General features: G+C 60.3%; 43 protein-coding genes (1 of these 43 running past the window's edge). 24 read left to right on the forward strand and 19 right to left on the reverse strand.

Annotation, left to right across the window (positions count from 1 at the left end):
* The 6 genes from VJ698_RS01155 to VJ698_RS01180 form a co-directional block, all read left to right on the forward strand.
* On the forward strand, nt 1–846 hold an 846-nt coding region (locus VJ698_RS01155), incomplete at its 5' end, for a branched-chain amino acid ABC transporter permease (RefSeq protein WP_324100808.1).
* A gap of 13 nt (nt 847–859) precedes the next feature.
* The gene (locus VJ698_RS01160; protein WP_324100809.1) at nt 860–2,152 is read left to right on the forward strand and encodes a branched-chain amino acid ABC transporter permease; all 1,293 of its coding nucleotides are present in this window, start codon (nt 860–862) and stop codon (nt 2,150–2,152) included.
* Nucleotides 2,149–2,913: an ABC transporter ATP-binding protein gene (locus VJ698_RS01165; RefSeq protein WP_324100810.1), complete on the forward strand. Its 765-nt coding sequence runs from the start codon at nt 2,149–2,151 to the stop codon at nt 2,911–2,913. Before VJ698_RS01160 ends, VJ698_RS01165 begins: the two co-directional genes overlap by 4 nt.
* Nucleotides 2,914–3,612 carry an ABC transporter ATP-binding protein gene (locus VJ698_RS01170; protein WP_324100812.1) on the forward strand — a complete coding sequence of 233 codons (699 nt, stop codon included), beginning with the start codon at nt 2,914–2,916 and terminating at the stop codon, nt 3,610–3,612.
* Nucleotides 3,613–3,727: 115 nt separating this feature from the next.
* Nucleotides 3,728–5,377: a 3-(methylthio)propionyl-CoA ligase gene (locus tag VJ698_RS01175; protein WP_324100814.1), complete on the forward strand. Its 1,650-nt coding sequence runs from the start codon at nt 3,728–3,730 to the stop codon at nt 5,375–5,377.
* 321 nt (nt 5,378–5,698) lie between these two features.
* On the forward strand, nt 5,699–7,405 hold the full coding sequence (locus tag VJ698_RS01180; RefSeq protein WP_324100815.1) for a tannase/feruloyl esterase family alpha/beta hydrolase: 1,707 nt from the start codon (nt 5,699–5,701) through the stop codon (nt 7,403–7,405).
* A 75-nt stretch (nt 7,406–7,480) separates the two neighbouring features.
* Here the strand turns inward: VJ698_RS01180 and yddG are convergent, their stop codons facing one another.
* Together yddG and VJ698_RS01190 are read right to left on the reverse strand one after the other, a co-directional pair.
* Nucleotides 7,481–8,533, reverse strand: a complete 1,053-nt coding sequence (yddG, locus tag VJ698_RS01185; RefSeq protein ID WP_324100816.1) for an aromatic amino acid DMT transporter YddG — start codon at nt 8,531–8,533, stop codon at nt 7,481–7,483.
* Nucleotides 8,534–8,846: 313 nt separating this feature from the next.
* Nucleotides 8,847–9,155, reverse strand: coding sequence for a hypothetical protein (locus tag VJ698_RS01190; protein ID WP_324100817.1), 309 nt, complete (start codon nt 9,153–9,155; stop codon nt 8,847–8,849).
* 74 nt (nt 9,156–9,229) lie between these two features.
* Between VJ698_RS01190 and VJ698_RS01195 the strand changes: the two genes are divergently transcribed.
* On the forward strand, nt 9,230–11,989 hold the full coding sequence (locus VJ698_RS01195; RefSeq protein WP_324100818.1) for a bifunctional diguanylate cyclase/phosphodiesterase: 2,760 nt from the start codon (nt 9,230–9,232) through the stop codon (nt 11,987–11,989).
* Nucleotides 11,990–12,169: 180 nt separating this feature from the next.
* Here VJ698_RS01195 and VJ698_RS01200 read toward each other — a convergent pair whose 3' ends face one another.
* From VJ698_RS01200 to VJ698_RS01210, 3 genes are all read right to left on the reverse strand, one after another.
* A complete protein-coding gene (locus VJ698_RS01200; protein WP_324100819.1) occupies nt 12,170–13,351 on the reverse strand; it encodes a DUF1501 domain-containing protein in 1,182 nt (393 codons plus the stop codon).
* Nucleotides 13,352–13,371: 20 nt separating this feature from the next.
* Complete coding sequence (locus VJ698_RS01205; RefSeq protein ID WP_324100820.1) at nt 13,372–14,925, reverse strand: DUF1800 domain-containing protein; 1,554 nt, start codon at nt 14,923–14,925, stop codon at nt 13,372–13,374.
* A gap of 306 nt (nt 14,926–15,231) precedes the next feature.
* The gene (locus tag VJ698_RS01210) at nt 15,232–17,226 is read right to left on the reverse strand and encodes a sigma-54-dependent Fis family transcriptional regulator (protein WP_324100821.1); all 1,995 of its coding nucleotides are present in this window, start codon (nt 17,224–17,226) and stop codon (nt 15,232–15,234) included.
* A gap of 520 nt (nt 17,227–17,746) precedes the next feature.
* On the opposite strand from VJ698_RS01210, the gene VJ698_RS01215 reads away from it, so the two are divergent.
* Nucleotides 17,747–18,337, forward strand: coding sequence for a twin-arginine translocation signal domain-containing protein (locus tag VJ698_RS01215; protein WP_324100822.1), 591 nt, complete (start codon nt 17,747–17,749; stop codon nt 18,335–18,337).
* Between the two features lie 48 nt (nt 18,338–18,385).
* Nucleotides 18,386–19,960: a GMC family oxidoreductase gene (locus VJ698_RS01220; RefSeq protein WP_324100823.1), complete on the forward strand. Its 1,575-nt coding sequence runs from the start codon at nt 18,386–18,388 to the stop codon at nt 19,958–19,960.
* Between the two features lie 218 nt (nt 19,961–20,178).
* Here the strand turns inward: VJ698_RS01220 and VJ698_RS01225 are convergent, their stop codons facing one another.
* The 5 genes from VJ698_RS01225 to VJ698_RS01245 are packed head-to-tail and all read right to left on the reverse strand — an operon-like array spanning nt 20,179 to nt 24,047.
* A complete protein-coding gene (locus VJ698_RS01225; RefSeq protein ID WP_324100824.1) occupies nt 20,179–20,973 on the reverse strand; it encodes a lipoate--protein ligase family protein in 795 nt (264 codons plus the stop codon).
* Nucleotides 20,973–21,689 carry a 2-oxo acid dehydrogenase subunit E2 gene (locus tag VJ698_RS01230; RefSeq protein WP_324100825.1) on the reverse strand — a complete coding sequence of 239 codons (717 nt, stop codon included), beginning with the start codon at nt 21,687–21,689 and terminating at the stop codon, nt 20,973–20,975. Before VJ698_RS01230 ends, VJ698_RS01225 begins: the two co-directional genes overlap by 1 nt.
* 2 nt (nt 21,690–21,691) lie before the next feature.
* Entirely contained in the window at nt 21,692–21,937 is a 246-nt protein-coding gene (locus VJ698_RS01235; RefSeq protein WP_324100826.1) for a lipoyl domain-containing protein, read from the reverse strand.
* 11 nt (nt 21,938–21,948) lie between these two features.
* Nucleotides 21,949–22,989, reverse strand: coding sequence for an alpha-ketoacid dehydrogenase subunit beta (locus VJ698_RS01240; RefSeq protein ID WP_324100827.1), 1,041 nt, complete (start codon nt 22,987–22,989; stop codon nt 21,949–21,951).
* Between the two features lie 47 nt (nt 22,990–23,036).
* Nucleotides 23,037–24,047, reverse strand: coding sequence for a thiamine pyrophosphate-dependent dehydrogenase E1 component subunit alpha (locus VJ698_RS01245; RefSeq protein WP_324100828.1), 1,011 nt, complete (start codon nt 24,045–24,047; stop codon nt 23,037–23,039).
* Between the two features lie 448 nt (nt 24,048–24,495).
* Between VJ698_RS01245 and VJ698_RS01250 the strand changes: the two genes are divergently transcribed.
* A complete protein-coding gene (locus tag VJ698_RS01250; protein WP_324100829.1) occupies nt 24,496–24,831 on the forward strand; it encodes a c-type cytochrome in 336 nt (111 codons plus the stop codon).
* A gap of 32 nt (nt 24,832–24,863) precedes the next feature.
* Here the strand turns inward: VJ698_RS01250 and VJ698_RS01255 are convergent, their stop codons facing one another.
* A complete protein-coding gene (locus VJ698_RS01255; RefSeq protein WP_324100830.1) occupies nt 24,864–26,351 on the reverse strand; it encodes a PLP-dependent aminotransferase family protein in 1,488 nt (495 codons plus the stop codon).
* 94 nt (nt 26,352–26,445) lie between these two features.
* Here VJ698_RS01255 and VJ698_RS01260 point away from each other — a divergent pair, with 94 nt between their 5' ends.
* From VJ698_RS01260 to VJ698_RS01290, 7 genes are all read left to right on the forward strand, one after another.
* Nucleotides 26,446–27,714 (forward strand): 4-aminobutyrate--2-oxoglutarate transaminase, encoded by a 1,269-nt coding sequence (locus VJ698_RS01260; protein WP_324100831.1) that lies wholly within the window; start codon nt 26,446–26,448, stop codon nt 27,712–27,714.
* A gap of 59 nt (nt 27,715–27,773) precedes the next feature.
* Nucleotides 27,774–28,871, forward strand: a complete 1,098-nt coding sequence (locus VJ698_RS01265) for an ABC transporter ATP-binding protein (protein ID WP_324100832.1) — start codon at nt 27,774–27,776, stop codon at nt 28,869–28,871.
* Between the two features lie 179 nt (nt 28,872–29,050).
* On the forward strand, nt 29,051–30,082 hold the full coding sequence (locus VJ698_RS01270; RefSeq protein WP_324100833.1) for an ABC transporter substrate-binding protein: 1,032 nt from the start codon (nt 29,051–29,053) through the stop codon (nt 30,080–30,082).
* 111 nt (nt 30,083–30,193) lie between these two features.
* On the forward strand, nt 30,194–31,477 hold the full coding sequence (locus VJ698_RS01275; protein WP_324100834.1) for an ABC transporter permease: 1,284 nt from the start codon (nt 30,194–30,196) through the stop codon (nt 31,475–31,477).
* Nucleotides 31,478–31,520: 43 nt separating this feature from the next.
* The gene (locus VJ698_RS01280; RefSeq protein ID WP_324100835.1) at nt 31,521–32,357 is read left to right on the forward strand and encodes an ABC transporter permease; all 837 of its coding nucleotides are present in this window, start codon (nt 31,521–31,523) and stop codon (nt 32,355–32,357) included.
* A gap of 11 nt (nt 32,358–32,368) precedes the next feature.
* A complete protein-coding gene (gene gabD / locus VJ698_RS01285) occupies nt 32,369–33,823 on the forward strand; it encodes an NADP-dependent succinate-semialdehyde dehydrogenase (RefSeq protein WP_324100836.1) in 1,455 nt (484 codons plus the stop codon).
* 245 nt (nt 33,824–34,068) lie between these two features.
* Nucleotides 34,069–35,100 (forward strand): porin, encoded by a 1,032-nt coding sequence (locus tag VJ698_RS01290; protein ID WP_324100837.1) that lies wholly within the window; start codon nt 34,069–34,071, stop codon nt 35,098–35,100.
* A gap of 226 nt (nt 35,101–35,326) precedes the next feature.
* Here the strand turns inward: VJ698_RS01290 and VJ698_RS01295 are convergent, their stop codons facing one another.
* Nucleotides 35,327–36,730: a PLP-dependent aminotransferase family protein gene (locus VJ698_RS01295; protein WP_324100838.1), complete on the reverse strand. Its 1,404-nt coding sequence runs from the start codon at nt 36,728–36,730 to the stop codon at nt 35,327–35,329.
* Between the two features lie 245 nt (nt 36,731–36,975).
* Here VJ698_RS01295 and gabT point away from each other — a divergent pair, with 245 nt between their 5' ends.
* Genes gabT through VJ698_RS01315 form a run of 4 tightly spaced genes read left to right on the forward strand, consistent with a single transcriptional unit; the run spans nt 36,976 to nt 42,173 of the window.
* Nucleotides 36,976–38,280: a 4-aminobutyrate--2-oxoglutarate transaminase gene (gabT, locus tag VJ698_RS01300; RefSeq protein ID WP_324100839.1), complete on the forward strand. Its 1,305-nt coding sequence runs from the start codon at nt 36,976–36,978 to the stop codon at nt 38,278–38,280.
* Between the two features lie 22 nt (nt 38,281–38,302).
* A complete protein-coding gene (locus VJ698_RS01305) occupies nt 38,303–39,496 on the forward strand; it encodes an acyl-CoA dehydrogenase (protein WP_324100840.1) in 1,194 nt (397 codons plus the stop codon).
* A 13-nt stretch (nt 39,497–39,509) separates the two neighbouring features.
* The gene (locus VJ698_RS01310) at nt 39,510–40,733 is read left to right on the forward strand and encodes a CaiB/BaiF CoA-transferase family protein (protein ID WP_324100841.1); all 1,224 of its coding nucleotides are present in this window, start codon (nt 39,510–39,512) and stop codon (nt 40,731–40,733) included.
* Nucleotides 40,734–40,742: 9 nt separating this feature from the next.
* A complete protein-coding gene (locus VJ698_RS01315) occupies nt 40,743–42,173 on the forward strand; it encodes an aldehyde dehydrogenase family protein (RefSeq protein WP_324100842.1) in 1,431 nt (476 codons plus the stop codon).
* A gap of 33 nt (nt 42,174–42,206) precedes the next feature.
* On the opposite strand, the gene VJ698_RS01320 is transcribed toward VJ698_RS01315, so the two are convergent.
* Nucleotides 42,207–43,853 (reverse strand): methyl-accepting chemotaxis protein, encoded by a 1,647-nt coding sequence (locus tag VJ698_RS01320; protein WP_324100843.1) that lies wholly within the window; start codon nt 43,851–43,853, stop codon nt 42,207–42,209.
* 242 nt (nt 43,854–44,095) lie between these two features.
* On the reverse strand, nt 44,096–44,596 hold the full coding sequence (locus VJ698_RS01325) for a bacteriohemerythrin (RefSeq protein WP_324100844.1): 501 nt from the start codon (nt 44,594–44,596) through the stop codon (nt 44,096–44,098).
* 320 nt (nt 44,597–44,916) lie between these two features.
* Here VJ698_RS01325 and VJ698_RS01330 point away from each other — a divergent pair, with 320 nt between their 5' ends.
* The 3 genes from VJ698_RS01330 (at nt 44,917) to VJ698_RS01340 (ending at nt 52,348) form a co-directional block, all read left to right on the forward strand.
* Nucleotides 44,917–47,652 carry a bifunctional diguanylate cyclase/phosphodiesterase gene (locus tag VJ698_RS01330; protein WP_324100845.1) on the forward strand — a complete coding sequence of 912 codons (2,736 nt, stop codon included), beginning with the start codon at nt 44,917–44,919 and terminating at the stop codon, nt 47,650–47,652.
* A 105-nt stretch (nt 47,653–47,757) separates the two neighbouring features.
* Complete coding sequence (locus VJ698_RS01335; RefSeq protein WP_324100846.1) at nt 47,758–49,341, forward strand: methyl-accepting chemotaxis protein; 1,584 nt, start codon at nt 47,758–47,760, stop codon at nt 49,339–49,341.
* A gap of 157 nt (nt 49,342–49,498) precedes the next feature.
* Nucleotides 49,499–52,348, forward strand: a complete 2,850-nt coding sequence (locus tag VJ698_RS01340) for a bifunctional diguanylate cyclase/phosphodiesterase (RefSeq protein ID WP_324100847.1) — start codon at nt 49,499–49,501, stop codon at nt 52,346–52,348.
* Between the two features lie 89 nt (nt 52,349–52,437).
* On the opposite strand, the gene VJ698_RS01345 is transcribed toward VJ698_RS01340, so the two are convergent.
* The 5 genes in view from VJ698_RS01345 to VJ698_RS01365 are tightly spaced (at most 55 nt apart) and all read right to left on the reverse strand, a layout consistent with a single transcriptional unit that may run on beyond the window.
* On the reverse strand, nt 52,438–53,937 hold the full coding sequence (locus tag VJ698_RS01345) for an efflux transporter outer membrane subunit (protein WP_324100848.1): 1,500 nt from the start codon (nt 53,935–53,937) through the stop codon (nt 52,438–52,440).
* 55 nt (nt 53,938–53,992) lie between these two features.
* Nucleotides 53,993–54,733: an ABC transporter ATP-binding protein gene (locus VJ698_RS01350; RefSeq protein WP_324100849.1), complete on the reverse strand. Its 741-nt coding sequence runs from the start codon at nt 54,731–54,733 to the stop codon at nt 53,993–53,995.
* Nucleotide 54,734: 1 nt separating this feature from the next.
* Nucleotides 54,735–55,937, reverse strand: a complete 1,203-nt coding sequence (locus tag VJ698_RS01355; RefSeq protein WP_324100850.1) for an ABC transporter permease — start codon at nt 55,935–55,937, stop codon at nt 54,735–54,737.
* A complete protein-coding gene (locus VJ698_RS01360; protein WP_324100851.1) occupies nt 55,934–57,088 on the reverse strand; it encodes an efflux RND transporter periplasmic adaptor subunit in 1,155 nt (384 codons plus the stop codon). The genes VJ698_RS01355 and VJ698_RS01360 overlap by 4 nt, the downstream gene beginning before the upstream one ends.
* A protein-coding gene (locus VJ698_RS01365; protein ID WP_324100852.1) for a TetR/AcrR family transcriptional regulator crosses the window boundary here: on the reverse strand, nt 57,085–57,671 show its 3' portion. Its footprint extends 16 nt past the window's final position; only the last 587 of its 603 coding nucleotides appear in the window; the start codon falls outside the window, past its right edge; the stop codon is at nt 57,085–57,087. The genes VJ698_RS01360 and VJ698_RS01365 overlap by 4 nt, the downstream gene beginning before the upstream one ends.

Consider the following 57,671-nt stretch of genomic DNA (forward strand, 5'->3'; position numbering starts at 1 on the left):
CTCAATTTCGCCCATGCCAGCTTCTACATGATCGGCGCCTATTTCGCCTATGCCGTCAGCAGCCAGATCGGCTTCTGGCCGGCGCTGGTGATCGCGCCCCTGCTGGTGGGCGCCATCGGCGCCGTGGTCGAGCGCTACGGCCTGCGCTCGGTGCACAAGTACGGCCACATCCCCGAGCTGCTGTTCACCTTCGGCCTGTCCTACGTCATGGTCGAACTGGTGCAGCTGGTGTGGGGCCGGGCCGCCGTGCCTTATCCCATCCCGCCCGAGCTCGACGGCCCGCTCTTCACCCTGTTCACCACCACCTTCCCGACCTACCGCGGCTTCATGATGCTCATCGCCATCCTGATGCTGGTGTCGATCTACCTGGTGCTCACCCGCACCCGCATCGGCCTGGTGATCCAGGCCGCGCTGACCCATCCGGACATGGTCGAGGCGCTCGGGCACAACGTGCCGCGCGTGTTCATGCTGGTGTTCGGCGGCGGCTGCGCGCTGGCCGGTCTGGCCGGCGTGATCGGCGGCAATGCCTTCGTCACCGAGCCCGGCATGGCCGCCACCGTGGGCAGCATCATCTTCGTGGTGGTCGTGGTCGGCGGCATGGGCTCGCTGGTAGGCGCCTTGCTCGCCTCGCTGCTGATCGGCATCCTGCAGACCTTCGCCGTGGCGCTCGACTATTCCTTCGCCACGCTGTTCGCCAGCTTCGGCACCACCGTCACGCCGGACACCTTCGGCTACCCGGTACTGAAACTGACCATTTCCCAGGTGGCGCCGATCATGCCCTACCTGCTGCTGGTCCTGATCCTGATCTTCAGGCCGCGCGGCCTGATGGGCACACGCGAGGGCTGAACCGATGAACACCATGACCATGACAAACACCCTCACTTACAAGCCTGCCAATGTCGGCCGCTGGCTGGTCTGGGGCGCCTTCGCGGTGATCCTGATCGTCGCGCCGCTGATCTTCAACAAGGGCGCCTCGCTGTCGATCCTGTCGCAGATCGGCACCGTGATGATCTTCAGCCTGTCGTACAACATGCTGCTCGGGCAGGGCGGCATGCTGTCCTTCGGACACGCCGTCTACTCCGGCCTGGGCGCCTTCTTCGCCATCCACGCGATGAACCTCGCCACGGCCGGCACGATCTGGATGCCGGTCACCCTCATCCCGCTGGTGGGCGGGCTGGCCGGCATGTTCTTCGGCATCCTGTTCGGCTACGTGACGACCAAGAAATCCGGCACCACCTTCGCCATGATCACGCTGGGCATCGTCGAGCTGGTGTTCGCCTGCTCGCTGATGTTCCCCGAATTCTTCGGCGGCGAGGGCGGCATCTCCACCAACCGCGTGTACGGCGAGAAATTCCTCGGCATCACCTATGGCCCGCAGATCCAGGTGTACTACCTGATCGCCTTCTGGCTGTTCATCAGCACCATCGGCATGTACGCCTTCACGCAGACGCCGCTGGGGCGCATCATCAACGCCGTGCGCGACAACCCGGAACGGGTCGAGTTCATCGGTTACGACACGCAGTGGGCGCGCTACCTGACGCTGATCCTGTCGGGCTTCTTCGCCGGCATCTCCGGCGGCCTGTCGGCCATCAACTTCGAGATCGTCAGCGCCGAGAACGTCAGCGCGCTGCGCTCGGGCGGCGTGCTGCTGTTCACCTTCATCGGCGGCATCGGCTTCTTCTTCGGCCCCATGATCGGCGCCATCATCGGCGTGTTTCTGACGGTCATGCTGTCGGAATACACCACCGCCTGGCAGCTCTACCTCGGCGTGTTCTTCATCCTGATCGTGATGTACGCCCCGGGCGGCATCGCCAGCATCCTCATGATGAACCTGCGCGTGGCCAAGTACGGCAAGTTCCGGCGCATCTGGCCGCACCTGTGGGCCTCGTGCGCCATGGCCGGCGTGGCGCTCTTTGGCATCGTGATGATGATCGAGATGCTGTACCACCTGACGCTGGATGCGGCCAACGGTACCGAAATGAAACTGTTCGGCTTCACAGTCGACACCGCTGCGCCGTCGGGCTGGTTTGCCGCGGCCGTGCTGCTGGCCGTGGGCGGGTTCGGCTTCTGGCATGCCAGGAAATCCTTTCAACAAGCGTGGGGCGACGTGAATAGCGAAATCGAAGAACTGATCAGGAGGGAGCAGGCATGAGCGTGCTGGCCCTCGAACTGAAAGACGTGCGCAAGAGTTTCGGCAAGTCCGAGATCATCCGCGGCGCCAACCTGAAGGTGCCGCAAGGCGAGCGCTTCGCCATCATCGGCCCCAACGGCGCCGGCAAGTCCACGCTGTTCAACCTGATCTCGGGGCGCTTTCCGCTGAGCGCCGGCGACGTGCTGCTCAACGGCGAAAGCATCATTGGCCTGCGCCCGTTCGAGATCAACCGGCGCGGCCTGTCGCGCAGCTTCCAGATCACCAACATCTTCCACCGCCTGTCGGTGTACGAGAACCTGCGCTGCGCGGTGCTGTGGTCGCTCGGCTACAAGTATTCCTTCTGGCATCGTTTGAACGGCCTGAAGGATGCGCAGGAGCGTGCCGAGCAGGTGCTCGAGCAGATTGGCCTCAAGCGCCGGCGCGACACGCTGGCCGGATTGTTGACCTATGCCGAGCAGCGCGCGCTGGAAATCGGCATCACGATTGCCGGCGGGGCGCAAGTGATCCTGCTGGACGAGCCGACGGCGGGCATGAGCCGCTCGGAGTCGGACGCGGCGGTGGAACTGATCCGCAAGGTCACGGTGGGCAAGACGCTGCTGATGGTCGAGCATGACATGAGCGTGGTGTTCGGGCTGGCCGACAAGATCGCGGTGGTGGTGTACGGCGAAGTGATTGCGTGCGACACGCCGTCGAACATCCGTGCCAACCAGAAGGTGCAGGAAGCGTATTTGGGCGGCCATGCGCCGGCGGAGGCAGCATAAATGGGATTGCTCGAGATCAAGGACCTGCATGCGTTTTACGGCAAGAGCCACGTGCTGCACGGGGTGGACATGCAGGTGGGGGAAGGGGAAATCGTCAGCCTGCTGGGGCGCAACGGCGTGGGGCGTTCGACCACGGTCAAGGCGGCCATGGGGCAGGTGGACGTGACCGGCTCGATCCGCTTCAAGGGCGAGGAGATCACCGGGCTGAAGGCGTTCGAGGTGGCGCACAAGGGGCTGGGCTACGTGCCGGAGAACCGCGACATCTTCCCGACGCTGACGGTGGAGCAGAACCTCATCCTGGGCGAGAAGAAGGGCAGGAAGTCACGCTGGAAGCTCGACGACATGTACCGCATGTTCCCGCGGCTGAAGGAGCGCCAGCATACGGCAGCCGGGGTGCTGTCGGGTGGCGAGCAGCAGATGCTGACCCTGTGCCGCACGCTCATGGGCGACCCGGACCTGATCATGATCGACGAGCCGACGGAGGGGCTGGCGCCGAAGATCGTGGACCTGGTGGGGGAATACCTCAAGGAGCTCAAGAACCGGGGCATCTCGGTGCTGCTGGTGGAGCAGAAGCTGGCGATCGCGCTGGAGATTTCGCAGCGCGTGTACGTGATGGGGCACGGCTCGATCGTGTTCGAGGGCACGCCGGACGACCTGCGCGGCAATGCCAGCGTGCGCAAGGAGTGGCTGGAAGTCTGAACACTCACACGGCTTTCGTTGTCCTGCGCAACATAGCGCGACGCACTGCAACGCACCGCACTGCAATCCGGACGACGAAGCCATCATTCAACATCAATCGATAAAACTGAACTACATGTCGCCATATCCGATGAGCCCGGTCACGGGCCAAATGATGAGCCAGCCTTTGCTCACTTCCAGTGTCATCCAGCACGCCGACCGATACCATGGACATCAGGTGATCGTCTCGCGCCGGATGGAAGGCGATATCCATCGATACACCTACAGGGAATGCCACAGGCGATCGCGCCAGATGGCGAATGCGCTTTCCGGCCTCGGCGTGGAGATGGGCGCCCGGGTCGCAACCCTGGCCTGGAACGGCTATCGCCACATGGAGCTGTACTACGCGATCTCGGGATCCGGTGCGGTGATGCACACCATCAATCCGCGCCTGCATCCGGAGCAGATCGCCTACATCGTCAACCATGCCGAAGACCAGTACTTGTTCTTTGACCTGAATCTGCTGCCGCTGGTGGAGTCCTTTCACGCGCAATGCAAGACGGTCCGGGGCTATGTGATGATGTGCGGTCTCGACAGCATGCCGGAGAAGACGAGCATTCCAAATCTGATGTGCTACGAGGCGCTGATTGACGCCAGTTCCGACCAGTACGCGTGGCCACAGTTCGACGAGAATTCCGCCTCCAGCCTGTGCTATACCTCGGGCACCACCGGCAATCCGAAGGGCGTCCTGTATTCCCATCGTTCCACCGTGCTGCATTCCTATGCGTCGGCGATGCCCGATGCACTGAACATATCCGCGCGCGATACCGTGCTGCCGGTGGTGCCGATGTTCCATGTGAACGCCTGGGGCCTGCCCTACACCGTGCCCATGGTTGGAGCCAAGCTGGTGCTTCCGGGTTCTTCACTTGACGGAAGATCCTTGTACGAACTGTTCGAACAGGAGAAGGTGACTGTGTCCGGCGGCGTGCCCACCGTCTGGCTCGGCCTGCTGAATCATGTCGGCCAAAACAAGCTGAAATTCTCCACGTTCAGGCGCATGGTGACCGGTGGCTCGGCCTGTCCGCCGGCGATGATGAAAACCTTCCGCAACGATTACGGCGTCGACGTGCTCCATACCTGGGGCATGACGGAAATGTCGCCGCTCGGTACGGCCTGCACCTTGCAGAGCCACCACATGGACCTGTCCGAGGAGCAGAAGCAGGCAGTCCTGCAAAAACAGGGTCATCCGGTCTTTGGTGTCGACATGAAGATCGTTGATGATGCCGGTAAGGAACTGCCCTGGGATGGCCAGGCCTACGGCAACTTGCTGGTCAAGGGGCCGTGGGTCATCAGCAGCTATTTCAAGGGCGAGGGCGATGATGTGCTGCAGGACGGCTGGTTCCCGACCGGCGACGTTGCCACCATCAGCCCGGACGGCTACATGCAGATCACTGACCGCAGCAAGGACGTCATCAAGTCCGGCGGCGAGTGGATCGGTTCGATCGATCTGGAAAACATCGCGATGGCGCACCCTGCCGTGCATCAGGCTGCCTGCATCGGCGTATTCCATCCGAAGTGGGACGAGCGTCCGCTGCTGGTGGTGGTGAAAAAGCCCGGCGCCGAGATCAGCAAGGAAGAACTGATCCGGTTCTACGACGGCAAGATCGCGAAGTGGTGGACGCCGGACGATGTCACCTTTGTGGATGCGCTGCCGATCGGTGCCACCGGCAAGGTGCTGAAAAACCGGGTTCGTGAGCAGTTCAAGGAGTACAAGCTTCCTGCCTGAAGCTGTCTTCCGTCCTGGATTGGCCGGATGCTGAAAACAGGAAAGCCTGTCGTGTGAAATGCCAGGCTTTGGTAATGCTCGGCAGGATGAGGGGAGAAGCGCACTGCCGCTTGCTCCCCTTTAGATTATTTCCATTGCCTGCAATCAGGGTGCGTTGCGGCCACATCTTTTTCGCACTTTATATGTGTGCTCCACACATTGAATGCCAAAAACGCATCGCCAAGAATTGAATGGCTTTATCGCGTAGTTCGTTCAGAGAAGCTGGACATGCGGCGAAAAAGGCACGTTCAGCCGGACCACAATCATATTTCAGGAGACAGCATGAATCACCGGAGAGTTACCTATCCGATTGCGTGCACCGCCTTCGCGGCGGCAGCGCTTACGGCATGCGGCGGGAGCCAGTCCACCACAGCAGCCGCGTCGGTCACCGCACCATTGACCTGCGCGCAATTGCCCGGCACCGTCATTCCCGCTTCGGCGATCGGGCTGCCCACATCGGGCGGCGTCGTCGATACAGCCACGGTGGTTCAAGCGAGCGGCACCGGCGCCAGTGCGATCCCCGAGCATTGCCTGGTCACGGCAAGCATTTCGCCGGTCGACAAGGATGCGCAGAAAATTCAATTCAAGGTGGCGTTGCCGACAGCATGGAACACTAAGGTTCTCATGTTCGGTGGCGGCGGATTCGACGGAAGCATTCCGAACGTGGTCGGCAATGTGCCGAATGGGCCGGTCGATCAGCCCACACCGCTCGGCCGTGGATATGCGACATTCGCCAGTGACTCGGGCCACAAGGCCAATGCGTACGGCTCGCAGGACGGTTCATTCGCGCTCAATGAGGAATCCGCCCGGAATTTTGGTGGAGATGCCATCAAGAAAACGCGAGACGCCGCCGTTTTCCTGGTCAAGGCCCGCTATGCGGCCGACAAGGTCCAGAAGGCATATTTCGCCGGCGGTTCCACCGGAGGGCGCGAAGCCTTGGCGGCCATCACCCGCTGGCCGGCGGACTGGGATGGGGCCATTTCCTGGTATCCCGCATGGAACGATGCGGTTGCGCTGCTCGCCGGCCAGCGCCTAACCCGCGCGCTGGCGCAACCGGGCGCCTATCCGAATCAAGCCAAGCGCAAGGTCTTGTACGATGCCGCAATGGCGGCGTGCGACGGGCTGGATGGTGCGATGGATGGTTTGATCAGCAACCAGCAGCGCTGTAATGCCATCTTCGATCCGTCGACTGCACAGCTGAATGGAAATCCGCTGCGTTGCGCGGGTGGTGCGGATACCGGGGATACCTGTCTGTCGGATGCGCAGATCGCGGCGCTCAAGACGCTCAACACGGACACCCGCCTCAATTTCACTCTCGCCAGCGGAGAAAATCATTATCCGGGGTCCAACGTATGGGGTGCGGATCTCGGCATGATCAATGCATCGCCGCTGCAGCCGACGGTCACCTACCTCGCCTTCGGCACCTCGCAACCCGCAACGCCGATGCCAAGGACGAGCCCGTATGTCAGCTTCCTGGTGGATCAGTGGATCAAGTATTCGGTGACGCGCAATCCTGACTTTGATTCGCTCTCCCTTGATCCTGAGAATCCAGGGCCCTGGGCAGGCAGGATCAGTGAATTGAGCACGCTGCTGGATACGCAGGTGAATCTGGATGCATTTGCCGCCAAGGGAGGCAAGCTGCTGCTGGCGCATGGACTGGCCGACATATTGGTGAGCACGCGTGCTACGGAAGAGTACTACCAGCGCCTGCAGAGCCGGATGGGCCCATCGGAAGTCGATAAGTTTGCACGCTACTACGAAGTGGCGGGCCTCGGCCATGCGGTCAGCTCGGCCTTCAATGCGACATGGGACTCATTGACCGCACTGGAAAACTGGGTTGAAAAAGGTGCGAGCCCCGCAAATCAGATCGTGACGGATACCGCCGGGGTTCCGGGCCGCACACGACCGCTCTGCGATTATCCAAAATGGCCGAAGTACAACGGGACGGGCGACATGAAGCTCGCTTCCTCGTTTACCTGTTCAAGCTGATCTCGCAGGCAATGAAGGACATTGAAGTGGCGCAGCCATCCTTGATGTCCTTCTGGCGGGCACGCGCTACTGCCGCTACTGTCGTTCCGGCAGGCGCGTCGCCCACCATGACATGAGCGATCCCGCTGCCACCATCGCAACGCCAATCCAGAACGCCATGGGCGGCGCGACGCCAAGCCAGGCGCTCGCCAGCCAGCTCGACAGGATCGGGGTGAAGTAGGACAGAATCGCCAGCAGCCCGATGCTTCCCTTTTGGATACCGAAATTCCAGGCACTGTAGGAGGCCGCGGTGAAGGTCCCCAGTACAAGTACCTCGGCTACCGAGTGCACGTTGACTTGCATCGCTGGCTGGTCGCTCAGAAGATAGTAAATCCACAGGACAGCGGCGGTCGCCAGGAGATAAAGGCCGACTGCGCCCTTTCCATTGCCATACTTGCGCGCCAGCACGGAGTACGCCGGCCAGAGGAGAGCGGCCAGAAAAGCAAGGGCATAGGCTGGCGGATTGTCGGCAAGATTTGCTGCCAGACGTGCCGCGGAGATGGCGTCATTGCCCTTCATGACCCATACGATGCCCAGGAAAGCCAGCGTGATGCCAGGTGCCAGCACCATGATCGAGGCGGATTGCTGGCGCAGCAGCACTGCAAACAACATGGTCAGACTGGGCCAGAGGTAATTGATCATGCCGAGCTCCATCGCCTGGCCGCGACCATGCGCATAGCCGAGGCAAAGCGCGAGGCTGATTTCGTAGCCAACGAAGATCAGGCCACTCAGCAGCAAATATTTTCGGTCCATGCCGCGGATCGCAGGAATGCCGGTGAACAGGACGGCCAGCAATCCGCTGACCGTAAAGATCATTGCAGATCCGCCAACAGGACCGAGAGCTTCGCTGATACTTCTGATGAGGCCGACGGTAGAGCTCCAGAGAAGGATCGCAAGCATGCCGGCGGCATTTCCGGCGCGCGCCGGGGAACGTGAAATGAGGGAGGTGAGCACGAGAGCGTGGCGCCGCCAGGAATGTTGACTGACAGCAGGGAAAAGACGGAAATGATACGCCGAGTGTCGCTTTTGGACAAACCAGGCTTTGGGAGTAGTGAGTAGTAGTGCCGAGCGCTCAACGGCGATTTGCATCGGATTCTTGGTTGTTCGATTGATATGCGCACAAAGGAAAATTTTTCCTTAGCCTAACTTGCACCTTTAACGCGGTGATTCCAAGAGCCCGTTGAGGGATCCGCAAGTGGGAAAGCGGGAATGCTTGCGAATCAGGCGAAAAAAAACCCGCTGGCCTTGCGGCAGCGGGTAAATCCAATTCAAGGAGAGTTGGAGGAGACAGAGAGAATAATACTCATATGTAAGTAAAAAATCCGCTTTAGTTAACGAATAACAGACATTCCCGTTGTGAATGACAAGCGAGGGCAGGACAAGAGTCCGCGGCGGCTGTACTTCACTGGCCATGGGTAGATGCGCTGTCCAGGCGAAGCGCGACGTCGATAATTGCTGCTTGCATGCAGCGGCGAACTTGCCTGAGCATGGAATTTTTTAGTCTGATGGGCGGTAGCACGTTAAACAGTGTGCTTGCAGCTTTGGCGCCAAAATGCGCATCTGGCCGCCACCCTTTGCCTGCATCCGCTGGATTTTCCATTCGCGCGAAATTCAACTTCACACTTGCCGCGGAAGTCGGCAAATGCCACAGCAAGAACCGGAATTTTTTTGCGCGAGGCAGGGTCGAATCGGAAAGCTTGAAACCAGGCATTCGTGAATTCTTCCCATAAAGCAGACCTGACCAGTCGTTTGTCGCGGGCCACGCGCTCCGTATCGCAATGGCCAGTGCGGACCTACCTGATATTGCTTGTACTTGCCTGCCTGATGCCGGGAATCTTCGGTGCAACCGGCCTCTTCATCTACCAATACCGGCAAGGTCGTGCGCAGCAGGAAAAGGATACGATCCAGACCGCGCGTGCCCTGGTGCAAGCAGTGGACAACCAACTGCTCCGGGCACGCGCTGTTGTGCAAACCCTATCCGTGTCCGATGCGCTCGCCCGGCGCGATTTCTCCCACTTTCATCAGCAGGCACGGCAAGCAGTGATACTGTCGGGTTTGGGTACCAACCTTGTCCTTAGAAACGAAGCCGGACGACAGATCCTCAATACCGCGGTGGAGTATGGCAAACCGTTGAATCCGCAACCCGCGCCGGAACAGGTCCGGGAGGTCTTTGCAACCGGAAAGTCGACTATTTCAACTGTCTTTATCGGCCCGGTACTCAAGCGTCCGATCATGAGTGTCGACGTACCGGTGATCATCGACGGCAGGGTGGCCTATGACCTGGGCATCGGTATCTTGCCGGAGCATTTCAACGCGCTTCTCAAAGAGCAGGGCTTGCCATCCGGTTGGATCGCCGCGGTCTTCGACAGGACCGGAACGATTGCCGGACGTACGCACTTGCCCGACAGGTTCGTCGGACGCAAGGCCAATGCAAAATTGCTGGAGTCGATGGCGAAGTCGCGCGAGGGATCGATCGAAACGACGACACTCGATGGGTTTCAGGTTCTGTCATTCTATAGCCGCTCTCCGGTCACCAACTGGCGAGTCGCGATCGGCATCCCGCGCCACGCGGTTGAAAGCACGCTCTTGCACACCCTTTCGCTGCTTGCCCTCGGGGTGGCAGCCGTGTTCGGAGTCAGCCTGGTGCTCGCGCGATTCATGAGCCGGCGCATCGCACACTCGGTCAGTGCGCTCACAGCGCCTGCCGTTGCGCTGGGCAATGGCGATGTCGTGCCAATCCCCGAAGTGCCAATCAAGGAAGCTGCCGAAGTTGCCTCCGCAATTGGACGCGCGGCTGAGTTGCTGCAGGAACGCGCTGTCGAGCTGGCGGAAGCACACCGTCTCGCCAGGTTCGGGAATTGGTATTGGGACCTGGCGAGCGGGGCAGTGCGAACCTCGGAATCCCTGCGTGAAATCCATGGACATGAGATTCCGTCTTTTGCAGGAAGGAACGGCACTGTTTTTCCCATGGAATCGTGGGAGCGGATCAATGCCGCTTCGCAAGAGGTGATCCGGACCGGAAAGGGCTATAACCTCGAAGTCCAGGTCAATCATGGGCGTGGGCATTCCATCTGGGTCAATGCCCGAGGCGAAGCAGTCCGCAATGAAAGAGGCGAGGTGATTGCCCTGCGTGGAATGATTCAGGACATCACCGAGCGTAGGCACGCCGAGACGCTATTGCGTGCATCCGAGGAAAAACTGCGCAACGCAGCCCTGCATGACCCATTGACCGGGTTGCCGAACCGGGCGCTGGTCATGGACTATTGCGAGCGATTGCTGGCGGCGGCACAACGTGGTCACGGGGGAGGCGCGCTGCTGTTTATCGATCTCGACCGCTTCAAGCCGATCAATGATCTTTACGGACACGAGGCAGGGGACCGGGTGCTGCAGGAAGTCGGCAGGCGCCTCGTTGCATGTACGCGCCAGGAAGACATGGTCGGGCGGCTGGGCGGGGACGAGTTCGTTGTCGTGCTCCCGCACGTGGATGGCGTATATCACCGGGCAGCGGCGGTTGCCCGCCATGTCGTGGCCAGCATCAGCGAGCCGATTCAGATCAAAGCGCTAGAGGTCTCCGTATCACCCTCGATCGGCATCAGCTACTTCCCGGACCATGCCGCCAATGTCAACAGCCTGATTCACACCGCCGATCTGGCCATGTATCAGGCCAAGCAAGCGGGGCGGGCAGGCTATCGGTTCTACACTCCGGATCTCGACCGACGGGCTGTAGAGGCGTTTGCGGTAGAAACGCGGCTCAGGGATGCCCTGAAAAATGGCGGGCTGGAACTGCACTACCAGCCGGTCATCGATCTCAAGAAGGGAAAGTTGATCGGTGCCGAGGCACTGGTGCGCCTGGCGGACGACGGAGCGGCCATCGGCCCCGATCGGTTCATACCCATTGCGGAATCCGCGGGCTTGATCGGGCAACTGGGAGAATGGGTAGTGGCTGAAGCCTGTCGCCAACACGTCGCATGGTTGCAGGAGGGAATACGGATCGCCATCGCCGTCAACGTGTCACCGCTGCAATTCAGGCAGCGCGCATTTGCCGAGAAGCTGGGCAGCATCATCACGGAATCGGGAATGGACCCGACATGCCTTGAGATCGAGATCACCGAGAGTGCCGTCATGGAGAACGTCAATGAAGCGGTTGAAATACTGAACAGGATCAAATCACTAGGAGTGCGTGTGGCGCTGGACGATTTCGGGACCGGTTATTCGAGCCTGAGCAGCCTGACCAGCCTGCCGCTGGACAAACTCAAGGTGGACCAGTCGTTCGTCCGGCGGATCGAACGCGATCAGGCGAGCCGCACCGTAGCGCAGGCGATTATCGGCCTGGGACGCAGCCTCCGGCTCAGCGTCCACGGCGAGGGCATCGAATCGGAAGATGCCTTGCTGTTCCTGGAAGCGCATGGTTGCAACCAGGCGCAGGGATACTGGTTCAGCCGCCCACTGCCCTCTGCAGAATTTGCACAATGGTGCCACGAACAGTCGGGACCGAACTCCAATGTCGACGGCTGGGAGCGCGTGAGACGGTCAGCGCCGATCTGAAGGCGTCTGTGCAGCGGAGGGAAAAAGGTCAAGCCGTCTTCAATCCGATGTATTGTGACTGCGTCCTGCGCAACGACCCTGTCACGTGATCATGATCAAATAGTTTGGCATGATAGGCCGTGCGCTTTTTTGCAGAGAGGTCGCATTTCCGTACGTGGCCGATATCTCCGAAACACAATCCTAAACAATGTCCAACTGCCTGGCCCTTACCCCCGGAAATATCCGGTCGAGTTGCGAAGGGTTCAGGGAATACAAGCGCTCGAACAATCCGGCGAGCACTGCGCGGTATTCATTCAGAACCGGATAATCGCGGTTCTGGAACAAGGACGCGGCGTTGACTGCGACCTGCTCGCCAGCGATCCTGCCGCCATTGACCGAGCCGCCCAACACCCAGAACACCGTGCCATGCCCATGATCGGTTCCGCGGTTTCCATTCTCCCTGAACGTGCGGCCAAACTCACTGACGACTACCACGACGGTATCACGCCAATCCGGCCCCATTTCATGCGCCAGCGCAGCCAGTCCGCGGCCGAGTTCATCGAAGCGCCCAGCCAGGTAACCGGTGGCCGCACCTTGTCCCACATGGGTATCCCAGCCGCCGACATCGATGAAGCCGAGGCTGTATTTGTCCCGCATTAGCCGCGCCACTCGGCGCGCTTCAACTTCGAATCCTTTTGAATTGATCGCGTGCCGGTTGGCCGCTTCCATTTCACCCGCCATCTCGCGGGCGACGTCGTTACGCATGGAAAATCCTTCTTCCACCTGGCGGCTGAGCGGACTGTCCTTGTACATCGATGCGATGAGATTGCTTTGCCTTGCGTCCAGGGCTGGCCTGCCAACATTGCGTAACGCCATGTTCGCAACTTGCGCGGGACCTTGGAACACCAGCGGCAACTGATCGGTGAAGGACATCGGCGAAGCATTGGTCAATTCACTGGCGAGGCGGTTCAAGAAACCCGATTGGAAACCGCGATGTCCGCTGCCCTGTCCCAGCTCAATACTGTCCTGCGTTTCGAAATGGCTGCGTGACAGGTTGTCCGTTCCGGCAAACGGGATGAAGGCGACTTGCCGCTGGGTGAACAATGGATAGATGGAGTCGCGCAGGGCCGGATGCAGACCCCAGTCGCCGGATAATGCGATGGCGGAATTGAGGTCGTTCGATGGCCGCGGAATGGCGATTCTGGGACGCGAGTCGTAATAAAAGTCGCTGCCGGTTGGTATGAGGAGGCTGGCTGCATCATAGCCGCCACGCAAAAAAACCAACAACAGCCGGGCCGGGGCACGCGGCACGGCCAGCAGTTGCCCGGACAGCGAAGCAAGCGGCAATGCGGCTAAACGTTTAAGGAGTTCGCGCCGGTGCATGTCTGATCCTTCGTAGTGAGTTAGCGGACCATGAATTCGGGCGACGATAACAGGAAGGCATTCCATTCCTGCGGCGAGGCTGCCTGGTCGAGTGCCTGCCGGGTCGTTGCACCGAGTGTCTTCTGGAGCGATTCGTAAAAGAAGGGATTGGCAAGCTGCGGAAAAGCCGGGCGGTCATGCACCTGCGGCTCGTCCGCCTTGAACAGGCCGGCGCTGCCGGAACCGATCGCCTTGCCGATCTCGAAACGGGTCGTCATCTGGCCCGGGCTGATCCAAGCGGAACTGGCCAACGGAAAGCCGTCCGGTGTCTGTCTCCCGTACAAAGGTTCTCCCATCCGTTGCAGCCATCCAATCATCGGACCGGCGTTCAGGATTGGCTTGCCATCGTAGGCGAGGCGCACCGCCGAAACAACATAGTGCACCGGGTCCTTGAATTCATGGTTCAGCGATTGCTTGAATTCTGGGCTGCTGAACAATTCAGCCAGCGTGGCAGCGATGTCACCGTCCGTATGAAGAAACACATTCGACATTCGCTGAACCAAGGCAGCTGACGGATCGTCGCCAACAAAGAATGCGGCCAGCTTGCGACTGATGAATCGCGCGGTTGCCGGCTGGCGACTGAGCAGGTCGATCGCCTCGTCGATTTCCATCAGACCTCGTCCGCGCACGACTTTACCGAGCAGGACCTTGTCGCCGTAATCATGACGTTGCGGGTTGAATTCGAAGAGGCCGCGACGGACGTACTGGTTCTGCAGCTTCGGCCTGATCCTGGGCGTTTCCGTGCCGAGGTTTACGCCTGCACCGGTCAGGATGCGGGCAAGTTCCTGCACATCTTTCTGCGTGTAGCCACTATCCACCCCCAAGGTGTGCAGCTCCATCAGCTCGCGGGCGTAGTTCTCGTTGATGTGGTTGGCTGCGTTCTGCTCGTTGTCCAGATAGCGCAGCATCGCCGGGTGATGTACGGTGGCTGTCAGCAGGTCGCGAAACTTCCCGAGCGCATGCGGGCGAATCGCATTCTCCTCATAGTCACCGACCATCGCCCGCAAGTTGTGCTTGCCTTGATGGACATTGAAGTGGTTCAGCCAGAACCAGGTCATCTGCTCGCGCAGTTGATTATGCGAATAGGTATCACGCAACAAGGAGCGTGTCGCTGCCTCGCGTGCGAGCCGGTTCAGCTCCTCTTGATAAGCACGCTGCGCTCCCTTTTTTTCGTCATCGTCGGCAATCGTGTTGATCTGCTTGCGTCTTTGCTCCAATGCAATTACCAGCTGGTCAAACGGCCGTTGGGAGATCGTCAGGTTATTGATCTGCGTTTCAATCGACAAGGGCAAGCGGTCGTCACCGGGGTGGAGTTGCTGTGCCAGAAAGTGGTCCGCGCCGATTGCCTTGATTTCATGAAAGGAGGAACTGTTCGCGCCCCACGTGATGCGGTTAAGAAGCGCGTCGGCTTTTACTGCCTGCAGCCCAAATTCCTGTGGTCTGCTCGGGCTCGTGGAGGCGCACCCGGCCAGGATTGTCAGGAAGGAAACCGCCACTGTGAGCGAACGCATCGTGGTCAATGGAATTTTTCTCATTGTGTTTTCTTGGCATCAGGACTCTGGACCTGCTGTACCGTTCAACGTCCTGTCCACATGATCCGATGACGCGAGCAGCACGACGTAATGTAACTCGCCGTAACACGTACCGCCCAGCATCTTCCACACTATTTGATCGGCCAGGTCTGCTAACGCCGGCGTACGAAATGCAAGCCGTCAATTACCGGGAGCGCGTCTTCCCGGGCGTCCCTGGGGAAGGAGGCGAGCGTCCTGAATCCGCATGGAAACTACGTGCAGGCCGGAGCACCAGCACGAGGGGTACTGGTGCCATTCGCACAATGTGATTTACGCCTGTTGATTTGGCGGCACAATCCCGAATTTCCTCATCTGACGGTAAACCGTGGCGCGGCAGATGTTCAATTCAGTCGATACGGCGGTGATGTTCCATTTGTTCTGACGCAGGGACATCAGAAGGCGTCGACCCTCCGCCTCGAGTTCCGGCGCAAGGCCGTGGAGAAGCGCCGAGCCTGCTGAGCCGGCCGAGGTTGACGGCAGCAGGATGGTTGCATCAGGGCTGGCCATGTCCGTCAATTCCTTCGGCAGATGCTCGGGCAAGATCTGATCGTTGTCCGCGACTGCTACCGCATATCGCAACACGTTGCGAAGCTGGCGGGCATTGCCGGGCCAGGGGAACTGCAACAGCAGCTGCAATGCGTCGTCCGAAAGCTGTACGGTGGTGTCAAGCGCCACCGCCTCCTCGTGCAGCATCTTCTCGATCAGATACTGACGGTCCGCGCGGTCGCGCAGCGGTGGCAGGTGCAAGGTTGCGCCACACAGGCGGTAATACAAATCTTCGCGGAATTTCCCTTCGCTGATGAGATTGCGCAGGTCCCTGTGGGACGCGGCCACAACGGTCAGGTCAAGCGGAATGGCCTTCTCTGCGCCGAGCGGGACCACCTCCCGCTCGGACAGCACGCGCAGCAGGCGCGTCTGCAGATGCAGCGGCATGTCGCCGATCTCATCCAGAAAAAGTGTGCCTCCATCGGACTGCAGGATCAAACCCTTCATTCCCTTGTTGCGGCCACCTGTGAAGGTGCCGGGGGAGTAGCCGAACAGTTCGCTCTCGATCAGCGATTCCGGGATCGCCGCGCAATTGACGGCGATGAACGGCATCCTGGCGCGCGAGCTGGACTCATGCAGGGCCTTCGCCAGGACCTCCTTGCCGGTACCGGTCTCACCATGGATCAGGATATTGAGCCGGCGATTCACCAGGCGCTTAGCCTGATCCAGCAAGCGCTGCATCGGGAGATCTTCGCCTGCCAGCCGGTCAAGCGCGGGATAGGCACGTTCTGCCGATACCGCGGTCGTGATGCGGCTCGCGCTTGAACGTTGCGGATGAACCACCGAGATGTAGAACGAGCGGCTCGATCCGGAAGTGATCAGGGAACGCTCTCCACCGTGGCTCGAACGCGCCACGCGCCATATGTCGCTGACCGACTTGCCAAACAGGTCGTCCAGGGTTTGACCGACCGGTTCATTCGCGGAAGAAGCGTGTCGCGTACTTGCGAAGAGATGGCGCGCACCGGTATTGGCACCGACGATGACGCCTTCTTCATTGAACGCGAGCATGGCATCGCCGCTCACGTCCACCAATTCCCAGGTCGTGCCCAGGCGCAAGATCCAGGCATGACGGAAATGCCGCAGGAAGTTGGCATCCTCGATCATCTGTGCATACATCGAGGTCAGGTGTACGGCCAGAAGCTGGCTCTCTTTTCCGGACGGCGACTGCAACGCAGACATGTCGAGCACCGCGAGGAATTTTCCCTCGGGATCGAACAGCGGAGCGGAGGTGCAGGTGAGCCCGATGTGCGCCACGTCGAAGTGTTCGTCCTGATGGCAGGTGATCGGTTTCTGTTCGACCAGGCAGGTGCCGACTGCGCAGGTCCCTGCATAGGTTTCATTCCAGTCCGCGCCAAGATAGAGGCCGGCGGATTTGAGTTCGGGCGCGGCCGTATCCGATCCGATGTAATCCACGGTGACACCTTGCGCATCGCTCAGCAAGAGCACATAGCCTGAGCCAGAGATCCGCTTGTACATCTGCTCCATGCCCGCGCGCGCGACACGCAGGAATTCCTCGATCTGCTCCTGGTGTTCGCGCAGCTTTTGCGAGGGCACGATGCGTGCGCTTCGGCGCTGCGCGGGATCAAGCCCGTAGTCTTTTATGCATCGCTTCCAGGATCGGCGGATCAGGTCGTTGCAGGTGCTCTCATCGCCGATAGTGCCGCCGTCCACAACGGTCAGCACGCGGTCAATATGCTGAATATGGGCAGCCTTGTTCATGATGTGTCTCCTCGTGGTGGCCGAGTTTTCTGCCGCCTCCGGGCGGGCAATTTGTAGCGATATTATTCCGCTGATTCAATCCAAATTGCCAGAGATTTCTTAAGATGTTGAGCAATAGCGGCACGCGATGCTCACATGGCAACGCTGCTGTCTTCATGCGATTACGCCTGTGCTACAGGTGTCGCATGACGCCCGCTGGTGCGACAGTTGTTGTCGACCACAGCGACAGTTGTACCGGTCAAGTCCCGATCATCCGGCCCGATTTCGTCGCCTGATACCGTCGTCCGATGTGCCCCCGCGCGACATCCCCCTTGCAAATACAAGCGTGTGCACTCGTTTTCGCGTTTTGCGCATGACCGCCATCGCGCTTTGTGATTTGGCACGCTTGTTGCGAAGTGGTAAGTGCTTCCAGCGATATGACAACGTGGGTGCGCACGCAATCACACACCGATCATTTGAAAGCATGTCCGCCGATCGTGCTGGTCCTTGGTCGGCACTTTACAACTACACAGGAGAATCCATGAGCAGGATAGACAAAAACGGTGAGGGGGAAGACACGGTATCGACGATGCGACTGGTCGACAAGGCACGGCGTATCAGCCGGCGCGGTTTCTTGAAGGGCAGCGGCATGGCGTCCATTGGCATCACGGTCATGCCCGCCACAGCCTTGCTGACGAGTTCAGGCGACGCCTTTGCCGAATCGTTGACCACCCTCGGACCTGATGCGGCGAAGGACTTGCTGAAGATGGCGCGCGATATCTTCCCGCATGACAAGTTGGCAGAAAAGTACTACATGCACGCGATCGAGCCATACGACGCAGCGGCGAAAGACCCGGCCACGAAAAAGCTGCTGGCCGACGGCATCACCTTGCTCAATGCGACCGCACAGCGGATGCACGGGGCAGCGTATGTCCGTATTCCGGAAGAGGAAAAGCGGGTGGCGGTATTGAAGGCCATTGAGACCTCACCATTCTTTCAGAAGATACGCGGCGACCTGGTGACCCGGATTTACGACAACAAGGAACTCTACTCCTTCTTTGGCTATGAAGGATCGTCATGGGAAAAGGGCGGTTACGCGAAGCGCGGTTTCAACGACATCGACTGGCTGTAGCAAGACCCGATAACCCATACAAGAAGCAATGTTCAAGGAGAATTAACAATGGCAGTCAAATACAGTTTGAATGATGACGACGTGGTCGTCGTCATCGGTACCGGCGCCGGCGGCGGAACGCTCGCGAACGAACTGGCGCAGCGCGGTGCAAAGGTCGTCATGCTGGAGGCGGGCAAGCATTTCACACAGGCCGATTTCGAGAATGACGAATGGGCGATGTTCAACAAGATTTCCTGGCTGGACAAGCGTATTTCCGCAGGTGGATGGCATCACACCAAGACCTATCCGAACCTGCCCGCATGGATCGTGAAGGGCGTTGGCGGATCGACCATCCATTTTTCCGGCGTCGCATTGCGGTTTCAGTCGCATGACTTTCAAACGCGGACGATCTATGGTCAGGTAGAGGGCGCGAACGTACTGGACTGGCCGATCAGCTATGCGGATCTCGAACCCTACTACGATAAGGCCGAGATCAAGATGGGGGTCGCCGGAAGCAAGGCGAGCGGCATGCCTCCCATGCCGGAAAACAATCACTACAAGGTGATGGCTGCCGGTGCACGCAAGATCGGTTACAAGAAGATCGTCCGCCCGGTGGCATCGAACAGCAAGCCCAATGACGGCCGGCCTGCGTGCCAGCAAATCGGCTTCTGCATGCAAGGTTGCAAGATTGGCGCGAAGTGGTCGACCTTGTACACCGAGGTGCCGAAGGCGATCGCGACCAACCGGGCCGAACTGCGTCCGCAGGCGATGGTATTGAAGATCGAGCATGACCAGTCGGGGAAGGCAAGCGGCGTTCTCTACGTTGACGCCAACGGCAACAAGCAGCTGCAGAAAGCGCGTATCGTCTGCGTCGCCGGCAACTCCATCGAGTCGCCGCGTCTGCTGCTGAACTCGGCCTCAAGCATGTTTCCCAACGGGCTGGCGAACTCGTCCGGCCAGGTGGGCAGGAACTACATGAACCACTCGACGGCAGCCGCGATGGCGATCCATCGTAAGCCGGTCTACATGTATCGTGGTTTCGACATCGGTGCCGTGGTGGCAGATGAAGTAGCGCTCGATACCAGCCGCGGCTTCAATGGCGGTTATTACCTTGAAGGACTGGCGCTCGGCTTGCCTTATGCGGCGGCATTCCTCAAGCCGGGAGGGTGGGGCAGGGACGTTACTTCCGCGCTGGAGATGTACGACCACATGAGCTGCGTGTGGGTGTGCGGCGAAGACATGGCGCGCGAACAGAACAGCATCACCCTGCATCCGACGGAGCGCGACCAGTACGGCTTGCCGATTCCGATCGTGACCAAGACCTATCATGCAAACGACGATGCGATCGCGGCGCACGGGCTGAGGCAGTTCCGCAAGCTGTCGGAGGCAGTGGGAGCCACGCGCGTCATCGACATGCCACCCTACCCGGCCAGCCATAACATGGGCACCAACCGCATGAGCGCTAATGCACGCGATGGCGTCGTGAACAAGTGGGGGCAAGCGCACGATATCAAGAACCTGTTCATTTCCGACGGCAGCCAGTTCACGTCGAGCTCTGCGGCCAATCCGACCTTGACGATCGTTGCCCTGGCAATTCGCCAGGCGGAATATATCGCGGGTGCCATGCAACGCCAGGAAATCTAGCTCTGCTGTCGCTTCACGCGGCGGTCATCTCCTGCGGCATCTTCGGATGCCGTTTTTTCTTTTGCATTGCGCTGGCAGCAGCGCAAGCAAGCACCATGCAGCAACGAAAGAGCGCTGCAGCGAAAGGGCGCAGCAATGAAAGAGGGAAGCTGGAAGGGTGAGGTGCTGGAGAAGATGTGCCCGACCGTTTTTCAGTCGGGCACGTACGAGCTGAATGGCTAGACGAGCAGTTCGTCGGCTTCGCTGTTTTGTATCAGGCGGTTGCCGAAGCTGAAAACGCGGCTGTCCGGCGACGTGGAAGAGCGGATCGTTTCCTGCAGGTGGCGCCGCAGTCCGATCGCCACCTCGGGCAATGTCGGCTCCCAGCCGAGTTCCTCGGCGCAGGACGTGGTGCGCAAGGCCAGCAGGTCGGCGTCACCCGCCGGCTTGCCGACCGCGCGACACAAGTCTGGCCAGTCCGGCCGGCTGAGCAGCAGGCCAGCCGCGACCAGTACGCCGGTGCGACGCCGCACCTGCGCCAGCCCGACAATCTTTTTGCCATTGGCGACCACTTCCCAGGGCGAGAGTCCGCCGTAACATGCCCACTGCAAGGATGAGCCTGCATCGCGTTCTTGTGCGGATTTTGCCTGTTCCGGCGTCACTGCGTGCGCATCAATGCCCAGGTCGCGCAAGACCGCCGCGAATCCTTCACCGATCTGGCGGTAACCGGTTAGAGCGCCGCCGAGGGCAAACGGATGCGTCACCGGCACGATGACCGATACGCTCAGCATCCACGGGCCGACCAGGACGGCGCCGCCACCCGCCTGGCGGCCGGCCAGTGGCATGCCCGCACGATGCGCCGCATCGACCGCACTGACCAGGCCGCTTTGCGAACAGCCGAGCACGACGCCCGGCGCTTCGTAGGCCCAGAAGCGAACCTGCGGCTCGGACACCGGCACGGATAACTGTTGCCGGTTCCACGCCTGCTCCTCATGAGGTGAGGCGATCAGCGAGATCGGGATCAGTTCCGACATCAGAGATCCTCACATGAGGCCAGCCTCTGCTTCAGTTCAGTCAGAAAGACTGCCGCCGGATAGCCGTCCACGGCCCTGTGGTCGAATACCAGGGTCATGCCCATCATCGGCGCCACCACGACTGCTCCGGACTTGACCACCGGCTTGTCGATGGTCCTGCTGACGCCAAGAATGCCAACTTGCGGCGGATTGATGATCGGCGCGAAACTGTCGATCCCCGTCATGCCGAGGTTGGTCAAGGTGAAGGTCCCGCGCTGCAGCGTATTTGGCGCAAGGCTGCCGGCCCGCGCGGCACCCGCCAGCGCGGCGGACTCCTGGGCCAGCGCCGTTAGCGATTTCTGCTCGGCATTGCGAATCACGGGTGCCATCAGGCCATTCTCGACGCTGACGGCAAGAGCGAGATTGATCTCGTCCACCAGTTCTACCTCGTTTTCCCTGAGCAGCGCATTCATGCGGGAATGGTCACGCAGTGTCAGCGCCAGCGCACGCAGGATATAAGCAGTCAGCGTCACCTTTGCCGTGTTGCCCAGTGTGGCCTGCAACTCTGCGCGCCGGCGCTCGCATTGCGTCATGTCCACTTCCGCCGTCATCGAGACGCGCGGAGCCTGCCAGCCTTGTGTCATGTTCCTGGCAATGGCGCCGCGCAGCCCAGTAAGAGGAATGCGCTTGCGCTCCGGCGCAGCAGTGCCGGCTTGCGTTGCATGTGGTTCAGCCATGTTCACGCCTCCAGCAGGATCAAGGCTTGCCCGCGTCCGAAGGTTTCCTGCTTCCCCACCTTGATCGTTTTCACGATGCCGGCAGAAGGTGCAGCAATTTCATGGCTGGTCTTGACCAGTTCCACCACGCCAAGGGTTTGTCCCGCCTCAACGCGGTCGCCCTCGGCCACCATCCATTCATCCACCAGGGCTTCCGTGCCTTCTTCGACATCGGCCCAGGCACTATCCATCAAAGTTACTTCAATCACGCTTTTCCCCTTTACGCTTTTACGATGTCGATATCCAGTTGTGCCTTGACCGCATTCACGATGCCCTCGACCTGCGGAATCACAAACTGCTCGAGTGGGCGGCTGTACGGGATCGGCACGTCAGGCACGGCAAGGCGACGCACCGGCGACTTGAGATGAACCGAGTCGAGATTCTCCGCGACGATGGCGGCAATTTCTCCGCTCAGGCCGAAGCTGAGGTAATCCTCGTCGGCCACCAGCAGGCGGCCGGTTTTTGCCACCGACTTCAGCACGGTTTCACGGTCGAGCGGCACCAGCGTACGCAGGTCGATGATCTCGGCACTGATGCCTTCGGCTGCCAGTTTTTCCGCTGCCAGGATCGATTTCTGCACCATCTGGCTCAGCGTCACGATGGTGATGTCGCTGCCTTCCCGTACCACCCTGGCCTTGCCAAAGGGAATGGTGTACTGGTCTTCTGGCACGAAGGTCGTGCTGCCCTCGAAGTACGACATCCAGGACAAGCCCATGATGCCCTTGTGATAAAAGTACACGACCGGATTGTCATCGCGAATTGCCTCGGTCATCAGGCCTTTGGCGTCGTACGCGTTGGACGGCACGACCACCTTGAGGCCAGGCATGTGGGCGAATGTCGAATACAGGCACTGCGAGTGCTGTGCAGCATCGTTGTAGCCGCCGCCGATGCCGGTCATGACCACGGCGGGAAGTCGCATATTGCCGCCTGCCATATAGGTGTTCTTGGCGAGGTGGTTATAGATCTGGTCAAAGCACACGCCGAAGAAATCGACGAACATCAGCTCGGCGATCGGGCGCAGACCTTCTGCTGCCGCGCCGATCGCGGCACCCATGAAGCCCGTTTCGGAAATCGGGGTATCCATGATGCGGTCCTTGCCGAACTTATCGAGCAAGCCGCTGGTCGCGCTGAATATGCCACCGTATTTGCCGATATCTTCACCCATCGCAAAGACGTTCGGATCGCGTTCCATTTCCTGCCCAATTGCTTCGGCAATGGCCTGTGCCATGGTCAGTACCCTGGCCTTGTTTTCGGTCGTCATTTACTCCACTCCTTAGTATTCGATCACAGTTGTAATGAATGTCGCTCTTATTCGGCGAATACATGCATCAGTGCTTCAGCAGGCTCCGGATACGGACTATTGCGGCTGAATTCGTACGCAGCCTGTACCCGCAGGCTCACGACGTCGCGCAGGCTCTTGTCAAGCGCGTCGTTCAGCACGCCGAGCTGGCGCAGCGTCTCGCCGAGAAGCTTGATCGGATCGTGTTCGCGCAGGCGATTCACTTCTCCTTTCGGGCGGTAGGTTTCAGGGTCGCCCTGGAAGTGGCCGAAGTAGCGATCTGTCTTCACTTCGATCAGCGTGGGACCGTCGCCGCGCCGCGCGCGCGCCACTGCTTCCCCGGCAGCCTTGAACACCTCGATCGCACTGTTGCGCTCGACCAGTACGCCCGGCATGCCGTAGCCTGCGGCGCGATCCGCATTCGAGGCGATCGCCGTGGATTCGGACTTCTCGACCGAGATGCCGTACTTGTTGTCTTCGCAGACGAAGATCACCGGCAGGCGCCATAGAGCGGCAAGATTGAGCGCTTCATGGAAAGCGCCCTGATTGGCCGCGCCCTCGCCGAAGAACGCGACAGCGACCCAGTCCTTGCCCAGCTTCTTGGCAGCCAGGGCCGCACCGCATGCCTGCGGACCGCCGGCACCCACGATGCCGCTGCAGCTGAATTTATTGGCGGGATCGAACAGGTGCATGTGTCCCCCCTTGCCGCGTCCCAGCCCAGTGGCCTTGCCAAACATTTCTGCGGTCATCGGATTCAGCGGCACGTTCTTGGCAATCGCAAAGTGATGGGGGCGGTGTGAGCCGACCACGGTGTCTTCCTTGCGAAGGTGGGCGCACACGCCGACGGCGACCGGTTCCTGGCCGGCTGAAAGATGCATTTCCCCTGGCACCGGGCCGCCGCCGATGTCGAACGCGAGGCCTTTCTGGATCTTCGGCGGCAGCTTGCCTTCCAGGTAGACCTTCGCCATCGTTTCTTCGTATTCGCGAATCTCCACCATTTTTTCGTACATCCACAACAGCTGTTCAGATGTCGGTTCCATAAATCGAACTCTCCTTTGCGTTATCGAATTGAATTCAGGCTTCTCAGGATCAGCGCATGCGACGCGTGCACCGTGTGCGCTGATCCGATGGCAGGAGAGCATTACGCAAGTTCGGTGCCATCGCCTGGAATTCACGTTCGAGCGCCATTTACTGTGCGGTGTACGTGCCTGACGTGCCGTGTTCGGTGTGCAGTGGATATCGAAAGTTGTCGCATCAGGCGCTACATCTGTTTAAACAGAGCGACACCTGTGATGCCTGCACTGTGATGTCTGCACAGGCTGCATGGCACACAACAGCAATGATGCCCAGTGGCACGGCCTTTGCGTGGAGCTGCCGGTAGCCAGGGCCGAGATGCAAGCCACGGCAGACTGACTACAGGAGGGTGTCGATTCCGGCTGCGCCGCGGCCGGTCGAGGTGAATGAATGTTTAACGAGAGAGACAGAACGATGAAAATGAAAATTGCCGCCTGCGTACGGACCCTGGCGATCGCACTACCGGGCCTGTTCGTGCTTCACCACTCCGCATATGCCGATGCGGGCGAGGGTACCGTTGAAGAGGGAAAGAATCTTTATCAGGCTACCTGCGCGATGTGCCATGGCACCGAGCTGAACGCATCCGGAGGCATCCCTGACCTTCGCAAGACGATGCTTGATGACGACGCGTTCCAGCAGGTGGTGCGCGAAGGGCGATCGGGAACCATCATGCCGCCGATGAAGCATGCGTTAAGCGACGAAGAGATTCGCAAGATCAGAACATATGTCAGGAGCGCCGCGAAAGGATAAGCAGGATAGGCCAGGCGCCGTCCTGTGGAGAATCAAAGCCGGGGCAGTCGGGGCCTGATCAGTGCGGCGAGCCGGTCAAAGGAGGGACCGATCAGTTCGCTCGGCACGCAGGCGTACCCCAGTATGAGGCCGCGTTTCGCACGTTCCGGCTTCATGTAGTAGCCCGACAGCGGGCGCGCAATGATGCCGTGTTCCTGTGCCTCCCGGCACAGCGCGGCATCGTCGCATCCGTCGGGCAGGACGAGCGCCATGTGCAGGCCGGCGTCGTCCCCGGAAATCGGCAGCGCATCGCCGAAATTGCGCCGGATCGCTTCGCGAAGCAGTTGCTGGCGCTCGGCATACAACACGCGCATGCGCCTGATGTGCGAGGCGAAATGTCCTTCGCCCATGAAATCCGCCAGCACCGCCTGCACAAATAGCTGGCCGCAGCGATACAGATCGGATAGTCCGGTGGCGAACGCGTCGGCCAGCGTCGGCGGCACGACGATGAAGCCGACCCGCAGGCCGGGGAACAGCGTCTTGCTGAACGAGCCGAGGTACAGCACCCGATCATGCGTGTCCATGCCCTGCAGCGAGGCCAGGGGGCGGCTCGCGTAGCGGAATTCGCTGTCGTAATCGTCTTCCACGATCCAGACGTTGTGCTTCTCGGCGTATTCGAGCAGCATGCGTCGCCGCGACAGGCTCATCACCTGGCCGAGCGGATACTGGTGCGAGGGCGAGACGTAGATGAAGCGTGGCGGGTGGCGAAGGTCGGCATTGCCAGGACTGATTCCTTCGGCATCGACGGCAATCGGCACCGGCTTCAGGTTGAGTGATGTCAGCACGTTGCGCGTGCCCCAGTAGCAGGGGTCTTCCACCCACGCGCGGTCTCCGACGTCGGCAAGCAGCCTGGACGCAAGGTCGATCGACTGATGGATGCCGGACGTGACGATGACCTGTTCCGCAGTGCAATTGACCGACCGCGCCACGCGCAGGTACTCGGCGATTGCTTCGCGCAAGGGCAGGTAGCCACCGCCGTGGCCGTAGGTCAGCATCTCGGGCCGGGAGCGGCGCCAGTGCTTGTTCTGCAGGCGGCTCCACACCTTGTTGGGAAAGGCGCTGACGTCCGGCACGCCGGGCATGAACGCCCCCCATTGGAAGCGGTATGCGCCAGCGTGCCTGACTAGCTCTGCCCCGCGCTCAGACAGGCCAATGCTGCCGGTTTTTCTCGGGCGAAGGGTGCCCCCATCGGCTGCATCCGGGATCTGGTCCGGAACAGTGTCGGCAATGAAGGTGCCTGCGCCCTTGCGGGTTTCGAGGTAGCCCTCCGCCATCAGCTGTTCATAGGCGTAGGTGACGGTGTTGCGGGCGATGTCGAGTTCGCGCGCGAGGTCGCGCGAGGAGGGGAGCTGCAGGCCGACGGGCATCACGCGATCCAGAATTGCTTCGCGAACGACCTGGTAGAGCTGCCGGTTCATGGGCTTGCCACAGTTGCGATCGATGCGTTGCAGCAGGAAATCGGTGAGGGAGGCGACCCGCAAAGTGGCTCCATCGAATAATTCAAAGTGGATCTACAGTGTAGCACCAAATCGGCCTTAGTATCTGCTCCATAACACGAACATACATGGAGCAGAAATGAGGAACGCCGATCTTCAAAAGCGCAAGGACATCGCCACTCCGCGTGGCGTCGGGGTGATGTGTCAGTTCTATGCCGACCGCGCCTCCAACGCCGAAATCTGGGATGTGGAGAATCGCCGCTACATCGACTTCGCAGCCGGCATCGCCGTGCTCAACACCGGTCACCGCCACCCGAAGCTGATGCAGGCGATCGAGCAGCAGCTCGGCCGCTTTACCCACACCGCCTACCAAGTCGTGCCCTACGAAAGCTATGTCGAACTGGCCGAGCGCATCAACGCGATCACGCCAGGTAGCCATGCCAAAAAGACAGCGTTGTTTTCCACCGGTGCCGAAGCCGTCGAAAACGCAATCAAGATCGCCCGCGCCGCCACCGGCCGCTCCGCGGTGATCGCTTTCACCGGCGGCTTCCACGGCCGCACCATGATGGGCATGGCGCTGACCGGCAAAGTGATGCCCTACAAGGTCGGCTTCGGGCCGTTCCCGGGCGAGGTTTATCACGCGCCGTTCCCGGTCGTCGCCCACGGCGTCAGCACGGAAGACTCCCTGGCAGCGCTCCAATATCTGTTCAAGGCCGATGTCGATCCGAAGCGCGTTGCCGCTGTCATCCTCGAGCCCGTGCAGGGCGAGGGCGGTTTCTATCCGGCGCCCGTGGAGTTCATGCGCGCGCTGCGCGAGCTGTGCGACCAGCACGGCATCCTGCTGATTGCCGACGAGGTGCAGACCGGCTTTGCGCGCACCGGCAAGCTGTTTGCGATGGAACACTATGGCGTGATTCCTGACTTGATGACGATGGCCAAGAGCCTGGCCGGCGGCATGCCACTCTCTGCAGTGTGCGGCCGCGCCGAGATCATGGACGCGCCGGCACCGGGCGGCCTGGGCGGCACCTATGCCGGCAATCCGCTGGCAGTTGCCTCCGCACTGGCTGTGCTGGACGTCATCCAGGAAGAGAAGCTGGTCGAGCGCGCCGAGCGCCTGGGCGCGCAATTGAAAGAAAAGCTCCATGGACTGCGCAAGAAGGTGCCGCAGATTGCCGACGTGCGCGGACTGGGCGCGATGGTCGCCGTCGAGTTCACGCAGCCCGGCACCAGCCAGGCCGATGCCGATTTTGCAAGGAAGGTGCAGGCGCGCGCGCTGGAAAAGGGTTTACTGCTGCTGATCTGCGGCGTATATAGCAATGTCATTCGCTTCTTGTTCCCGCTCACCATTGGTGATGACGTCATGGACGAAGCGCTGACCATCCTGGAAGCGGCATTGCTTGAGGCTTGAGACGTTGCAAAGCCGGAGCGGCAATGTACCGCTTCCGGCCGAAATAGAGGGGACACACCGTGACACACACAGAAAAGCGCGAGACGCTGGTTGAATTCCGCGGCGTCAAGAAGACCTATGACGGCGAACACCTTGTCGTCAAGAACCTCGACCTCAACATCGAGCGCGGCGAATTCCTGACGCTGCTTGGCCCGTCCGGCTCGGGCAAGACGACTTGCCTGATGATGCTGGCCGGTTTCGAATTTCCGACCGGCGGCGAGATTCGCCTCGACGGACAGTTGCTCAACAAAGTGCCGCCGCACAAGCGCAACATCGGCATGGTGTTCCAGAACTACGCGTTGTTCCCGCACATGACCGTGGCGCAGAACGTCGCCTATCCGCTGACCGTACGCGGCATCGACAGCAGCACGCGTGCCGCGAAAGTGAAGCAGGCGCTGGACATGGTACAGATGGGGAAGTTCGGCGATCGCTATGCCGCGCAACTGTCTGGCGGCCAGCAGCAGCGTATCGCTCTGGCGCGTGCACTCGTCTTCGAGCCGAAGCTGGTATTGATGGATGAACCCCTCGGCGCGCTTGACAAGCAGTTACGCGAGCACATGCAGCTCGAACTGAAGGCATTGCACCAGCGGCTCGGCCTCACCTTTGTCTACGTCACGCATGACCAGAGCGAGGCGCTCACCATGTCGGACCGCGTCGCGGTCTTTGATCAGGGCGTGATCCAGCAGCTCGCCGTGGTCGACGAACTCTATGAATATCCCCAGAACCAGTTCGTCGCCGGTTTCATCGGAGACAACAACCGCCTGACCGGCACCGTCGCAGACGTGGCTGGCGGACAGTGCGCGATGCGCCTGCCGGACGGCGCGCTGCTCCACGGCCTGAACATCAACGCGGCGCAGGCAGGCCAGCCTGTTACCGCCTGCGTGCGCCCCGAGCGCATTCAGTTGCGAAATGCCCATGAGGCGGCGCCGAACACCTTGCGCGCCACCGTATCCGACCTGATCTATTTCGGCGACCACGTTCGTGTGCGTTGCGCATTGCCGAAGCAGGAGGATTGCTTCGTCAAGATCGCGCTCAACGACAAGGCCTTGCCGGACCTCCAGACTGGCATGCCGGTCTGGCTGGGCATCGAGCCAGAGCGCCTACGGATTTTCAATTAAGAGTGCCTGTCACCTTCCTTCCATGCAGGAAGAACAGCGCGCACAGGTCATTTTGCACAGATAGTTAGCAGTACCGGATGACGCCTCCAAAAATAAGGAGCGCATCGTGGAGCGCAGGGCTGGTCGATCCAAAGCTCCAACCATTCCATTTCAACCACAATACGAGAGAAGGAGTACAAATGAACCAAGTACACAAACCTATCCTGCTGGCGATCCTGCTGGCAGCCGGGTCGGCCCACGCCGGCGAAATGACGATGGTGAACTTCGGCGGCGCCAACGGCCTGGCGCAGAAGGCGGCCTATGTCGAGCCGTTCCAGAAGTCCAGCGGCAACAAGGTGACCGTGGTCGAATACAACGGTGAAATGGCAAAGCTCAAGGCGATGGTCGAGACCAGGAAAGTGAGCTGGGACCTGGTGGAGCTCGAATCCGGCGAAATCGGCCGTGCCTGCGATGAAGGGCTCCTGGAAAAGATCGACATCAACAAGATCGGCAAGAAGGCAGACTTCATGCCGGCCGCCGTCCATGAATGCGGCCTCGGCGCATTCGTCTGGTCCACCGTGCTCGGCTACAACGCCGACAAGCTCAAGTCACCGCCGACAAGCTGGGCAGACTTCTGGGACGTGAAGAAATTCCCCGGCAAGCGCGGCCTGCGCAAGGGGGCCCGCTTCAACCTGGAATTCGCGCTGATGGCCGATGGCGTGGCGCCGAAGGATGTGTACAACGTGCTGTCCACCAAAGCCGGCGTCGATCGCGCCTTCAAGAAGCTGGATGATCTGAAGAACAACATCCAGTGGTGGGAAGCCGGCGCGCAGCCGCCGCAATTCCTGGTTGCCGGCGATGTGGTGATGTCTTCCGTGTACAACGGACGTATCGACGCTGCCCAGCGCGAAGGGAAGAACCTCGCCATTTCCTGGAACGGCTCGATCTACGATCTGGATTATTGGGTCATTCCGAAGGGCGCAAAGAACAAGGACGTCGCGGAGAAATTCATCGCTTACTCCAGCACTCCGGAAGCGCAGCACGTCTATGCGACCAAGATCGCCTACGGTCCGGTCAACAACTATGCATTCAAGCGCATGGATGCAAAGCTGCTGTCGCAACTGCCGACATCGGTCGCGAATGCCAAGACAGCGGTGCAGGCCAACCTGGCCTTCTGGGCCGACCACGGTGAAGAGCTGGAACAGCGCTTTGCCGCCTGGGCCGCAAAGTAAGACCGTCTCTCTCCCCGTCCGGGCGGGCCGACCCTGCCTGCCCGGAACGGCTTGATGCCGTATCGCCATCCGCCATGCGGCATCACCTTTCATTCTGATTGTTATTGCGATATGACTACTTCCGCAATCGCCCCGGCCATCGATCTGTCCATCGCCGAACCGTCGAGTGCGCAGTTGAAGCGCGAGTTGCACCGGGCGCAACTACGCAAGCGCATGGCCGCCATTGCACTCATCGCGCCGCTGATGATCTTCCTGCTGATTGTCTTCGTCGCGCCGATCGTGATCCTGCTCAAGCGCGCGGTGGAAAACCCGGAAGTCGCCGATACGCTGCCCAATACCGTGGTGGCGCTCAAGGATTGGAAGCGCAACGGTACGCCACCGGATGCCGCCTATGTCGCGCTTGCCACCGACCTCACTGCCGCACGTGAGCGCAACGTCGCCGGCGTGCTGGCGCGCCGCATCAATAGCGAGCTGCCCGGCGCACGATCGGCCATCATGAAAACCGCTCACGCCATGCCGCTTGCGGGCGTGGATGGTCAGCCGCTGACAGCGCGGCAGACCCGGCAAGCGATCATTGAGATCGACTCGAAATGGGGCCAGCCGGAATTCTGGCAAGTGATCGCCAAGAACAGTTCACGCTACTCTCCCTACTATCTGCTCGCCGCGCTCGACCTCCGCCAGGATGGCACGGGCAACATTGTTCGCGTTGACGCAGACCAATCGGCCTACCAGCAGATTTTCGTGCGCACCTTCGTCATCAGCCTGGCTGTGACCTTGTGCTGCCTGGTGCTCGGCTATCCGCTGGCGTACTGGCTGTCGACCATGCCGGAACGCCGCGCCAACCTGTTCATGATCCTCGTGCTCATCCCGTTCTGGACGTCGATCCTGGTACGCGTTGCGGCATGGATGGTGCTGCTCCAGTCAGAAGGCCTGGTCAATAAGACCCTGATGGCGCTGCATCTGACCAATGCACCGCTGGAACTGCTGTTCAATCGCACCGGCATCTACATTTCAATGACCCACATTCTGCTGCCCTTCATGATCCTGCCGCTGTACAGCGTGATGAAGGCAATTCCGCCGACCTACATGCGCGCCGCCGTCTCGCTCGGCAGCCATCCGTTCGCGGCGTTCTGGCGCGTCTATGTGCCGCAGACCTATCCCGGCGTAGGTGCCGGTGCGCTGCTGGTGTTCATCCTCGCACTCGGCTACTACATCACGCCCGCGCTGCTGGGCGGCACCAACGAACAGATGGTCAGTTACTACGTCGCTTACTTCATCAACGTGACGATCAACTGGGGCATGGCCTGTGCCTTGGGAGCGCTCCTGTTCGTCGCGGCGCTGCTGCTATACAGCGTGTACCGCCGCTTCGCGAAGATGGACGTGAGCATGGGATGACGTAACTCCCCCGCCTGCCTGCGGGGAGTTGGAAAGGAAAAACATGAAACGCATACTGCCGACATTTGCACCCTATCAGTCGCTCAGCGAGCGCGCCTGGTTCTTCACGCTGCGCGGCCTGAACCTGCTGACGCTGCTGTTCCTGATCCTGCCTATCCTGGTCATCATCCCGCTGTCCTTTGCCGACAGCACTTTTCTCTCTTATCCGATCCCGGGACTTTCACTGCGCTGGTATGTGGAACTGTTCAAATCGGACGATTGGGTACGTGCCGCGCAGAACAGTTTCATCGTCGCACCGGCCGCCACGCTGCTGGCAACCGTGCTGGGCACGCTGGCAGCAGTCGGACTGAACAAGGCGGAGTTCCGCGGCAAATCGCTGGTGATGGCGGTGCTGATCTCGCCGATGATCGTGCCGGTGGTGGTGGTCGGCGTCGGCATCTACATCTTCTTCGCGGACATCGGCCTGTCCGAGACCTATCTCGGCCTGATCCTTGCACATGCGGCGCTGGGCGCACCCTTTGTCGTGACCACCGTGTCAGCTACGCTGCAGGGCTTCAACCATAACCTGGTGCGCGCCAGCCTGAGCCTCGGGGCCGGGCCGTTGCGCACTTTTTTCCGGATCACCCTGCCGGTGATCGCGCCGGGCCTGATCTCGGGCGCCTTGTTCGCGTTCGCGACCTCGTTCGACGAAGTCGTCATCACACTGTTCGTGGCCGGGCCCAGCCAGTCGACCTTGCCGCGCCAGATGTTCGCCGGCATCCGCGAAAACATCAGCCCGGCGATCGCCGCGCTGGCAACCATCCTCATCGTGTTCTCGACCTTCCTGCTGCTCGTGCTGGAATGGCTGCGCAGGCGCAACAAGGCCGCGGCCAAATATTAAGGAGCAATACCATGCTGCAACTGAAAGATCCCTCGCTGCTGCGCCAGCAGGCCTACATCAACGGGAAATGGTGCGACGCCGACAGCGGCAAGAGCTTCCCCGTCACCAATCCCGCCACCGGAGAAACCATCGGCAGCGTGCCGGACATGGGCGCCGATGAAACGCGCCGCGCGATCGCCGCTGCCAACGAAGCATGGCGCGGATGGCGCGCGAAGACGGCGAAGGAGCGCAGCGCCATCCTGCGCAAGTGGAACGACCTGATGCTTGCCAATGCCGACGATCTGGCGATGATCATGACGGTGGAGCAGGGCAAGCCGCTGACGGAAGCACGAGGCGAGATCGCCTATGCGGCATCGTTCATCGAATGGTTCGCCGAGGAGGCCAAGCGCGTGTCTGGCGATACTCTGCAGTCGCCGTGGGCGGATCGTCGGCTTGTCGTGACGAAGGAGCCGATCGGTGTCTGCGCCGCCATCACGCCCTGGAACTTCCCGGCCGCGATGATCACGCGCAAGGTCGGTCCGGCGCTGGCGGCCGGATGTCCCATCATCGTCAAGCCGGCGGAAGGCACACCGTTTTCCGCGCTGGCGATGGCGGTCCTGGCCGAGCGCGCAGGCGTGCCCGCCGGCGTGTTTTCCGTCGTCACTGGCGACGCGCGTGCCATCGGTGGTGAAATGACTGCCAACCCGATCGTGCGCAAACTCAGCTTTACCGGCTCGACCGAAGTAGGTCGCCTGCTGATGCAGCAATCCGCTCCAACCATCAAGAAACTCTCGCTGGAACTCGGCGGCAATGCACCGTTCATCGTCTTCGACGACGCCGACCTCGATGCCGCCGTGGAAGGCGCTATCGTCTCGAAATACCGCAATGCCGGTCAGACCTGTGTCTGCGCCAACCGGCTGTATGTGCAAGACGGCGTGTATGACGCCTTTGCCGAAAAACTGGTCAGTGCGGTACGCAAGCTGAAAGTGGGCAACGGCCTCGAGCCCGGCGTCACGCAAGGTCCGCTGATCGATGGCGACGCGGTGGCCAAGGTCGAGCAGCACATCGCGGATGCGGTGGAGAAGGGCGGTCGCATCCTGACCGGCGGCAGGCGCCATGCGCTCGGCCATACCTTTTTCGAGCCGACCGTCATCGCTGACGTCACTCCCGCCATGAAGGTGGCGAAGGAAGAAACCTTCGGCCCGCTGGCACCATTGTTCCGTTTCAAGACGGACGCCGAGGCGATTGCGATGGCCAACGACACCGAGTTCGGACTGGCCGCGTATTTCTACGCACGCGATGTCGGACGCGTGTGGCGCGTGGCGGAAGCCCTGGAAAGCGGCATGGTCGGCATCAACACCGGGCTGATCTCCAACGAAGTGGCGCCTTTCGGCGGCGTCAAGCAGTCCGGCCTCGGGCGTGAAGGCTCGAAGTACGGCATGGACGACTATCTGGTGATCAAGTACCTCTGTCTCGGCGGTATTTGATCCACACCGGCCGCGCGGCTCTGATTCCGTCTGCCTGACGCCGCGCCGGCAAACCTATCGCGAAATCCTTCAACAGAGGAAAGCGGGGACGCACTTCCGTGCGCCTCCGGGGGAGAGCTTTTACCTTTTCAAGACAAGGAGACAACGACCATTACACAGATCTCGTACGCCGACAGGATGCCGCCATCGGCCCTCCTGCGGAAAGCATCGTCGTCATTTCTTTTCACCCTACTGCAGATCCAACAATGAAAAAAACATTACTCGCACTGGCGGTCATGGGAGCACTGGCAGGTACCGCCTCCGCCCAATCCAATGTCACCGTCTACGGTGTTCTCGATATCGCGCTCAACGTCGCCGATAACGGCGCTTCAGCCAATTCCCGCACCATCAGCCTCGACAACGGCACCCAGCTTCCTAGCCGCATCGGCTTCAAGGGCGTGGAGGACCTCGGCGGCGGCCTGTCAGCCAGCTTCCAGCTGGAAAACGGTTTCAACAGCGACTCCGGCGCCATCACGCAGACCGGCCGCCTTTTCGGGCGCCAGGCCTGGGTGGGCCTGAACGGTGCATTCGGCTCGGTCAAGTTTGGACGCCAGTGGGCCCCGCTCTTCCTCGCGCTGGCAGAGATCGATCCGTTCGAGGTCGGCCTGGCGGGAGACGCCTCGCTGATGTTCGGTTCCGGGACCTATCCTCTGCGTACCGACAACACCGTGAATTATTCGCTGCCTGCGATGAACGGCTTGACTGGCCAGGTCAGCTACATCCTCGGCGAAACACCCGGCAGCACCTCGGCCAACCGCCAGTATGGCGTGGGGCTCGGCTACGCAAATGGCCCGATCAATGTGCAATTCGGCTATCACAATGCGAATTCCACGAACACGACGGTGGCGCCGGCAACGGTGGCCGATGCCAAGCATCTCTTGCTCGGCGGCGTCTATGACTTCGGCGTCGTCAAGGCGCACCTCGGCTATGGTGACAGCACGCGCGATAGCACCGTCGCCGGCTCAGCCGTGAAGGATCGCAACTGGATGGCCGGCCTGTCCGCGCCGATCGGGGTCGGTACGCTGATGTTCTCGTACATTCGCAATAACGTGCGCAACGTCGCGAATGCCGATTCCACGATGCTCGCGCTCGGCTATTCACACGCCTTGTCCAAGCGCACCAGCGTGTACACGTCGTACTCGCACACGAGTAACGAGGCCAATGCCGCCATGGGTGGCGCTGCCGCCAACGGTAACGACACGAGCCTGTTCAACGTCGGAATCCGCCACAAGTTCTGAAGTCGTCCCTGATGGGCTTGCGAGCGGGCCACAGCCCGCTCGCAACAAAGCTCTCGCACGCCTGGCTTGCGGCGGAGAATCGTCTGCCGCCTGCATGTGCGGTCCGGCGATTCGCCACACCTGATGAAAGGGCGCGCACGCATTCGCAACTCGCGCAGCGTTGATGGTTTTGAACCTTCCAGCACCGATGACAAGCGTAATGAGTGTGCATCGGCCTCGCGCGGCATCACCTGCTTCGTTCCCCTTGTTTTTGCAGGAACTCAAAGGTTTCCGGCCTGTCCGAAAAGCCGACGTTAAACCGCATCCACGGTGATGGCTGCCCATTCACCATGAACAGATGGCCGGGCGCCAGCAGGACATTGGCATCCAGCGCTTCATTGCAGAGCAGTGATGAATCATCAAAAGCCGGATGCCTGGCCCACACAAACAGCCCGGACTGCGGTTCGGCAAATAATTCCAGCCCGGACTGTATCAACTGGCGACATACGCGATCCTGCGCCTCCGCCAGCTTTTCCCTCAATGACTTGATCTGCTTGCGGTGACGGCCTTCGTTAAGGATTTCGAGCGTCAGTCGTTCGGTGATCTCGGACGAGGTCAGCCCCGTTGTCATCTTGATCTGGGTGAGGTCTTCGATCGCATCATGATCGGCCGCGATGAAGCCGGTACGCAAGCGCGGCGAGACCGACTTGGAAAAGCTGGTCAGGTAGATCACGCGATTGAGCTGGTCCAGGCAGGCGAGACTACGACGGGTGCTGACGTCCAGATCAGCGCTCACATCATCCTCCACGATGATGAAGTCAAAGCGATCGGCCAGCTGAAGTACGCGGTGTGCGGCTGCCGGAGAATAACTGGCGCCGGTGGGGTTGTGCAGGCGCGGATTGGTAAAGAACGCGCGCGGCGCATGCTCGGCAGCAAGCTGCTCCAGTGCGTTCAGGTCAGGGCCGGACGCTGTCCATGGCACGCCGATCAGGCGCGCGCCGCGCGCTCGCAGATTGGACATCATGACGCTGTATCCGGGCTCGTCGACCAGCACCGCGTCGCCAGGGCGCAGCAGGTATTGCGATACCAGTTCGAGCGCATGACTGGCGCCGGTGGTCAGCAGAACCTGATCCGGCGCGGCGCCGATTTCACGCTCGGCCAGCCAGTCACAGGCCTTCAGGCGCAGTGCGGTAAGTCCCTTCGGATTTCCATAGCCCGAGCCATGTGAGGAAGGCTTGCCGGCAAGGGTGCGCATGGCGCGCCGGATCATTTCGCCGTCCAGCCAGTCGTCCGGCACCCAGCCATAGCCGGGCGTAACGTCAGCCGAACCGCTTTCCCAAACGCGACGCACAAACCAGAGCGGATCGAAGCGTATGTTGCGCAGCGATTGCTGCTGCTCGCGATACAGGCCGCGCGACATGGTGCGCACGTAGAAACCGGCGCTCTGGCGGGCCACCAGATACCCTTCTGCTACCAGCCGGTCGTAGGCCTCCACGACGGTGGAGGCGCTGACTTTTTGCGCTTCGGCAAATTGGCGAATCGATGGCACCTTTGCTCCCGGGCGCAGCTTCTGGTCAGAGATGAGGCCCTTCATGCCTTCGACTATCTGGGTGACCAGAGGGGTGGCACTGTCGGGATTGATCTCAAACATGGAAGTGAACGAATGAATTGGGAAGGTAGGCGAGCGGAGCCGGCGAGTCCTTCATTTTAGCCGATGCCCATTGCATGCAAAACGCCACTCCCGAGAAAAAGAGCCCTGCTGTAGTGCTCGCGCGAGCATAACAGTGCGCGCAGAAATCGTGCCGGTTGTGCCTGTGCCGCGCCCATGCCGATCACTACACTCTCGTCACTGACTGATCGGCCCACGACCGCCCATTTAACGCAAGGAGCGCAAGAATGACCAAACAAACCCACACCAACGCCGGCCTTATGGCAAGGCGCCATGCCATCATCGCGCGCGGCATTGGCAATGCTCACCCGGTATTTGCCGCCAAGGCCAGCAACAGTGAAATCTGGGACGTGGAAGGGAAGCGTTACATCGATTTCTGTGCCGGGATTGCCGTGGTCAATACCGGCCACTGCCATCCGAAGGTCGTCGAGGCCATAGCTGCACAGGTGCCGCAATTCACGCATACCTGCTTTCAGGTCGTGGCGTATGAATCCTACGTCGAACTGGCCGAGCGCATTTGCAAGCTGGCGCCCGGCAGCCATGCCAAGAAGGCATTCTTCATGTCCACCGGTGCCGAAGCGATCGAAAACGCCATCAAGCTGGCCCGCGCATTTACCGGCCGTTCCGCGATCATCGCCTTCAACGGCGCGTTCCACGGCCGCACCATGTACTCGCTGGCGTTGACCGGCAAGGTCGATCCCTACAAGACGGGGTTCGGCCCATTCCCGGGCGAGATCTACCATGCCGCCTACCCATCTGCGGTGCACGGCGTGAGCGTTGACGATGCCATCGCCAGCATCGAGAAACTGTTCAAGAACGATGTCGAGCCTGCCCGCGTCGCAGCGATATTCGTCGAGCCGGTTCAAGGTGAAGGCGGCTACATTCCGGCGCCGCCGGAATTCCTGCAGCGCCTGCGTGCCCTGTGCGACAAGTACGGCATGCTCCTGGTGGCCGACGAGATCCAGACCGGAGTGGCGCGCACAGGCAAGCTGTTTGCGGTGGAGCACGCCGGCATCGTTCCCGACCTGATGACGATGGCCAAGGGGCTGGGCGGCGGCATGCCGATTTCCGCCGTCGTCGGCCGTGCCGACATTATGGATCACAGCAATCCGGGCGGATTTGGCAGCACCTATGCCGGCAATCCGCTGGCATGTGCCGCTGCGCTCGCAGTGCTGGACGTGGTAGAGCAGGAACAGTTGTGCCTACGCAGCCAGAAAATCGGCGAGCGGCTGCGCAGCTTCTTTGGCGATCTCGCCAAAAAAAATGCATGCATTGGGGACGTACGCGGCTTGGGCGCGATGACCGCGGTGGAATTTTTCCACGACGGCGACAGTACGCGCCCCGCGCCGGAAATCGCCAATGCGCTCAAGGCAGAAGCGCTCAAGCGCGGCCTGCTGTTGCTCACCTGCGGCAATAACGGCAACGTGCTGCGCGTGATGACGCCGCTCACCATTCCGTTCGACGTGCTCGACGAAGGACTCGGCATCATCGCCGCCATCATCGACGAGCTCGCCGCACAGGGCCAGGCATAACATCAACTCAGGAGAGAAATTCATGACAGCTGCATTCAACTGGGCCGATCCGCTTCTGCTGGACAGCCAGCTCACCGAGGAAGAGCGCATGGTGTGCGATTCCGCGCAGGCGTATGCCCAGGACAAGCTTGCGCCGCGCGTGCTTGAAGCATTCCGCCACGAGAGCACCGATCCAGCCATCTTCCGTGAGATGGGTGAACTCGGACTCCTGGGGCCGACGATTCCAGCGGAGTACGGTGGCGCCGGGCTGAACTATGTCAGCTACGGCTTGATCGCACGTGAAGTGGAGCGCGTCGATTCCGGCTACCGCTCGATGATGAGCGTGCAGTCTTCACTGGTCATGGTGCCGATTTACGAATTCGGTACCGAGGAGCAGAAACGCAAATACCTGCCTGGCCTGGCGAGCGGCAAGCTGATTGGCTGCTTCGGCCTCACCGAGCCGAATCACGGCTCCGACCCTGGCAGCATGATCACGCGAGCACGCAAGGTGGAAGGCGGCTACCAAATTACTGGTGCCAAGATGTGGATTACCAACAGCCCGATCGCCGACCTATTCGTCGTGTGGGCGAAAGACGACGAAGGTGCGATTCGCGGCTTCGTGCTGGAAAAGGGCTGGAAGGGATTGTCTGCTCCCGCGATCCACGGCAAGGTTGGCCTGCGCGCCTCGATCACCGGCGAGATCGTGATGGATGAGGTGTTCTGTCCTGAAGAGAACGCGTTCCCGGATATTCGCGGCCTGAAGGGGCCGTTCACCTGCTTGAATTCCGCACGTTACGGGATCGCCTGGGGTGCGCTGGGCGCGGCAGAAGATTGCTGGCATCGCGCACGCCAGTATGTGCTGGACCGCAAGCAGTTCGGCCGGCCGCTGGCGGCCAATCAGCTCGTCCAGCTCAAGCTGGCCAACATGCAGACTGAAATCACGCTGGGCCTGCAGGGTTGCCTGCGGCTGGGTCGCATGAAGGATGAAGGCACGGCGGCGGTGGAAATCACCTCGATCCTGAAGCGCAATTCCTGCGGCAAGTCGCTCGACATCGCCCGTCTGGCACGCGACATGATGGGTGGGAACGGCATTTCCGACGAGTTCGGCGTGGCGCGCCACCTGGTCAACCTGGAAGTGGTCAACACCTACGAGGGCACGCACGATATTCACGCTCTGATCCTGGGGCGTGCGCAGACCGGGATCCAGGCGTTCCAGGCATCCCAGGCCGGGCAGTGAGAAGGGGCCGGGCATGAGCGGCGCACTTTCGCACATTCGCGTGCTGGACCTGTCCCGGGTGCTCGCCGGGCCCTGGGCCGGGCAGCTACTGGCCGACCTTGGCGCGGACGTCATCAAGATCGAGCGGCCCGGCGCAGGTGACGACACACGCGCCTGGGGCCCGCCCTTCCTGCGCGACGAGCAGGGCAAGGATACGTCGGAGGCAGCCTATTATCTTTGCGCCAACAGGAACAAGAGGTCAGTCACTGTCGATATCAGCAGCACGGAGGGGCAGGAACTGATCCGCGCACTGGCCAGGGAATGCGACGTCGTGCTGGAGAACTTCAAGGTCGGCGGACTGACGCAATACGGTCTTGATTACGCCAGCCTGCGCGAGATCAATCCGAATCTGGTGTACTGCTCGATCACTGGCTTTGGCCAAACGGGACCGTACGCCAGCCGTCCCGGCTATGACTTCCTGATCCAGGGCCTTGGCGGCCTGATGAGCGTCACCGGCGTGCGTGACGGCGAGCCGGGTGCCGGGCCGCAGAAAGTTGGCGTGGCGCTGACCGACGTGCTCACCGGCCTGTACGCGACAGTCGGTGTGCTGGCGGCACTGGCGCATCGCGACCGCACGGGCGAAGGGCAACACATCGACCTCGCGCTGCTCGACGTGCAGATCGCCTGCCTGGCCAACCAGAACATGAATTTCCTGACCACCGGCGTTGCGCCCCAACGCATGGGCAATGCGCACCCGAACATCGTGCCGTATCAGGATTTCCCAACTGCCGACGGCAATATGATCCTGGCGGTCGGCAACGACAGCCAGTTCGCGTCGTTGTGCCGCGTGCTCGGCCATCCGGAGTGGGCTGCTGACGAGCGCTTCGCCACCAATGCAGGACGGGTCAAGCACCGCGACATCCTGATCCCGCTGATGCGGCAGGCGACGGTGTTCCAATCCACGCAGCACTGGATTACCGCTCTTGAAGAGGCCAATGTGCCGTGCGGGCCGATCAACGACCTGAAGGCAATGTACGACGATCCGCAGGTCAAGGCGCGCGGGCTGCGCATGGAATTGCCCCATGTCGTGGCCGGCAAAGTGCCAACCGTCGCCAATCCGATCCGCTTGTCGGCGACCCCGGTCGAATACCGTCGCGCGCCGCCTCTGCTGGGCGAGCATACGGCGCAGGTATTGCGGGAAGCGCTCGGACTGTCAGAGGAAAGCATCGGCGCACTCGCGGCAACGGGCATCATTTGAAAGATCACCATGAAAAACAACTTCATCCATGGCGAGTTCGTTCCCGGCACCAGCGTCCGGGAAAACGTCAATCCATCCGACGTTTCGGACATCATCGACCACTATGCACAGGCCGACCAGGCACAGGCCGGGCTGGCGATTGCCGCTGCGCGTGCTGCCTTTCCGGGCTGGTCCACGGGGAACATTCAGCAGCGAGCCGACATTCTTGATCGCATCGGCAGCGAAATTCTCGCGCGCAAGGAAGAGCTCGGGCATCTGCTGTCGCGCGAAGAGGGCAAGACGCTGCCGGAAGGCATTGGCGAGGCGGCCCGCGCAGGACAGATCTTCAAATTCTTCGCGGCCGAAGTGCTGCGCCAGCGCGGCGAACGGCTGCCGTCGGTACGCAGCGGCGTTGACGTGGAAATTACCCGCGAACCGGTTGGTGTGATCGGCATCATCACGCCGTGGAACTTCCCGATCGCGATCCCGGCGTGGAAGATTGCGCCCGCGCTAGCGTATGGCAATTGCGTGGTGTTCAAGCCGGCCGACCTGGTACCCGGATCGGCCTGGGCGCTGGCCGAGATTATCAGCCGTTCCGGATTGCCGGCCGGCGTCTTCAACCTCGTCATGGGGCGCGGTGGCGAAGTCGGCCAGGCACTGATCGATCACCCTGATGTCAACGCCATCACCCTCACCGGTTCGGTGACGACCGGCAGGCGGGTCCTGGCCGGGACCGCCGCGCGCTTTGCCAAGGTCCAGCTCGAAATGGGCGGCAAGAACCCGACCGTGGTGCTCGACGATGCAGACCTCGACGTGGCGGTCAACTGTGTGGTGCAGGCGGCGTATTTCTCGACCGGCCAGCGCTGCACGGCGACTAGCCGCTTCATCGTCCAGAAAGGCATCTACCCGCGCTTCATCGACGCCATGCACCAGCGCCTGCAGGCGCTCAAGATCGACGACGCCCTCAAGCCGGGCACCGACATCGGGCCGGTGGTCGATCAGTCGCAGCTGCAGCAGGACCTCGACTACATTGCGATCGGCGCGCAGGAAGGCGCGAGGCTGGTATGCGGCGGCGAGCGCGTGCGGCGCGACAAGGAAGGTTTCTACCTGACGCCCGCGCTGTTCGCTGACGCGCACGGCGCCATGCGCATTGCGCGTGAGGAAATCTTCGGCCCTGTGGCGTGCGCGATCCCGGTCGCGGATTATGAAGAGGCGCTGGCGGTGTCCAACGATACCGAGTTCGGCCTGTCGGCCGGCATCTGCACCACCTCGCTCAAATATGCGACGCACTTCAAGCGGCATGCACAGGCCGGCATGGTGATGGTCAACGTGCCAACCGCTGGTGTCGACTACCACGTTCCGTTCGGCGGTCGCAAGGGATCGAGCTACGGCTCGCGTGAACAGGGGAGCTACGCGGCTGAATTCTTTACCACAGTGAAAACCGCCTATACCGCGGCCTGATCCTGACGCCTGTGTCGTTTGGTGCCCTTGTTGCTATGCTGCCCGGGATTCATTTGACGTCAGGCGCAGCGTTGACGAGACCGGGATGTTATCAGCGGGGGTGTGATCAGATATTAGCTTGAACGTACTTACCACTTTACGCAGGTGATCGGACTGAGATTTCATGGCACCCGCTGCCGCAGCCGCTTGTTCCACCAGCGCGGCATTTTTTTGTGTGATTTCATCCATCTGGCAAATCGCTTGATTGACCTGGTCGATACCCTGGCTTTGTTCACGGCCAGCGGTAGAAATCTCAGCCATCAGAACGGCGGCGCTTTGAATCGATTCGACGATCTCGCTCATCGTCCGTCCGGCGTTCTCAACCTGGACGCTTCCGGTCTTCACTCTTTCCACCGAGTTTTCAATCAATTCCTTGATTTCCTTTGCCGCCGTTGCGCTGCGCTGCGCAAGCGTGCGCACTTCCGCAGCGACGACCGCAAAGCCGCGGCCTTGCGCGCCGGCACGCGCGGCTTCTACAGCAGCATTCAACGCAAGGATGTTCGTCTGAAAAGCAATGCCATCGATAACTCCAATGATGTCAACGATCTTGCTTGAGCTCTCACGGATCGAATCCATGGTGCTGACGACATCGCTGACCGCGTTGCCGCCTTTTGCGGCAATCGTCGATGTCGCCGTGACCAGTTCGCTGGCCTGATGCGCGCTGTCGACATTTTGCTTGACGGTAGAGGTGAGCTGTTCCATTGCGGCGGCAGTTTCTTCGAGACTCGAAGCCTGTGACTCCGTGCGCGCCGATAGATCAAGTACGCCGCTTGCCATATCTCCCGCGCCGGAGTTGACGATGTCGCTGGACTGCGTAATCTGGCCGATCAACAGCTTGACGTTGATCTGCAGGATCTTCAATGCATGCATCAGCTGGGACACCTCGTCATCGCCCGTTGCATGAATGCTGCCAGTCAGGTCGCCGGACGCCATCAGCTTGATGTCATCCAATGCATGATTGAGCGGCGACACCACGCTTCGATAAAACAAGAAGCTGAACGTACTCGCCAGTAGCACGCTTAGCATGCTCATGCCGGTCACCCAATCTGCAAGGCTGGCCCTGCTTTGGTCAGGCATGAACCAGACCAGTATCGCATTGATGATGGCAAGAAGGCCGAGCGAGCCAAACGCTGCATTGATCTTGGCCGAGACGGAAAGATGACGGACCTTCTCGAAAACATGAAGCAAAGAGCGATGTACCGCTCTTCCTTCACGAATGACCAGACTCTTGTCGCCGTCCCTAATCGCGCGATACGCCTCCTCGGCAGCACGGACATCATCCGGCGCAGGCTTGTTGCGGATCGACGTGTAACCAACAATCTGGTGATTCTCGATCAGGGGAGCGACGTTGGCCTCCACCCAGTAGAAGTCGCCATTTTTACACCGGTTCTTTACAAGGCCCGTCCATGCCTTTCCGCGTTTGAGCGTACGCCATAGGTCGTCAAACGCCTCCTCCGGCATATCTGGATGGCGAACAATGTTATGCGCCTTGCCGATAAGTTCTGCTTCAGTGAAACCGCAGATACGCACGAAATCATCATTGACATAGGTAAGCCGTCCTTTCAGGTCAGTCTTCGAGACGATCGTGTCGGAATCCCGCAGGACGTACTCCGTCTGGGTAACAGGTAGATTCTTGCGCATTTGTTGTTAGTGATTGCCGGGAGAGGTTTTGGGATTAGCCACATGCCTCATGGCCAACGAGAAACCGGCATTTTAAATACAGCTTTGACCAGTGTCACTTCGTCTTTCGTCGTATTTTTTCGAAGGATGGGCCAAATGCTTCCGCCACCACCGCGGCATGTGGCGGTATGCGGTTCCGCCGCGCTAGCGCACTACTGATTGACCGTGGCTCGATACGGCAGTAAGGGTGTAGGACGAACTCGCTATTTGGATAGGCAATCTGCCTGAGAGTCAGCCTTGTTCCCTGCGTGGTGCAAACTTACCGCGGCAGCATAACTGGCCATTTCCCTATCCGTCTCCATGATGTGGTAACGCAGCCACCGACGAAGAAATTGCCAGATCTGTGTAGAGGCAACCGGCTTCTCGTCGCGGAAACTTTTGGTCAATTTTTGTACGTGACGTGTAAGAAGAGTGTGTTCAAGCCGGTGATGCTCTAGATCCGGGTAGTTGGTCGCGGCCATGAGTGCTTCTTCGCGCGCAAAGTGCCCTTGCACGTAGTCCAGTAACTCATCCACGCTATTTCCGATCGCAGCATTGTCTTGCGCCTGTAAGCTTTCGCGGCGCAAACGCTCTGCAATATCAAAAAGGCGCCGGTGGTCGGCGTCGATTGCTTCATTACCAGTGAAGAGGGAATCTGACCATACGAAATAGGGCAGCGGGTCGGCAGCATGAGCGCCAGAGCTGATAGAAGATTTAGTCGTCATTATTGTCTCCCCAACCACGGGCTGCTCGCGAATCCAAAGGGCAATACGTTTTAAGGAAATTGTATAGCGCGCCTCTTTTCTCGATTGAATATTTTTTTTGAATTTGACCTAGATACATAGATCGCTTCGGTGGTGTTACCGAATCTCGGTCACAGTCGACGGCGAGGACTTGATGACGCAGTCCATCTGTACGCCATAGCGGTGTTCGTCCAATCGACACTAGACACTCCGGGTTAGTAGCATCCTCAATACTGGCAGTAGCTCTACACCATCGTAGTTATTGATACGCAGCAACATGTAACGCAACATGAAACCGATTTTTGGTTAAACGGTCTTCATCCCGGTTATGGCTCGCTCCCGACTATCCGTATTCGCCACAAGCTGCCAGGTTTTTACATGTCCAAAGAAGGAGAGCCGGTGATCCACGGAAGGGTTGTCTAATGCAAGAGCTTGCGCGGGCTTTCAGGCGGATTACAAGTACCCTGAGAGGATTCGTCTTCATTGCCACAGTCGGTGTCGCCTCCCTGGTCTTTCTCGGCGCCACCCTGGCGTCGTCCCTTCTCTACGAAAAGCTCCTTGAGGATCGCACCTTGGCCACCTCGCGCGAGGTCGCGCACCAGAACGTCGACGCGATCTATCAGGCGCTCGGCCGAGGCGCCTCGCGTGACGAAATCGAGAAAACGATTGACTCCGGCAAGGCCCTGTTTTCCACCGTCGTGGACCGGATCAATGTCTACCGCAGCGAGCAGGTTGTCGCACTCTATGGAAAGCCGGAGTTGTCTCCTCCGCTCGACATCGACAGTCAGACGATGCATGGCTTGCGCCCTGCGTTCATAAGAGAAAAAGAGCAGGCAAGATACACCTACCCCGTTATCGCCGGTCCAGACTGCCTCCGCTGCCATCAGAACGCGACGTCAGGCACTGTATTGGGAGTCATTGATATTCGCCATAAGCTGCAGCCGGTGGCCCCGACGGTTCGGATTTATTACATTGCGCTCTTCGTGGCGCTCGGAACGCTCGTGCTGCTAGCCGGCGCCGTGCTGACCAGCTTTATCACCGGACGCCTTAACCAGACCATTACTCTATTCCGCAAGCGGGTCGAAAGATTCAACACCATCAAGGATTTTGACCGTCTTGAAATCGCCAAAGTCGATTTCGGCTTCAGGGAATTCAACCATGCCTTCGACAACGTCGCCCTGCTCATGGAAAAGATCAGGGCTGTCGCGGTTGACAAGGGCGTGCTTGAGTTTGAGATCCGGTTGCTCGAGAAATTCATCATCACGTCCAATGTCGTACGCGACTGGCGTGAGTTCATCAAGAATCTTCTCCTCGAAATCAATCCCATTATCGAAGCCTACGCGCTGGTCACCGTCTTCCGGGTCGAAGACGAAGCCTATGAATGCGAGGTCTTCTGGCGAAACCAGCCCTCTGCTACCACGGTGGCCTTGCTGGAGACGATCGTGCAGAACCAGTTGCAGCAGCATGCATTCTTTCATGGGGCCCATTTGCTGCAGATAGTCCATAACGTGGCGGACGACCAGAACAAGTTGCCTGAACTTACGCCGCGAGATGTTGAGGTCCAGACCAAGACACTGTTTCTCGATGCGCCGAAGATCGGCGGTATCGTCGGCATCGGCGTGCAGTCCATGCTCGCCCAGGACAACATACGGAACATGGTGATCGGCAGCATCCTGACGACGCTCTTGAATCTTGTCGGCTCGGTAAAGGCAATCTACAAATACACCAAGGATCTCGAGCATTACGCAACACGCGACCCGCTCACTGACCTGTACAACCAGCGCATGTTCTGGGAATTGCTGGGATATGAGGTCGGACGATCCGGACGGCATGGTCAGCAGTTTGCCCTGATGATGCTCGATCTTGATAACTTCAAGACCATCAACGACCGCTTCGGGCATCACTTCGGGGATGCTTTCCTGCAGGCCTTCGCGAATCTGCTGACCAAGGCTATCAGGGCCGGAGACCTACTTGCACGCTATGGCGGCGACGAGTTCTGCGTGATCCTCCCTGACGCATCCGAGACCCAGGCATATCTCGTCGGCCAGCGGATCGCCGAACTGCTGGACGGCTTTTCCATGACGACGCCCGATGGCATCACCATCAAGGCGACTACCTCGATCGGCATCGCAGTCAGCCCGGACCACGGCGACAACCCCAAGGACCTGTTCCTCGTCGCTGACAACATGATGTACAAGGCAAAGGACTCCGGCAAGAACGCCATTGCGGTTCCCAGCGCGGATGAAATGGCGGAGGTGTTCAGGAAGGCCGGGGAAAAATCGCTCATGATCCAGAACGCCCTGGACCAGCAAAGAATCGTGCCTTACTTCCAACCGATCTGCCACGCACACACCGGTGAAGTCGTGATCCATGAGCTTTTGATGCGCATCCAGATGGGCGATACATTGATTGTCGCCAATGAGTTCATCGAGGAAGCCGAGAACATGGGGCTGGCGCACAAGATGGATTATCAGCTCATTGAAAAGGCGTTCCAACAGGTGAGGGCACAACGCTACGACGGCATGTTGTTCATCAATCTTTCGCCCAAAGCGCTGATCGTCGGCGAGTTTGCCAGCCGCGTCGGCGCCCTGGCCGCGCAGTTCGACATTGCGCCCCAACGCATCGTGTTTGAAATTACCGAGCGCGAAACAGTCAGGAATCTGGCATTGCTGGAGAAGTTCGTCCTGGACGTCAAGATGCAAGGTTTCAGCTTTGCCATCGATGACTTCGGCTCTGGCTATTCGTCCTTTCAGTACATCAAGCGGTTCCCGGTTGACTACATCAAGATCGAGGGGGAATTTGTGCGCAACATGTTGCACGACGAAGTGTATCTGGCCTTCATCAAGAGCATCGTGACTCTCGCCAGGGAGTTGAAGATCAAGACAATCGCCGAATTTGTAGAGGATGCAGAAGTCCTCCATGCCGTCGCTAATCTTGGCATCGATTTCGCGCAGGGCTATCACATCAGCCGTCCATCGCCGCATCTGCAAATCGTGCCGGAAAGGGCCAGGGTAATGCCCGCGCTCGACGAGGCGTAGATTTCGAAATTCATCTTTACCGAAGCAAGGAAACCGCCTGCAGACATAGCCTTGGAACATCCACGGCAAGCGCAGCACCTATAAGAACAGTAAAGGGGTGAGGAGATGCTTGGAGCACTTACGATCAGGGCGCGGCTCATACTCGCGTTGGCGTTTCTCTCAACGCAGCTCGTTGTCGGCGCGATCATCGGGCTCGTCAGCCTGAGCGCCGCAAACCGGTCCCTGGAGTCCATGTATGACAACCGAATGATGGCCCTTGGGCAGCTCGACAAGATCGTCAGGCTGTTGGACAAAAACGCTTCTGCAGTCGCGAGGGCGATAGCCGCCAACCACAAGGCTGCGGCCACTTACGTGGACGAAGTGGAGGAAAATATCAGACAAGTATCGACTCTCTGGACGACCTACCTGTCTCATGACCTGACACCCGGGGAGAAACGGCTGGCGACGAAATTCGATGAGCATCGCAGCCAATTCGTCCGGCAGGCCTTGCAGCCTGCTGTTGCTGCGATACGTGAAGACGACATGGCAAAGGCACTGGATCTTCTCAACGGGCCGATGGAATCTCTGTTTGTGCTGGTCCGTGCCGACATCGACAATCTCATCCAGCTGCAATTGGATGTTGCGCGGCATGATCGTGACCAGCAAAGGCATACCTACCAGCTGGTGCGTGACAGCTGTTTTGCTGCCCTGTCCATTGGACTTGCCTTCGCGCTTCTGGTTGGTCTCTGGCTCATGCGTTCGATCTTGCGGCCGCTCGGCGAAGTCATCCGGGTTGCTGCGGCCATTGCCGGCGGCGACCTGACCCAGACGTTCCAGATTCGGGCACAGGACGAAATGGGGCGCATGATGCAAGCCCTGAAGGGCATGAACGACGCCCTGCTGGCCATCGCGGAAAGCGTCAGGTCGGGGACGGATTCCATTGCGACCGCCTCCACGCAGATCGCCGCCGGCAACATGGACTTGTCGTCTCGCACCGAAGCACAAGCCAGCTCTCTCCAGGAAACTGCATCTTCGATGGAAGAATTGACGTCGACGGTTAAACAGAATGCGGCAAATGCAGTGCAGGCGAATACCCTGGCGGTCTCCGCTGCACAAACAGCAACCGACGGCGCCGTCGTGATGTCACAAATGGTTGACACCATGGGAGCCATCAACGATTCGGCAAAGCGCATTGTCGAGATTATTGGACTCATTGACGGCATCGCGTTCCAGACCAATATCCTGGCGCTCAATGCCGCCGTGGAAGCGTCCCGTGCCGGGGAGCAGGGTCGTGGCTTCGCGGTGGTGGCTTCCGAAGTGCGCAACCTTGCGCAACACACCACCTCGGCCGCCCGGGAAATCAAGGCGCTGATCAACGCGTCCGCGGAACAGGCGAGTGCCGGCGCCGGACTCGCAACGCGCGCGGAAGGCTCCATTCGCCAGGTCGTCGATGGCATCAAGCGCGTGAGCGATATCGTTGGTGAAATTAGCATGGCGTCGCAAGAGCAGTCTGCCGGGATTGAGCAGATCAACCTCGCCATCGCGCAGATGGATACGGTCACGCAGCAAAATGCCGCTTTGGTAGAACAAGCTGCCGCAGCGTCCGCCACCTTGCAGAAACAGGCGACTGTACTGGTGGAGACGGTGGCGGTATTCAAACTTGCGGCGCCGGAAGAGTCACCGCAACGCCTGCGGTTGACTATGGCATGAGATGTCCGACGATCGTGACGAACATGCTAATAATTGGTAGAGACTCCGGCAACAGGCTGACGTTTGTCGAACAAAGACGAATGCACGAACGCGAACGACGAAGAGCCGGTACGAAACGTGATGCTGCAATTCGAACGGATCTGGAAGTAGCTGTGAGATGACAACCGAAGTGACAAATGAAGTAAAAGTCTTGCGCCATTACATGGCCTTATATCCGCGCTCGATCAGCCACAAGCTGGGTATGGTGTTTGTCATCATCTTTCTGGTCGCGGTGGCGAATGTGATCATTGTCCGGTCTATCCTGCAGGAATTCCGCGGGGTGGCTGCGATCATGAATGTCGCCGGCACATTGCGCTACCTCAGTCAGCAGATTGCACTGGACACGGTGACGTCGCTGAATAGCTGGCAACCGGGCAGGGCCGCCGCCAGCTCCCATCTGCACGAGTACGAGCTTGTGCTGGACATTCTGCAACGTGGCGGTCGTATCCATGGCTATGACATCAAGCCGATCTCGGCCGGGCACCGATTCGAACTGGACGTGATACGCGGCGAGTGGACTGCTTTTCGCAAGGAGATTGAAGGCGCGCTGGCGTCCGACAGCGCAGACATGCCGCGCATTACGGTCGTGGGGCAGATCAGTGAATCTGCAGCGCGCATGCTCCACAGCGCGGAGCAGTTGATGGCGTCGATGACGATCGATGCGCAATACAGGCAAGACCGCGTCATGGGCGCGACCTATCTGCTCCTTCTGACTGATATCGTTGTCCTCGCGGGCATCATGCTGATTGGACGACGACAGATTGTCGTCCCGTTGCGCAGTATCGCCGAGCAAAGCCGGAGGCTCGCCGACGGCAACTATCATGCCCGGGTCGAGTACCATGCCAACGACGAGATCGGACTGTTGGCCGATACGTTCAATACCTCGGCGCAACGCATCGGAGCTCTCGTGGCGAGTATTGAGCACGAGCGAAAGAATCTGACTCAAGCGGAGGGCATGTTTCGCGGACTTGCGGAAAACTCGGTCGTTGGCGTCTATATCGCGCAAGACGGAAGGTTCCGTTTCGTCAACGACAAAATGGCACAGATGTTTGGATACACGCGTGAGCAGATGGAGTCGTCGGTGACCGTGCTGGAGCTCGTGCCGGAAGCGGACCGCCTGTTGGTCGAGACAAATGTCGCGCGCCGCGTTCGTGGTGACGCGCGCGGCGTCCATTACGAGCGGCGCGGACGCAGAAGTGACGGGACAACGTTCGATCTCGAGGTATTCGGGTCGACAATGGAACTGAGCGAGCGTATTGCCACGATCGGCATCATGCTCGACATTACCGAACGAAAAAAGGCGGAAGAGTCGATGCGGGTGGCCGCCATGGTGTATCGCCATAGCGGAGAAGGCATGACGATCACGGATGCACACGGCGTCATCATCGACGTGAACCCTGCATTTACCAAGATTACCGGCTACTCGCGTGAAGAAGCGGTGGGCCGTCGGATCAGCATCCTGCGCTCTGGCCGACACGACCCGGCGTTCTATGAGGGCATGTGGCACGCCTTGACGACAGTCGGGCACTGGCAAGGCGAGATGTGGAATCGTCGTAAAAACGGCGAACTCTACGCGGAATGGCTCACGATCAATACTTCCTATACCGAGGAAGGCGAGGTGTTTCGGCGAATCGCCTTGTTTTCCGACATCACGCAAAAGAAAAAGACCGATGAGCTGGTGTGGACACAGGCAAATTTCGACGCACTGACGCAGTTGCCAAATCGCCTGATGTTCCGTGACCGCCTGGAGCAGGAGATCAAGAAGGCGCACCGTGCGCACCTGTCAATGGCCCTCCTGTTCATTGACCTGGACCGCTTCAAGGAAGTGAATGACACGCTTGGCCACGGTCGTGGTGACAACCTGCTGAAACAAGCGGCATTGCGGCTCACGAACTGTGTACGGGAGTCGGACACGGTGGCTCGTTTGGGCGGGGACGAGTTCACGATGATTCTGGGAGAACTGTCCTCGGAGCGCGACGTCGAAAGGGTTGCGCGGGATGTGCTCGAAAACCTCGCCGAACCGTTCCTCCTTGGTGAGGAAATGGCCTATATTTCCGGCAGCATTGGCATTACGTTTTATCCTCAGGACGCACTCGATGCGGAGGACTTGATCAAGAATGCCGATCAGGCCATGTACGCGGCGAAGGAAGAAGGGCGCAACCGTTATCACTACTTTACCCCGTCGATGCAGGAAAAGGCTCAGCTGCGACGGCGAACGGCCAGCGATTTGCATCATGCCATTCCCAAGGGAGAGCTGGAACTGTACTACCAGCCGATCATTAACCTGCGAACCAATCAAATCGAGAAAGCCGAGGCGCTGCTGCGTTGGCACCATCCGGCGCGGGGGCTCGTCCATCCTGCCGAATTCATTCCGATCGCTGAGGATACGGGGCAGATCGTGGAATTGGGAAACTGGGTACTGCAAGAAGCGGTACAACAACTGGTGCGATGGAACCAGATTGATGCAGCATTTCAAATCAGCGTAAATACCTCGCCTGCCCAGTACCGGAAGGCTCGTTTCGGGCAGGAATGCTGGTCTGAACGCCTTCAGGATATGGGTATTCCCCGCGATCGGCTCGTGATTGAAATCACGGAAGGCTTACTGCTCGAATCGAGCGATACCGTTACCGCGCAACTGAGGCGTCTGCGCGAAGCAGGCATAAAAGTATCGATCGACGATTTCGGCACAGGCTATTCGTCGCTTTCCTACCTCAGCAGGATGGACATTGATTACCTCAAGATCGATCGCTCGTTCGTTACAGGATTGGAACCAGGCTCGGATGGCTTGGCGCTTTATGCCGCGCTGATCGAGATGGCGCACCGACTTGGCATCAAGGTCATTGCCGAGGGAGTAGAGACCGAAGAGCAGCGCGCGCTATTGTTAGAGATGGGTTGCGACTTTGCGCAAGGATATCTGTTTTCCCCGGCGGTGCCTGCAAAGCAACTTGAGGAATTCCTTCGTGCATAGGTTCTCGTGACACCGGGATTCACGGCATCGATGCAGGGGCGCCCAAGCCGAGGCAGGTGCGGCGCACCTGAACGAGGTGGCAGGAACGGTCAGCGCATCTCCGTGCCGGCCAAATGGACTGTCTCCCTGACATGTTCGCTATCTCCAGAGGGGCCGCCCATTGCGTCGAATAGCGCCACCGAGTCGGACAGGCGCTGCGCCTGCGCCGCGATCAGGCCAAACTCTGCCTGCTGCGCCTGTTGCTGCGTGATAAGAAGCTGCAGATAACTCGCGGCACCGAGGCGATACTTGTGCTGCATCGAGGTGAGCGATTCCTGTGCAGACCGTCCGGCTGCAGCCTGTGCCGCCAGCACTTGCGCATCGTTCTCGACGGATCGAAGAATATCGGCAACCTGCCGCAAGGATTCGAGAACGACGCTATGGTAATTTGCAGCGGCGGCATCGAAGGCCGCGAGCGCACGCCGTTTCTCCGCCGGCAAACCAGGATTGAACAGGGGCTGGGTGATCTGGCCCATAAGGCTCCAGACGAGCGAGCCGCTGCCGAACAAGGCAGCCGAACTCAGGGCTTGCGAACCGAGGCTGGCGCTGAGGTTGAGCTGGGGATAAAGATTCGCCACTGCGACGCCATATTCGGCGTTGGCCGCATGCAGCAGCGCTTCCGAGGCGCGGATGTCCGGGCGGCGTCGTACGAGTTCAGATGACACCACGACCGGCAGTTCAGCAGGCAGGACGAAATCCTCCAGTGTGAATGACGGCAGATCACTGTCGCCCGGTGCACGCCCGGTCAGCACAGCCAACAGGTGCCCGGTATGCTGGTGCTGGTTGCGCAGGGTAGGGATGCCGGCGCGGGTCTGTTCGAGCTGCGTGCGCAATGCCAGGACGTCGTCAGGCGCTGCTTCTCCAAGTCGCACGCGCTCCAGCGCGACATCCAGTTGCTCTTGCTGCCCATGCAAAATCGCTTCGCTGGCCTTGAGCTGGGCGGCGAGTCGCGCTTGTACGATGGCGGTTGACGCGATGTTTGCCGCAAGCGCACGCTGCGCCCCCTCCCACTGAAAGCGCTGGTAATCCACTTGGGCTGCCAGTGCCTCAAGCGCGCGCCGGTTGCCCCCGGCGAGGTCGAAGTTATAACGGATTCCGATCGATCCACCGTACAGGTCGAAGGTACGAGTGTTTCCCGGCAGGCCTTGGGCTGCCGGGTTTGCCTGCTGGCGCTGCGCGTTGAGGTTGGCGTCCACCAGCGGATAGGCAGTTGCGCCGTTGCGGGCCGCCAGCGTCTCTTCGGCCTGGCGCAGCCTGGCCTGTGCCGCGGCGATAGTCGGACTGTTCGCCAGCGCGGCGACGATCAGCGCCGTCAGCTTTTCGGAATCGAATGCGCGCCACCACTGCATGTCCACCGTCGTTGGGCGTTTGAGGTGTTGTGCGCCACCATGGGCGACAGGCGTCGATACCGTTTGCGTGGGAAACATGGCGCCGGGATCGGTGGTGGCGATAGCAGACACATCCGGCCGTACGAAATCAGGGCCGGCCGCACATCCGGCCAGCAGTCCGGCGAACACCAGTGCCGGCATGCGCGCTTCAAGGTATTTCATGAGTTCGCTCCTCGTAGTCCTCGCAGGGATGATGTTTCAGCCCTCATGGCAACCATCATCCCGGTGCCGCGATGCCAGATACCGCCAACGCGATAGAACGACCCTCGCCAGCCTCTTCGTAGGTCACGCCATCGCGTATGTGGTAGATGCGCCGGAAGGTCGGTATGATCTTTTCATCGTGCGTAACGACAATGACGGCCGTCTCGAACTTGCGGGCCATGTCGTTCAGGATGCCGATGACTGCCATCGCGCGCTCGCTGTCGAGTGGGGCAGTGGGCTCGTCGGCAAGGATCACCGGCGGCCTGTTGACCAGGCCGCGCGCAATCGCTACGCGCTGCTGCTCCCCGCCCGAGAGCTGTGAGGGCATGGCCTGCGCGCGGTGAGCGACGTCCAGCGCATCCAGCAGCTCGCGCGCCTGTCGCCGGGCCTGCGCGTTCGGCATCCCCGCCAGCATCGGCAACAGCGCAACATTGTCGGTGACGTCGAGAAAGGGGATCAGGTACGGCGCCTGGAACACGAATCCGATGCGGTCGCGGCGCAAGGCGCGCAAGTCGCGTACCTTCCATCCGTCATCGTAAATCACATCGTCGCCAAGGACCATGCGGCCGGCGGTCGGCTCGATCACCGCGCCCAGGCACTTGAGCAACGTCGACTTGCCCGATCCGGAAGGGCCGATCAAGCCGACCACTTCACCTGGCTCGACATGCAGGTCGACCGCCTTGAGCGCATCGACTGCGGTATCACCGCTGCCATAGCGTTTCTTCAGACCTTCGATGCGGATACCCTTACCGGTCATTTCAGCCCCCGATCGCTTCGGCCGGATCCACCTTGAGCGCTGCATGAATGGCAACCACGCTCGCCAGGATGCAGATCGCCACCACGATGACGAAACCGGTAGCGGAGTCACCCGGCTCCAGCAGCACATGTTTTGGAAAGACGGGTGCCCAGAATGTCGCAGTGATCTTGCCGACAACGAAGCCGATCACGCCCAGCGCGACGGCCTGCTGCAGGATGAGGCCGGCAATGGTGCGGTTGCGGGTACCGATCAGCTTGAGCACGGCGATTTCCCGGATCTTGCCGAGCGTGAGCGTGTAGATGATGAAGGCAACGATCGCGGCACTGACGATCGCCAGGATCACGAGGAACATGCCGATCTGCCTGGCCGAGGTTGCGATCAGCTTGCCGACGAGGATGTCCTCCATTTGTGCGCGGTCATAGACCTGCAAGCGTTTCCAGCGACGGATTGCAGTGGCGACGTCAGCCGGCGCATGGCCGGGTGCCAGTTGCACCAGGACGGCATTCACATACGGATTCGTGCTTTGCGAGGCGATCACCGCATCCAGCAGATCCGGCACGCCGGCGCGGTTGAAGGCCGGATTCTCCGCCGTACGGCGGCGCTGCTGATGGATGGCGTCGTTGTCCTTGAGGAACTGCGCTTCCTGGGCATCCTTGATGGGGATGAACACCATGGGATCGCCATTGGACGAGACCATGCGCTGCGTCAGACCTACCACCGTGTAGCCATGGCGCCGGATACGGATGGTGTCGCCCAGGTGGAAGCCGGTGGCGACATCGGCTACCGCTTCGTAGTGACTGCGTGTGATCTGGCGGCCCGCGACGAGAAAAGAGGGCCATCCGGGCGTGCCCGGCCCGCCCGCAGCGATGCCGCTCACCAGCACGCGCACGTCGCGATCGCCGAGGCGCACCTGCATCGTCAGGTAGGTTACATTCGCCGCCTGCGCCACCCCGGGCATGGCGCGAATGCTGCGCCAGGTGTCGTCGTACAGGCTCGACGACTCGGCGTACGGACCGAGCGTGTCTTTCTGGGCAACCCACAGGTCCGCGCCGCTATTGTCGAGCAGCACCTTGGCGTCATTCACCATGCCGCGATACACGCCCGCCATGGTGAGCGTCACGCCGATCAGCAGGCCCAATCCGATGCCGGTGAAGACGAACTTGCCCCACGTATGGAGAATGTCACGGCCGGCCAGGCTGATCATGATTTCAGCCCCGAAAGGCGGTCAACGACTTGGACGCGGCTCTGGGTATGCAAGGCCTTGGCCGTGTGCACGACCACGCGATCTCCCGGCTGGACACCACTACGCACCTGGACGCGTCCATCGAGATCGGTGCTTCCCGGGATGATCGCCGCAAAGCGCAGGTCGCCGTCATCGAGCTTCCAGACGCCAGGCACGCCATTGACACGCTTGACCGCGGCATTCGGAACGACCGGCGCCGCTGGCAGCGCCGGCAGGATGGCGGTGACTTCCGCCAGCTCGCCGAGTGGCGGCAGCGGATCCGGAAGCTGGTTGAACATCACCTTGGCGAGCGTTTCTTCGGTGACCGAGTCGGCGAGCGGCTCGACCCTCAACACGAAGCCGGTGAGGGTGACGCCACCACGTGAACGCAGCACAATCCGTACCGGCAGATTGGGCGCGAGCTCATGCGCCTGGGACTGGTCGAAGCGAACATTGATCCACAGGCTCTTCGGATCGATCAGTTCGACGACGCTCTGTCCGGCCACGACCGTCGTGCCGGGGTCGGCGTGGCGCGCGGTGACCAGGGCGTCGAAGGGGGCGACCAGCCGCAAGTTCCGCCGCTGTGCAACCAGGCCTTCGCGCTCTGCGCGTACGCGCGCAAGCTCTTCGCGCGTGCCATTCAGACTGGCTTCCGCAATGTGTAATTCATGCTGTTTAGTCGCGACGATTTCCTCGCTGGTCGAGCGTGCCGCCAGTAATTGTTCGTAGCGGCGCGCCTGAGCTTGCGCATAGGCATGGCGTGACTGTGCCTCGATCAGTTGCGCTTCAGCGCGTTTGAATGCGGCCTCTTGGGCGCGGACCCGGTCATCGATATCGACCGGATCCATTTCTCCCAGCACCTGTCCCGCCTTCACGCGATCGCCGACTTGCACGTCCAGGTGTCGCACGCGTCCGGCGACAGTCGGTCCAACCCGGTAGGTGTACTGCGATTCCACGGTGCCGATTCCGAAAAGGGCCGGCTCGATGGCGCGGCTCTCGACGGTTGCTACTGTCACCGGCACTGGCGCGAGGGGCCCTGAGCGCAGTGCGACCCAGGCAAAAAGGATCAGAAGAGGCACGAGCACAACCAGCAGTGCCAGCGTGCGGCGTTGCATTGAAGGGAGTTTCATCATGCGCTCCTGATGCCGCGGAAGTAGATGGTGAAGATACGCGGGGCGTCGCGGCGCATGCGGCCGACGTCGCCTGCCAGCAGGGATTGCATCACCAGGCCCTGGATAGTGCCGATGAAAAGGACCGCAGCGGCATCGCTATCAACGCCCGGATCGAGTTCACCGCTGACCTTGCCCGCTTCGATCAGCTTGCGCACGCGTTCGCCGTAGCGGCGCACGATGGCCTGTACCAGCTTTTTAGCCGCGGTCTCTTCGGCGCGCTGCAGTTCGCCAAAGATGATGCGCGGCACGCCCGGGCGCTGCACAACAAAGTCGACGTGTGCCATGAACACCGCTTCCAATGCCCCGGCGGGCGAGGATGCCCCTTCGGCGGCCTTGTCCACGCGTGAGAGCAACTGGTCCGCCACCCATTCCATCACCGCCTGCAGGATGGCATCTTTGGTCGGGAAGTGCCGGAACAGCGCGCCTTGGGTGAGCCCCATGCGTTTGGCAATGGCCGACGTCGTGATCTCGCTCGGATTCTGTTCGGCCGCGAGTTCGACGACGGTATCGACGGTGACGGCACGGCGCTCATCGGCCGGCAGTT

This window comes from Noviherbaspirillum sp., assembly GCF_035254685.1.
In the GTDB taxonomy this organism is placed as follows: Bacteria; Pseudomonadota; Gammaproteobacteria; order Burkholderiales; family Burkholderiaceae_D; genus Noviherbaspirillum.

Coding starts and splice junctions, on each gene's coding strand:
- gabD (WP_324100836.1), top strand. CDS start 32,369: ATGCTGCAACTGAAAGATCCCTCGCTGCTGCGCCAGCAGGCCTACATC.
- gabT (WP_324100839.1), top strand. CDS start 36,976: ATGACCAAACAAACCCACACCAACGCCGGCCTTATGGCAAGGCGCCAT.
- VJ698_RS01220 (WP_324100823.1), top strand. CDS start 18,386: ATGGCAGTCAAATACAGTTTGAATGATGACGACGTGGTCGTCGTCATC.
- VJ698_RS01335 (WP_324100846.1), top strand. CDS start 47,758: ATGCTTGGAGCACTTACGATCAGGGCGCGGCTCATACTCGCGTTGGCG.
- VJ698_RS01215 (WP_324100822.1), top strand. CDS start 17,747: ATGAGCAGGATAGACAAAAACGGTGAGGGGGAAGACACGGTATCGACG.
- VJ698_RS01250 (WP_324100829.1), top strand. CDS start 24,496: ATGAAAATGAAAATTGCCGCCTGCGTACGGACCCTGGCGATCGCACTA.
- VJ698_RS01310 (WP_324100841.1), top strand. CDS start 39,510: ATGAGCGGCGCACTTTCGCACATTCGCGTGCTGGACCTGTCCCGGGTG.
- VJ698_RS01180 (WP_324100815.1), top strand. CDS start 5,699: ATGAATCACCGGAGAGTTACCTATCCGATTGCGTGCACCGCCTTCGCG.
- yddG (WP_324100816.1), bottom strand. CDS start 8,533: ATGCAAATCGCCGTTGAGCGCTCGGCACTACTACTCACTACTCCCAAA.
- VJ698_RS01175 (WP_324100814.1), top strand. CDS start 3,728: ATGTCGCCATATCCGATGAGCCCGGTCACGGGCCAAATGATGAGCCAG.
- VJ698_RS01280 (WP_324100835.1), top strand. CDS start 31,521: ATGAAACGCATACTGCCGACATTTGCACCCTATCAGTCGCTCAGCGAG.
- VJ698_RS01355 (WP_324100850.1), bottom strand. CDS start 55,937: ATGATCAGCCTGGCCGGCCGTGACATTCTCCATACGTGGGGCAAGTTC.
- VJ698_RS01320 (WP_324100843.1), bottom strand. CDS start 43,853: ATGCGCAAGAATCTACCTGTTACCCAGACGGAGTACGTCCTGCGGGAT.
- VJ698_RS01295 (WP_324100838.1), bottom strand. CDS start 36,730: ATGTTTGAGATCAATCCCGACAGTGCCACCCCTCTGGTCACCCAGATA.
- VJ698_RS01260 (WP_324100831.1), top strand. CDS start 26,446: ATGAGGAACGCCGATCTTCAAAAGCGCAAGGACATCGCCACTCCGCGT.
- VJ698_RS01190 (WP_324100817.1), bottom strand. CDS start 9,155: ATGCCTGGTTTCAAGCTTTCCGATTCGACCCTGCCTCGCGCAAAAAAA.
- VJ698_RS01350 (WP_324100849.1), bottom strand. CDS start 54,733: ATGACCGGTAAGGGTATCCGCATCGAAGGTCTGAAGAAACGCTATGGC.
- VJ698_RS01305 (WP_324100840.1), top strand. CDS start 38,303: ATGACAGCTGCATTCAACTGGGCCGATCCGCTTCTGCTGGACAGCCAG.
- VJ698_RS01360 (WP_324100851.1), bottom strand. CDS start 57,088: ATGATGAAACTCCCTTCAATGCAACGCCGCACGCTGGCACTGCTGGTT.
- VJ698_RS01230 (WP_324100825.1), bottom strand. CDS start 21,689: ATGGCTGAACCACATGCAACGCAAGCCGGCACTGCTGCGCCGGAGCGC.
- VJ698_RS01225 (WP_324100824.1), bottom strand. CDS start 20,973: ATGTCGGAACTGATCCCGATCTCGCTGATCGCCTCACCTCATGAGGAG.
- VJ698_RS01290 (WP_324100837.1), top strand. CDS start 34,069: ATGAAAAAAACATTACTCGCACTGGCGGTCATGGGAGCACTGGCAGGT.
- VJ698_RS01325 (WP_324100844.1), bottom strand. CDS start 44,596: ATGACGACTAAATCTTCTATCAGCTCTGGCGCTCATGCTGCCGACCCG.
- VJ698_RS01210 (WP_324100821.1), bottom strand. CDS start 17,226: ATGAACAAGGCTGCCCATATTCAGCATATTGACCGCGTGCTGACCGTT.
- VJ698_RS01275 (WP_324100834.1), top strand. CDS start 30,194: ATGACTACTTCCGCAATCGCCCCGGCCATCGATCTGTCCATCGCCGAA.
- VJ698_RS01245 (WP_324100828.1), bottom strand. CDS start 24,047: ATGGAACCGACATCTGAACAGCTGTTGTGGATGTACGAAAAAATGGTG.
- VJ698_RS01160 (WP_324100809.1), top strand. CDS start 860: ATGACCATGACAAACACCCTCACTTACAAGCCTGCCAATGTCGGCCGC.
- VJ698_RS01315 (WP_324100842.1), top strand. CDS start 40,743: ATGAAAAACAACTTCATCCATGGCGAGTTCGTTCCCGGCACCAGCGTC.
- VJ698_RS01165 (WP_324100810.1), top strand. CDS start 2,149: ATGAGCGTGCTGGCCCTCGAACTGAAAGACGTGCGCAAGAGTTTCGGC.
- VJ698_RS01345 (WP_324100848.1), bottom strand. CDS start 53,937: ATGAAATACCTTGAAGCGCGCATGCCGGCACTGGTGTTCGCCGGACTG.
- VJ698_RS01170 (WP_324100812.1), top strand. CDS start 2,914: ATGGGATTGCTCGAGATCAAGGACCTGCATGCGTTTTACGGCAAGAGC.
- VJ698_RS01240 (WP_324100827.1), bottom strand. CDS start 22,989: ATGACGACCGAAAACAAGGCCAGGGTACTGACCATGGCACAGGCCATT.
- VJ698_RS01200 (WP_324100819.1), bottom strand. CDS start 13,351: ATGCACCGGCGCGAACTCCTTAAACGTTTAGCCGCATTGCCGCTTGCT.
- VJ698_RS01205 (WP_324100820.1), bottom strand. CDS start 14,925: ATGAGAAAAATTCCATTGACCACGATGCGTTCGCTCACAGTGGCGGTT.
- VJ698_RS01340 (WP_324100847.1), top strand. CDS start 49,499: ATGACAACCGAAGTGACAAATGAAGTAAAAGTCTTGCGCCATTACATG.
- VJ698_RS01270 (WP_324100833.1), top strand. CDS start 29,051: ATGAACCAAGTACACAAACCTATCCTGCTGGCGATCCTGCTGGCAGCC.